General features: G+C 60.9%; 59 protein-coding genes and 5 pseudogenes (1 of these 64 only partly in view). 26 read left to right on the top strand and 38 right to left on the bottom strand.

Annotated features, from left to right (window positions below; all coding sequences use genetic code 11):
* The 3 genes in view from CIT31_RS21170 to CIT31_RS21160 are tightly spaced (at most 15 nt apart) and all read left to right on the top strand, a layout consistent with a single transcriptional unit that may run on beyond the window.
* Window positions 1-1,051 carry the 3' portion of a tripartite tricarboxylate transporter permease gene (locus tag CIT31_RS21170; protein WP_095520237.1) on the top strand. It extends 473 nt beyond the left edge of the window, so only the last 1,051 of its 1,524 coding nucleotides appear in the window; its start codon lies off the left edge, out of view; its stop codon occupies window positions 1,049-1,051.
* 15 nt (window positions 1,052-1,066) lie between these two features.
* Window positions 1,067-2,251 carry a CaiB/BaiF CoA transferase family protein gene (locus tag CIT31_RS21165; protein WP_095520236.1) on the top strand — a complete coding sequence of 395 codons (1,185 nt, stop codon included), beginning with the start codon at window positions 1,067-1,069 and terminating at the stop codon, window positions 2,249-2,251.
* Window positions 2,252-2,264: 13 nt separating this feature from the next.
* Window positions 2,265-3,116, top strand: coding sequence for a citryl-CoA lyase (locus CIT31_RS21160; RefSeq protein ID WP_095520235.1), 852 nt, complete (start codon window positions 2,265-2,267; stop codon window positions 3,114-3,116).
* On the opposite strand, the gene CIT31_RS21155 is transcribed toward CIT31_RS21160, so the two are convergent.
* Complete coding sequence (locus tag CIT31_RS21155) at window positions 3,092-3,601, bottom strand: NUDIX hydrolase (RefSeq protein ID WP_095520234.1); 510 nt, start codon at window positions 3,599-3,601, stop codon at window positions 3,092-3,094. The genes CIT31_RS21160 and CIT31_RS21155 overlap by 25 nt on opposite strands.
* Before the next feature lie 132 nt (window positions 3,602-3,733).
* Window positions 3,734-3,976 carry a hypothetical protein gene (locus CIT31_RS21150; protein WP_245316422.1) on the bottom strand — a complete coding sequence of 81 codons (243 nt, stop codon included), beginning with the start codon at window positions 3,974-3,976 and terminating at the stop codon, window positions 3,734-3,736.
* Here CIT31_RS21150 and CIT31_RS35295 point away from each other — a divergent pair.
* Window positions 3,963-4,316, top strand: a complete 354-nt coding sequence (locus CIT31_RS35295) for a hypothetical protein (protein WP_245316421.1) — start codon at window positions 3,963-3,965, stop codon at window positions 4,314-4,316. The genes CIT31_RS21150 and CIT31_RS35295 overlap by 14 nt on opposite strands.
* Window positions 4,317-4,438: 122 nt before the next feature.
* Here CIT31_RS35295 and CIT31_RS21140 read toward each other — a convergent pair whose 3' ends face one another.
* The 16 genes from CIT31_RS21140 to CIT31_RS21065 all read right to left on the bottom strand — a co-directional run bounded on the left by CIT31_RS21140 (window position 4,439) and on the right by CIT31_RS21065 (window position 19,161).
* On the bottom strand, window positions 4,439-5,131 hold the full coding sequence (locus CIT31_RS21140; RefSeq protein WP_095520232.1) for a response regulator transcription factor: 693 nt from the start codon (window positions 5,129-5,131) through the stop codon (window positions 4,439-4,441).
* The gene (locus CIT31_RS21135) at window positions 5,128-7,845 is read right to left on the bottom strand and encodes a sensor histidine kinase (RefSeq protein ID WP_095520332.1); all 2,718 of its coding nucleotides are present in this window, start codon (window positions 7,843-7,845) and stop codon (window positions 5,128-5,130) included. Before CIT31_RS21135 ends, CIT31_RS21140 begins: the two co-directional genes overlap by 4 nt.
* A 52-nt stretch (window positions 7,846-7,897) precedes the next feature.
* Entirely contained in the window at window positions 7,898-8,467 is a 570-nt protein-coding gene (gene kdpC / locus CIT31_RS21130; protein WP_095520231.1) for a potassium-transporting ATPase subunit KdpC, read from the bottom strand.
* Between the two features lie 12 nt (window positions 8,468-8,479).
* On the bottom strand, window positions 8,480-10,573 hold the full coding sequence (gene kdpB, locus CIT31_RS21125; protein WP_095520230.1) for a potassium-transporting ATPase subunit KdpB: 2,094 nt from the start codon (window positions 10,571-10,573) through the stop codon (window positions 8,480-8,482).
* Complete coding sequence (locus tag CIT31_RS21120; RefSeq protein WP_095520331.1) at window positions 10,570-10,776, bottom strand: hypothetical protein; 207 nt, start codon at window positions 10,774-10,776, stop codon at window positions 10,570-10,572. The genes kdpB and CIT31_RS21120 overlap by 4 nt, the downstream gene beginning before the upstream one ends.
* A 25-nt stretch (window positions 10,777-10,801) precedes the next feature.
* Entirely contained in the window at window positions 10,802-12,505 is a 1,704-nt protein-coding gene (gene kdpA / locus CIT31_RS21115; protein ID WP_095520229.1) for a potassium-transporting ATPase subunit KdpA, read from the bottom strand.
* Window positions 12,506-12,547: 42 nt separating this feature from the next.
* Window positions 12,548-12,628 carry a potassium-transporting ATPase subunit F gene (locus CIT31_RS21110; protein ID WP_095520228.1) on the bottom strand — a complete coding sequence of 27 codons (81 nt, stop codon included), beginning with the start codon at window positions 12,626-12,628 and terminating at the stop codon, window positions 12,548-12,550.
* Between the two features lie 350 nt (window positions 12,629-12,978).
* Complete coding sequence (locus CIT31_RS21105) at window positions 12,979-14,163, bottom strand: hypothetical protein (RefSeq protein ID WP_245316420.1); 1,185 nt, start codon at window positions 14,161-14,163, stop codon at window positions 12,979-12,981.
* 392 nt (window positions 14,164-14,555) lie between these two features.
* On the bottom strand, window positions 14,556-15,281 hold the full coding sequence (locus CIT31_RS21100) for a class I SAM-dependent methyltransferase (RefSeq protein WP_245316419.1): 726 nt from the start codon (window positions 15,279-15,281) through the stop codon (window positions 14,556-14,558).
* Window positions 15,238-16,287 carry a glycosyltransferase family 2 protein gene (locus CIT31_RS21095; RefSeq protein WP_165778520.1) on the bottom strand — a complete coding sequence of 350 codons (1,050 nt, stop codon included), beginning with the start codon at window positions 16,285-16,287 and terminating at the stop codon, window positions 15,238-15,240. Before CIT31_RS21095 ends, CIT31_RS21100 begins: the two co-directional genes overlap by 44 nt.
* A 164-nt stretch (window positions 16,288-16,451) precedes the next feature.
* The gene (locus CIT31_RS21090; RefSeq protein WP_029348124.1) at window positions 16,452-16,634 is read right to left on the bottom strand and encodes a hypothetical protein; all 183 of its coding nucleotides are present in this window, start codon (window positions 16,632-16,634) and stop codon (window positions 16,452-16,454) included.
* Window positions 16,634-16,822 carry a DUF3606 domain-containing protein gene (locus tag CIT31_RS21085; RefSeq protein WP_095520225.1) on the bottom strand — a complete coding sequence of 63 codons (189 nt, stop codon included), beginning with the start codon at window positions 16,820-16,822 and terminating at the stop codon, window positions 16,634-16,636. Before CIT31_RS21085 ends, CIT31_RS21090 begins: the two co-directional genes overlap by 1 nt.
* Before the next feature lie 273 nt (window positions 16,823-17,095).
* Window positions 17,096-17,356, bottom strand: coding sequence for a DUF982 domain-containing protein (locus CIT31_RS21080; RefSeq protein ID WP_095520224.1), 261 nt, complete (start codon window positions 17,354-17,356; stop codon window positions 17,096-17,098).
* 166 nt (window positions 17,357-17,522) lie between these two features.
* Entirely contained in the window at window positions 17,523-17,753 is a 231-nt protein-coding gene (locus CIT31_RS21075; RefSeq protein ID WP_095520223.1) for a hypothetical protein, read from the bottom strand.
* A 207-nt stretch (window positions 17,754-17,960) separates the two neighbouring features.
* Window positions 17,961-18,233 carry an Atu4866 domain-containing protein gene (locus CIT31_RS21070; protein WP_156768347.1) on the bottom strand — a complete coding sequence of 91 codons (273 nt, stop codon included), beginning with the start codon at window positions 18,231-18,233 and terminating at the stop codon, window positions 17,961-17,963.
* Window positions 18,234-18,435: 202 nt separating this feature from the next.
* Window positions 18,436-19,161, bottom strand: coding sequence for an SDR family oxidoreductase (locus tag CIT31_RS21065; RefSeq protein WP_095520328.1), 726 nt, complete (start codon window positions 19,159-19,161; stop codon window positions 18,436-18,438).
* Window positions 19,162-19,282: 121 nt separating this feature from the next.
* On the opposite strand from CIT31_RS21065, the gene CIT31_RS21060 reads away from it, so the two are divergent.
* On the top strand, window positions 19,283-20,173 hold the full coding sequence (locus tag CIT31_RS21060; RefSeq protein WP_095520221.1) for a LysR family transcriptional regulator: 891 nt from the start codon (window positions 19,283-19,285) through the stop codon (window positions 20,171-20,173).
* Window positions 20,174-20,498: 325 nt separating this feature from the next.
* Here CIT31_RS21060 and CIT31_RS21055 read toward each other — a convergent pair whose 3' ends face one another.
* Window positions 20,499-21,203 (bottom strand): outer membrane protein, encoded by a 705-nt coding sequence (locus tag CIT31_RS21055; protein WP_095520220.1) that lies wholly within the window; start codon window positions 21,201-21,203, stop codon window positions 20,499-20,501.
* Window positions 21,204-21,945: 742 nt separating this feature from the next.
* Between CIT31_RS21055 and CIT31_RS21050 the strand changes: the two are divergent.
* Window positions 21,946-22,323: pseudogene (locus CIT31_RS21050) on the top strand (hypothetical protein).
* A gap of 55 nt (window positions 22,324-22,378) precedes the next feature.
* Here the strand turns inward: CIT31_RS21050 and CIT31_RS21045 are convergent.
* On the bottom strand, window positions 22,379-22,567 hold the full coding sequence (locus tag CIT31_RS21045; RefSeq protein ID WP_095520219.1) for a DUF3606 domain-containing protein: 189 nt from the start codon (window positions 22,565-22,567) through the stop codon (window positions 22,379-22,381).
* 71 nt (window positions 22,568-22,638) lie between these two features.
* Here CIT31_RS21045 and CIT31_RS21040 point away from each other — a divergent pair, with 71 nt between their 5' ends.
* The 4 genes and pseudogenes from CIT31_RS21040 to CIT31_RS35285 all read left to right on the top strand — a co-directional run bounded on the left by CIT31_RS21040 (window position 22,639) and on the right by CIT31_RS35285 (window position 25,784).
* Window positions 22,639-23,535: an ATP-dependent DNA ligase gene (locus CIT31_RS21040; RefSeq protein WP_095520218.1), complete on the top strand. Its 897-nt coding sequence runs from the start codon at window positions 22,639-22,641 to the stop codon at window positions 23,533-23,535.
* A gap of 1,016 nt (window positions 23,536-24,551) precedes the next feature.
* The gene (locus CIT31_RS21035) at window positions 24,552-24,926 is read left to right on the top strand and encodes a VanZ family protein (RefSeq protein WP_095520217.1); all 375 of its coding nucleotides are present in this window, start codon (window positions 24,552-24,554) and stop codon (window positions 24,924-24,926) included.
* 184 nt (window positions 24,927-25,110) lie between these two features.
* A pseudogene (locus CIT31_RS35290) lies at window positions 25,111-25,275 on the top strand (Arm DNA-binding domain-containing protein); the annotation flags it as partial.
* 53 nt (window positions 25,276-25,328) lie between these two features.
* Window positions 25,329-25,784, top strand: a complete 456-nt coding sequence (locus CIT31_RS35285) for a tyrosine-type recombinase/integrase (RefSeq protein ID WP_095520216.1) — start codon at window positions 25,329-25,331, stop codon at window positions 25,782-25,784.
* Window positions 25,785-26,231: 447 nt separating this feature from the next.
* Here CIT31_RS35285 and CIT31_RS21020 read toward each other — a convergent pair whose 3' ends face one another.
* Both CIT31_RS21020 and CIT31_RS34335 read right to left on the bottom strand, forming a co-directional pair.
* Window positions 26,232-27,224 carry a glycosyltransferase family 2 protein gene (locus CIT31_RS21020; RefSeq protein ID WP_095520215.1) on the bottom strand — a complete coding sequence of 331 codons (993 nt, stop codon included), beginning with the start codon at window positions 27,222-27,224 and terminating at the stop codon, window positions 26,232-26,234.
* Between the two features lie 724 nt (window positions 27,225-27,948).
* Complete coding sequence (locus CIT31_RS34335; RefSeq protein WP_165778519.1) at window positions 27,949-28,107, bottom strand: hypothetical protein; 159 nt, start codon at window positions 28,105-28,107, stop codon at window positions 27,949-27,951.
* A gap of 247 nt (window positions 28,108-28,354) precedes the next feature.
* On the opposite strand from CIT31_RS34335, the gene CIT31_RS21010 reads away from it, so the two are divergent.
* From CIT31_RS21010 to CIT31_RS35280, 4 genes and pseudogenes are all read left to right on the top strand, one after another.
* A complete protein-coding gene (locus CIT31_RS21010; protein ID WP_095520214.1) occupies window positions 28,355-29,788 on the top strand; it encodes a polysaccharide pyruvyl transferase family protein in 1,434 nt (477 codons plus the stop codon).
* A 13-nt stretch (window positions 29,789-29,801) separates the two neighbouring features.
* Window positions 29,802-30,410, top strand: coding sequence for a class I SAM-dependent methyltransferase (locus CIT31_RS21005; RefSeq protein WP_095520213.1), 609 nt, complete (start codon window positions 29,802-29,804; stop codon window positions 30,408-30,410).
* A 361-nt stretch (window positions 30,411-30,771) separates the two neighbouring features.
* On the top strand, window positions 30,772-31,560 hold the full coding sequence (locus CIT31_RS21000) for a TylF/MycF/NovP-related O-methyltransferase (protein ID WP_095520212.1): 789 nt from the start codon (window positions 30,772-30,774) through the stop codon (window positions 31,558-31,560).
* Window positions 31,561-31,735: 175 nt separating this feature from the next.
* Window positions 31,736-31,951, top strand: a pseudogene (locus tag CIT31_RS35280) (glycosyltransferase family 2 protein); the annotation flags it as partial.
* Between the two features lie 31 nt (window positions 31,952-31,982).
* Here CIT31_RS35280 and ftsH read toward each other — a convergent pair.
* From ftsH to CIT31_RS36110, 6 genes and pseudogenes are all read right to left on the bottom strand, one after another.
* Window positions 31,983-33,896, bottom strand: a complete 1,914-nt coding sequence (gene ftsH, locus CIT31_RS20990) for an ATP-dependent zinc metalloprotease FtsH (RefSeq protein WP_095520211.1) — start codon at window positions 33,894-33,896, stop codon at window positions 31,983-31,985.
* Between the two features lie 193 nt (window positions 33,897-34,089).
* Window positions 34,090-34,839: an NADH dehydrogenase ubiquinone Fe-S protein 4 gene (locus tag CIT31_RS20985; RefSeq protein WP_095520327.1), complete on the bottom strand. Its 750-nt coding sequence runs from the start codon at window positions 34,837-34,839 to the stop codon at window positions 34,090-34,092.
* Window positions 34,840-34,910: 71 nt separating this feature from the next.
* Window positions 34,911-35,410, bottom strand: a pseudogene (locus CIT31_RS20980) (Hsp20/alpha crystallin family protein).
* An 85-nt stretch (window positions 35,411-35,495) separates the two neighbouring features.
* Window positions 35,496-35,966, bottom strand: coding sequence for an Hsp20 family protein (locus CIT31_RS20975; protein WP_095520210.1), 471 nt, complete (start codon window positions 35,964-35,966; stop codon window positions 35,496-35,498).
* A 159-nt stretch (window positions 35,967-36,125) separates the two neighbouring features.
* Window positions 36,126-36,290 (bottom strand): hypothetical protein, encoded by a 165-nt coding sequence (locus CIT31_RS36115; RefSeq protein ID WP_425350630.1) that lies wholly within the window; start codon window positions 36,288-36,290, stop codon window positions 36,126-36,128.
* 27 nt (window positions 36,291-36,317) lie between these two features.
* On the bottom strand, window positions 36,318-36,473 hold the full coding sequence (locus tag CIT31_RS36110) for a hypothetical protein (RefSeq protein ID WP_425350629.1): 156 nt from the start codon (window positions 36,471-36,473) through the stop codon (window positions 36,318-36,320).
* A 144-nt stretch (window positions 36,474-36,617) separates the two neighbouring features.
* On the opposite strand from CIT31_RS36110, the gene CIT31_RS34330 reads away from it, so the two are divergent.
* Window positions 36,618-36,764, top strand: a complete 147-nt coding sequence (locus CIT31_RS34330; RefSeq protein WP_245316418.1) for a hypothetical protein — start codon at window positions 36,618-36,620, stop codon at window positions 36,762-36,764.
* A 59-nt stretch (window positions 36,765-36,823) separates the two neighbouring features.
* On the opposite strand, the gene CIT31_RS20965 is transcribed toward CIT31_RS34330, so the two are convergent.
* Complete coding sequence (locus tag CIT31_RS20965; RefSeq protein WP_280950350.1) at window positions 36,824-37,222, bottom strand: GFA family protein; 399 nt, start codon at window positions 37,220-37,222, stop codon at window positions 36,824-36,826.
* Window positions 37,223-37,229: 7 nt separating this feature from the next.
* The gene (locus CIT31_RS20960; protein WP_245316417.1) at window positions 37,230-38,273 is read right to left on the bottom strand and encodes an NAD(P)-dependent oxidoreductase; all 1,044 of its coding nucleotides are present in this window, start codon (window positions 38,271-38,273) and stop codon (window positions 37,230-37,232) included.
* 77 nt (window positions 38,274-38,350) lie between these two features.
* Here CIT31_RS20960 and CIT31_RS20955 point away from each other — a divergent pair, with 77 nt between their 5' ends.
* On the top strand, window positions 38,351-38,626 hold the full coding sequence (locus tag CIT31_RS20955; protein WP_342586943.1) for a winged helix-turn-helix transcriptional regulator: 276 nt from the start codon (window positions 38,351-38,353) through the stop codon (window positions 38,624-38,626).
* A 44-nt stretch (window positions 38,627-38,670) separates the two neighbouring features.
* Here CIT31_RS20955 and CIT31_RS20950 read toward each other — a convergent pair whose 3' ends face one another.
* From CIT31_RS20950 to CIT31_RS20935, 4 genes are read right to left on the bottom strand one after another with little or no spacing between them, the layout of a single operon-like run.
* On the bottom strand, window positions 38,671-39,495 hold the full coding sequence (locus CIT31_RS20950; RefSeq protein WP_095520209.1) for an ABC transporter permease: 825 nt from the start codon (window positions 39,493-39,495) through the stop codon (window positions 38,671-38,673).
* A gap of 2 nt (window positions 39,496-39,497) precedes the next feature.
* A complete protein-coding gene (locus tag CIT31_RS20945) occupies window positions 39,498-40,778 on the bottom strand; it encodes an ABC transporter permease (protein ID WP_095520208.1) in 1,281 nt (426 codons plus the stop codon).
* A 5-nt stretch (window positions 40,779-40,783) separates the two neighbouring features.
* Window positions 40,784-41,833 (bottom strand): ABC transporter substrate-binding protein, encoded by a 1,050-nt coding sequence (locus CIT31_RS20940; protein ID WP_095520207.1) that lies wholly within the window; start codon window positions 41,831-41,833, stop codon window positions 40,784-40,786.
* A 5-nt stretch (window positions 41,834-41,838) separates the two neighbouring features.
* On the bottom strand, window positions 41,839-43,002 hold the full coding sequence (locus CIT31_RS20935) for an ABC transporter ATP-binding protein (protein ID WP_095520324.1): 1,164 nt from the start codon (window positions 43,000-43,002) through the stop codon (window positions 41,839-41,841).
* 311 nt (window positions 43,003-43,313) lie between these two features.
* Here CIT31_RS20935 and CIT31_RS20930 point away from each other — a divergent pair, with 311 nt between their 5' ends.
* From CIT31_RS20930 to CIT31_RS20910, 5 genes are all read left to right on the top strand, one after another.
* A complete protein-coding gene (locus tag CIT31_RS20930; RefSeq protein WP_095520206.1) occupies window positions 43,314-44,702 on the top strand; it encodes an aminotransferase-like domain-containing protein in 1,389 nt (462 codons plus the stop codon).
* A gap of 10 nt (window positions 44,703-44,712) precedes the next feature.
* Window positions 44,713-45,963, top strand: coding sequence for an NAD(P)/FAD-dependent oxidoreductase (locus CIT31_RS20925; protein WP_095520205.1), 1,251 nt, complete (start codon window positions 44,713-44,715; stop codon window positions 45,961-45,963).
* 330 nt (window positions 45,964-46,293) lie between these two features.
* Window positions 46,294-46,482, top strand: a complete 189-nt coding sequence (locus CIT31_RS20920; RefSeq protein ID WP_029351073.1) for a hypothetical protein — start codon at window positions 46,294-46,296, stop codon at window positions 46,480-46,482.
* Window positions 46,483-46,694: 212 nt separating this feature from the next.
* Window positions 46,695-47,498 carry a class I SAM-dependent methyltransferase gene (locus CIT31_RS20915; protein ID WP_095520204.1) on the top strand — a complete coding sequence of 268 codons (804 nt, stop codon included), beginning with the start codon at window positions 46,695-46,697 and terminating at the stop codon, window positions 47,496-47,498.
* A gap of 132 nt (window positions 47,499-47,630) precedes the next feature.
* A complete protein-coding gene (locus tag CIT31_RS20910) occupies window positions 47,631-47,936 on the top strand; it encodes a hypothetical protein (RefSeq protein WP_095520203.1) in 306 nt (101 codons plus the stop codon).
* A 149-nt stretch (window positions 47,937-48,085) separates the two neighbouring features.
* Here the strand turns inward: CIT31_RS20910 and CIT31_RS20905 are convergent, their stop codons facing one another.
* The 3 genes from CIT31_RS20905 to CIT31_RS20895 all read right to left on the bottom strand — a co-directional run bounded on the left by CIT31_RS20905 (window position 48,086) and on the right by CIT31_RS20895 (window position 50,019).
* Window positions 48,086-48,916, bottom strand: a complete 831-nt coding sequence (locus tag CIT31_RS20905; protein ID WP_165778518.1) for an aldo/keto reductase — start codon at window positions 48,914-48,916, stop codon at window positions 48,086-48,088.
* A gap of 167 nt (window positions 48,917-49,083) precedes the next feature.
* On the bottom strand, window positions 49,084-49,476 hold the full coding sequence (locus tag CIT31_RS20900; protein ID WP_029351082.1) for a VOC family protein: 393 nt from the start codon (window positions 49,474-49,476) through the stop codon (window positions 49,084-49,086).
* Window positions 49,477-49,563: 87 nt separating this feature from the next.
* A complete protein-coding gene (locus tag CIT31_RS20895; protein WP_245316416.1) occupies window positions 49,564-50,019 on the bottom strand; it encodes a histidine phosphatase family protein in 456 nt (151 codons plus the stop codon).
* Between the two features lie 335 nt (window positions 50,020-50,354).
* On the opposite strand from CIT31_RS20895, the gene CIT31_RS20890 reads away from it, so the two are divergent.
* The 4 genes from CIT31_RS20890 (at window position 50,355) to CIT31_RS20875 (ending at window position 52,759) form a co-directional block, all read left to right on the top strand.
* Window positions 50,355-50,990, top strand: a complete 636-nt coding sequence (locus CIT31_RS20890) for an ankyrin repeat domain-containing protein (RefSeq protein ID WP_095520200.1) — start codon at window positions 50,355-50,357, stop codon at window positions 50,988-50,990.
* 145 nt (window positions 50,991-51,135) lie between these two features.
* On the top strand, window positions 51,136-51,525 hold the full coding sequence (locus tag CIT31_RS20885; RefSeq protein WP_095520199.1) for an ArsR/SmtB family transcription factor: 390 nt from the start codon (window positions 51,136-51,138) through the stop codon (window positions 51,523-51,525).
* Window positions 51,522-52,055, top strand: coding sequence for an SRPBCC family protein (locus CIT31_RS20880; RefSeq protein WP_095520198.1), 534 nt, complete (start codon window positions 51,522-51,524; stop codon window positions 52,053-52,055). Before CIT31_RS20885 ends, CIT31_RS20880 begins: the two co-directional genes overlap by 4 nt.
* A 128-nt stretch (window positions 52,056-52,183) precedes the next feature.
* On the top strand, window positions 52,184-52,759 hold the full coding sequence (locus tag CIT31_RS20875) for a dihydrofolate reductase family protein (RefSeq protein ID WP_095520323.1): 576 nt from the start codon (window positions 52,184-52,186) through the stop codon (window positions 52,757-52,759).
* A 1-nt stretch (window position 52,760) separates the two neighbouring features.
* Here the strand turns inward: CIT31_RS20875 and CIT31_RS20870 are convergent, their stop codons facing one another.
* Window positions 52,761-53,150 (bottom strand): SDR family oxidoreductase, encoded by a 390-nt coding sequence (locus tag CIT31_RS20870; RefSeq protein ID WP_245316415.1) that lies wholly within the window; start codon window positions 53,148-53,150, stop codon window positions 52,761-52,763.
* Window positions 53,151-53,970: 820 nt separating this feature from the next.
* Between CIT31_RS20870 and CIT31_RS35760 the strand changes: the two are divergent.
* Window positions 53,971-54,948: pseudogene (locus tag CIT31_RS35760) on the top strand (hypothetical protein); the annotation flags it as partial.

Below are 54,948 nucleotides of genomic sequence, written 5' to 3'. Positions count from 1 at the left end.
TTCGGCGGTGCTCGGCTCGTCGTCGGTGCGCGGCCTGACCAGCCTGTTCATCGGCTTCGTCATCGGCATGATCGGCGTCGACCTGCAGACCGGGCAGCCGCGTTTCACCTTCGGCATGAGCCAACTGCTCGACGGCGTCGACGTGATCGTCGTCGCCGTCGGCCTCTTTGCGGTCGGCGAGACGTTCTACATGGCCTCGCGCCGCTATGCCGGCAAGGACGAGATCGTGCCGCTGAAGGGCTCGCTCTACATGACGGCGGTCGAATGGGCACGCTCGTGGAAGGCTTGGCTGCGCGGCGCCTTGCTCGGCTTCCCGATCGGCGCCCTGCCGGCCGGCGGCGCCGAGATCCCGACCTTCCTGTCCTATGCTATCGAGAAGAAGCTCTCCAAACACAAGGAGGAGTTCGGCACGGTGGGCGCCATCGAAGGCGTTGCCGGGCCGGAAGCCGCCAACAATGCATCGGCCGCCGGCGTGCTGGTGCCGATGCTGACGCTCGGCCTGCCGACTTCGGCGACGGCCGCGATCATGCTGTCGGCCTTCCAGAGCTATGGCATCAACCCCGGGCCGATGCTGTTCATGACGCAGGCCAATCTGGTCTGGGGGCTGATCGCCAGCCTGTTCATCGCCAACATCATTCTCGTCATCCTCAACCTGCCGCTGATCGGGTTGTGGGTGCGGCTGCTGAAAATCCCGGCGCCGCAGCTCTATGCCGGCATCCTGGTGTTCGCCACGGTCGGCACCTACGGTATTTCGCAGTCGCCGACCGACCTCGTCATCCTCTATCTGCTCGGCGGGGCCGGATTCCTGATGCGGCGCTTCGATTTCCCGACGGCGCCGGTCATCATCGGCATGATCCTGTGGCCACTCGCCGAGACCCAGTTCCGCCGGGCAATGACCATCTCGAACGGCGACTGGTCGGTGTTCTATACGCATCCGCTGTCGCTGACGCTGCTGACGCTTGCGTTCATCGGGCTGATCGGGCCGCATATCTGGGCCTACATCGAGCACAGGCGCAGGCGTGGACCCGAGCATGTGCCGGGCGATGCCTGATCTGTTTGTGAGATCATGACCGATCTGCTGTCCGGTATCCGCGTCCTCGACCTGACCAATGTTCTGGCTGGCCCTTACTGCGCCTATCAGCTGGCGCTGCTCGGGGGTGACGTGATCAAGGTCGAGGCGCCGCAAGGCGGCGACCTGGCGCGCCAGCTCGGCGGCTCGCCGGAACTCAACAGTGCCGGAATGGGCGCTTCGTTCCTGGCGCAGAACGCCGGCAAACGATCGGTGGTGCTCGATCTCAAGCAAGAGGCCGGTCGCGAACGCTTTCTCGATCTGGTCGCCTCCGCCGACGCGCTGGTCGAGAATTTCCGCCCCGGCGTGATGGACCGGCTGGGGCTTGGCTTTGCGAGGCTGAAGGAGGTCCGCCCCAGCCTTGTCTATTGCGCGATTTCGGGCTTCGGCCAGACCGGGCCGATGCGCGACAATCCTGCCTACGACCAGATCATCCAGGGCCTTTCAGGTATCATGAGCATCACCGGCACACCGGAGACCGCGCCGCTGCGTGTCGGTTATCCGGTCGCCGACACGCTGGGCGGGCTGGTCGGGGCGTTCGCCATCGCCGCGGCACTCGTGAAGCAGAAGACGACAGGCGAGGGCGCCTTCCTCGACGTGTCGATGCTCGAATGCACGCTCTCTGCGCTGGGCTGGCCGGTCTCCAACTACCTGACGGCTGACGTCGAGCCGCAGCCGATGGGCAATGAGAACATGACGGCTGCACCTTCCGGGACATTTCGCACCGGCGACGGTCTGCTCAACATCGCCGCCAACAAACAGGAGCAGTTCGTGGCGCTCTGCCGGCTGGTCGGGCTGCCGGAGCTGGCGTCAGACCCGCGCTTTGCCGAGCGCGAGACGCGCAAGCGCAACCGCATCGCCCTGAAGGCACTGATCGAGGATGCCCTGGCGAACAGCTCGGCCGCAGCCTGGGAGGAGACGCTCAATCGCGCAGGCGTGCCGGCGGGCAGGGTGCTGACGATCCCGCAAGTGCTGGCCGAGCAGCAAGTGATCGAGCGCGAGATGACCACCCGTTTCGATGGCATGCCGAGTATCGACCGGCCGCTGACCGTCGTGCGCGGCGGGTTCATGGTCGATGGTGCGGCACCCTTGCCGACCAAGCCGCCGCCGGCGCTGGGCGAGCATATGGACGAGGTGTTTGCCGGTCTGCCGCCGCGCGTCAAGAAAAGGGCGCAGGGATGAGCGACGCGAGGACATGAGCAACGTTGGGAAAAAAACCGGCCGCGAGCGCGGCGAGGAATGGTGGCAGACCGATATCATCGAAATGCGCCCTGGCGTGATCCGGCTGCGCGGCTATGAGATCCAGGACCTGATCGGCCGCGTCAGCTTTCCGGCGATGATCTGGCTGATGCTGCGCGGCGAACTGCCTGGTAAGGAGCAGGCGGCGCTGCTCGGCATCGCGCTCGGTGCCGCCGTCGACCACGGGCCGCAGGCGCCGTCAATCGCCATCGCACGCATGGCGGCTACCTGCGGCGTCGGCATCAACAGCGCCATGGCCTCAGCCATAAATGTGCTTGGCGACGTGCATGGCGGCGCTGGCGAGCAGGCGCTTGCCTTCTACGGCGACATCGCCGCGGCACTGGACGCAGGAGTGACGCTTGCCGATGCCGTCGCGTCGCGGCTCGATCGTATCTTCGCCGAGGAAAAATCCTATGTGCCGGGGCTCGGGCACCGCTTCCACCCGGTCGATCCGCGGGCGCCGCGCCTCATTGAGCTGACCCGCGATTTTGCCGCGCGCGGCATCATCAGTGGACGTTTCGCCGACATCGCCGAGGCTGTTGAGGCCGATGTCACGCGGCGCAAGGGCAAGAAGATCCCGCTCAACATCGACGGCGCCACCGCCGTCCTCTATGGCGAGCTCGGCTTTCCGCCGCCGCTGACACGCGGCCTTTTCGTGCTCTCGCGCTCGGTCGGCATATTGGCGCATGCGTGGGAACAGTCGCAACAGAGCGGCCGCAACAAGGGACCACTGCCGCGCGAATGGTTGTGGGCCTATACCGGCACGCCGGTGCGGCCTTTTCCTCAGGGAGATGACGACTCCAAATGAGGCCTTGGTTCAGGTTCGCCAGCGGGCGCTGGATGGGGAACTTTCAAGTTCTTCAGCAGCGTTGAAAGATCGGGCTCGTCGATAAGCGCTGCTGCGTCTGCCAGCGTCAGCCATGCTCGATGCCGCCTTTTGGCTTCCTGCCAATTGGCCAGCTCCTCCGTCACCGCCAGCAGGTAGACGATGACGTCGACGCGGACGAAGCGGTTTGTCAGCCGCTTCCAGTAGGAATAGGTGCCGGCCGGCTGCTTCAGCGTCTTGCCGAGGACGCCGGCTTCCTCCTGCGCTTCGATGGTGGCTGCCTTGCGCCCACTCTTGCCCTTCATCGGCCAGCCCTTGGGCACGATAAAGCGCATTGTCGATATCGAGGTGACCAGCATCACCTCGACGTTGCCATGCTCGCTCAGCCGAAAAGGAATCGCCGCGACCTGCCGGATATGCTCGCCCTTCCTCGCCTTGCGTACAACCTTCTTCTTGGTGGCTGCCATTCCCGAGATCCAATCAGGGCAGTGCCCAAGCACAAAGGCACGTTGCGAAAATCAAACCGCCTTTGATGCTACTTCAAGTGGAGCGGTATTCAAGGCTATAAGCCGGCTAAATAAATGAAAAGCGTCGGCTCATCAGCGGCAGGTGCTGATAAAGCGGCTGCCCGACCGCCGCAACTGGCACGTAGGCCTCATCTGCTGAATATCAGGCCGTTGCGGCGCCACCTCGCGATCCTGGGCACGGAACTGCTGTTGCTGCTGCTGGTATCGCTGCCGCCGCAGCCTGTTCTCCAGCATCTGCAATTCGTTTTGCAGGACCAGCGCGTTGCGGTTGGCGGGAGTGACGATCTGCGCGGAGACAGCCGTGTCCGACAGCATCGCTGTTGCCAGCATTGCCGACATGAAGATCGTCGATGGGCGAAGCGGCGACATCCATTCATTCCCGCACCAAACTGGAGCCTCCAATCATATAGGGCATTTGCCCGGTGATGCCATGGCTAAAGCCTCGCGGGGCGGAATTGGCGGGTTGAGTTACCGGAAATCAAAAGCCGGCCGACCCATGCGTGCCGGGCAAGGGGATAAATCTCGAGATCGGCGACAAGAATTTGAGGGCATCCTGCAGCTCAGCACTTGTCCGGCCGCCGGTTGCCTGGTGCCCGTGGCATTCAACGCGAAAATCACGCCGCTGCTCAAGGCCGCCACCATTTTTGAGAATTAATGCGGTCGCGCTCGATACAGGCTAGCCGATCAGCTTTCCCATCTCATTGGCCGGCTCCAGCGGCGCGCTTTCTCGAACCGCGGAACTCTCGGCCGATTGAGCGTTGTCCACCAGGATTATATTCAATCCACTTCGCGCAGACGATATCCGACGCCGGTTTCGGTGGTGATGTAACGCGGCTGGTCGGGCGTTTTCTCGATCTTTTGCCTGAGCTGCCGCACATAGACCCTGAGATACTGCACGTCGGTCGAATCGCCCCAGACCTGCCTCAAAAGAAACTGGTGGGTGAGAACCTTGCCGGCGTGCTGCACGAGGATGCGCAGGATGTCGTACTCCTTCGGCGAGAGCTTTATCTCCCTGCCCTCGATCGTGACGATGCGCTTCACCAGATCGACCGTGAGATCGCCGGTGTGGAAGACCGGCTTCTCACCCTGCTGCTGGAACTTGTGGCGGAGCGCCACGCGGATGCGCGCGACAAGCTCGTTCATGCCGAACGGCTTGATGACATAGTCGTCGGCGCCGAGCTCAAGTGCCGAGACGATGCCGGTCTCGTCGGTGCGGCTGGACAGGATGACCACGGGAACATCCAGGCCGTCATCCCGCCATTTGCGCAGCAATTCGTGGCCGCCCATGCCGGGCAGGCCGAGATCGAGCAGGATCAGGTCCGGCCTTTCCGTCTCCATGAGTTCGATCGCCGCCTTGGCGTTCGGCGCCTCGCTGATTGCATAGCCCTGGCTGCCAAGGCCGACGCGGAGCAGCTTGCGGATCGGCGGTTCGTCATCGACGACCAATATCCTGACGTCCAGGTTCGTCATGGCAGGTCATCCATGTCGGGTTCGTTCACATGTTGGTCTGCCGGTACCGGCATCCTGATGGTGAAAACCGCACCCGAGCGGTCGGTCCTGTTGGCCGCCGAAATCGTGCCGCCCATCGCCTCGATGAAGCCGCGGCAGATCGAGAGTCCGAGCCCGGTGCCGGCACGGACCTGATCGCCCTTTCGCACCCGGTGGAACGTGTCGAAAATGCGCTCCAGGTCCGCTGGCGGAATGCCTGGCCCCTCGTCCATGATCTGCACGATGACGAAACCATTGTCGGCCCAGCCCTGCAGGCGGATCGTCGAAGCTGGCGGCGCGTATTTAGCGGCATTGTCGAGGAGGTTGAACAGCGCCTGCTCGAACAAGACGGGATCGACCCTCAACATCGGCAAATCCGTGGGAATGTCCATTTCGGTCTTGTGTTCGCCGATGATTTTTCTGGCTCGATGCAAGGCGGTGCCGACAATATCGCCGACATAGTGGAATGCGTAGTTCGGCTCCATCGCACCGGATTCGATCTTGGTCATGTCGAGCAAATTGGCGATGAAGCGGTTCAGCCGTTCCGATTCGTCGAGCACGGTCGACAGCAGGTCCGCCCGGTCCGCTTCGGGAAGCGCCGGCGCAAATTCCCGCAAGGTACCGGCGGCGCCCATGATGGCGGCCAGCGGCGTTTTCAGATCATGGGAAATCGAGGTCAGCAGCGCCGAGCGCAGGCGGTCCGCCTCGGCCTCGAGCTTGGCCCGGTCGACGTCGGCAACAAGCTGGATGCGTTCGATGGCGACTGCCGCCTGATCGGCGAGGGCGTCGAGGAGGCGCTTCTGTTCGGGAGTCAGCAGCGGGCCTTGCTTGTCGTTGTCGAGGCCGACGACGCCGACAGCGGTGCGCCCGGTCCGCAGCGGAAGATATAGGCGTTTTGCCCCGGGAAGCGTATCGGCGCCACGGCCCGCAGCGCGATCGTGCTCCCAGGCCCAACGGGCGGCTGCGATGTCTGCCTCGGCCAGCGTGTCGTCAGGCGGATAGCCGGCCTTGACGGTGATCGAACCATTCTCCGGCAAAAGCAGCACCACGCGCAGCTTCAGCATCGAGGCAATCTGGAAGGCTGTGGCCCACAGTACGTCGTCCAGCGTGCCGGCGCCGGCGAGCTTCTTTGAGAAGAGATAGATATCTTCCGTGGCGCGTGCCCGTGATCGGGCGGCGACCGCCTGCCGCTGCACACGCGCCGTCAGATTGCTGGCAATGACCGCAACAACCAGGAAGACAGCCAGCGCAACGATGCTCTCCGGATCGTGGATCGTGAGCGTGTAGCGTGGTTCCAGGAAGAAATAGTTGAAGGCAATGGCGCTGATGAGGCAGGCATACAAGGCCGGCCAGAGACCGCCGGTCACCGCCGACGTCAGGACCCCGATGAGAAAGATGATCGCCAGATTGCGGACGTCGAGAAACTGGTGGAGAAGGAGGGCGCAGGCGAGCGAGCCAACAACATAGGCCGTGGCCTTGAGATAGGGCCAGATCTCGAATTGCCACTGTTCGTCCGCCGCCTTGACGGTCCTCGACGTCGCCTCGGCGTTGCGTTCGTTTCCCGAAATGACATGGACGCTGATGTCGCCGGCATTTCGGATGAGATCATAAGTGAGCGAGCCTTCGATCAATTCCCGCCAGCGCGATCGGGTCGGCCTGCCGATCACGATATGGGTGAAGTTGTTCGCGGTCGCATGGCGAACGATGTCCTGCGCGACGTTCTGACCTGGAATGGTCGTTACCTCGGCGCCGAGCTGCTCGGCAAGGCGCAGCAGCGTCGCCAGCCGATCCTTGTCCTCCTCCGACATCGCGGCTGAACGAGGGGTATCGACATGAAGCGCCGTCCAGGGGGCGCGGAGCCGGTCGGCCAACCTCCGCGCATAGCGGACACGGGCCGCCCCGCCCGGACGAGCATCGACGCAGACGAGAACCCTTTCCCCCGCCGCCCAGGGTCCGGGTATGGCGTGGGCCTGCATGTGGGTCAGCAACTGCTCGTCGACGCGCTGGGCGGTGCGGCGGAGCGCCAGTTCCCTGAGCGCCGTCAAATTGCCCGGCGAGAAATAGTTCTCGATGGCGCGCTGGGCGGTGCTGGGGATATAAACCTTGCCCTCCTCGAGCCGCTTGATCAGGTCGTCGGGAGTGAGATCGATGATCTCGATGTCGTCGGCTTGGTCGATGACGGAGTCTGGAACCGTCTCGCGCACTCTGACGCGCGTGATCTGCGCCACGACATCGTTCAGGCTTTCGACATGCTGGATGTTGAGCGTCGTGTAGACGTCGATACCGTGCGTCAGGATTTCCTGAACGTCGAGATAGCGCTTGGGATGGCGGCTGCCCGGCGCGTTGGTATGGGCGAGCTCGTCGACGAGGACCAGCGCTGGAAGCCGGGCAAGGATGGCGTCGAGATCCATTTCCTCCAGGATGCGCCCCTTGTAGTCGACCTGGCGACGGGGAAGCACCTCATAGCCGTCGACCAGCACCTGGGTTTCTTTCCGCCCGTGCGTCTCGACGACGCCGATCACCACGTCCACCCCGTCGGCCAATCTTGCACGGCCCGACATCAGCATTTCATAAGTCTTGCCGACACCGGGTGCTGCGCCCAGGAATATCCGCAGACGACCGCGCGCCTCCCGCTCCGCATGGTCAAGCAGCGCGTCAGGTGAGGGTCTGGTTTCGTTGCGGCTGTCGTCCTGCATCATAATCGATCATGAATGGCGCCGGGGATGGTGTCGATCCCCGGCCCACCATTCATTGCTTTGTGGCCTCGTCCAGCGCCAGATTGAGCGCCAGCACATTGACCACCGGCTCTCCCATGAAGCCGAGCTCGCGGTCCTCAATATGGCTGTCGACAAGGGACTTGACCCTGGCTTCATCGACGTCCCTGGCCCTGGCCACCCTGGCGACCTGGAAATAGGCGGCTTCGGGGCTGATATGCGGATCGAGGCCGCTGCCTGAAGTCGTGACCAGATCCACCGGCACCGGCTGGTCCGGATTTTCCACGTTCAGCCTGTCGGCATCGCTCTTGATGCGGTCGATCAGCTTGGGGTTGGTCGGCCCGAGATTCGAACCGCTCGAAGCGGCGGCGTTGTAGCCGTCGCCGGCTGCCGACGGGCGGCCACGGAAATAGCGCTCGCTGGCAAAGGCCTGGCCGATCAGTTCGGAGCCGACGATCTTGCCGTCCTTCTCAATCAGGCTGCCGTTGGCCTGGCGCGGGAACAGGGCTTGGGCGATGCCGGTCATGCCGATCGGATAGATCAGGCCGGTAAGGATGGTGAAGAAAACGATCATGGTGATCGCGGGTCTGATTTGCTTGAGCATGGACTTAATTCCTTATGCGAGGCCAAGCGCGGTGATGGCCATATCGATCGCCTTGATGCCGACGAAGGGGACAATGATGCCGCCGAGGCCGTAGACAAGAAGGTTGCGGCTGAGCAGCGCGCCCGCGCCAATCGCGCGATATTTGACGCCTCTCAGCGACAGCGGGATCAGCGCGATGATGATCAGTGCGTTGAAGATGATGGCCGAGAGAATGGCGCTCTGCGGCGTTGCGAGATGCATGATGTTAAGCGCCTGCAACGGACCGGCGGTTTGCCCCGGCGCGATGTAGAAGACGGCGAATATGGCCGGGATGATGGCAAAATACTTGGCGACGTCGTTGGCGATGGAAAAGGTCGTCAGCGATCCGCGCGTCATCAGCAGCGCCTTGCCGATTTCTACGATCTCGATCAGCTTGGTCGGATCGCTGTCGAGGTCGACCATATTGCCGGCTTCGCGTGCGGCGACCGTGCCGGTGTTCATGGCAACGCCGACATCGGCCTGCGCAAGGGCGGGCGCATCATTGGTGCCGTCGCCGCACATGGCGACGAGCTTGCCTTTGGCCTGTTCGTCGCGGATGAGCTTCAGCTTGTCCTCGGGGGTCGCCTGGGCAAGGAAATCGTCGACGCCGGCCTCCGCCGCGATCGCCGCCGCCGTCATCGGATTGTCGCCGGTGATCATCACCGTGCGGATCCCCATCTTGCGCAGTTCGGCGAAGCGTTCCCTGATGCCGCCTTTGACGATGTCCTTGAGATGGACGACGCCGAGAAGGCGTCCGTCGCGCTCGACCGCCAGCGGCGTGCCGCCGGATTTGGCGACGTCGTCGGCGATCGCCTGAAGGTCGCGGACGGTGTCGCTGCTGGGGCGCCTACCATGCGTGGCGACGGTCGACTGATTGACGTGGGCGAGCACCGAATCGACCGCGCCCTTGCGAACCGACGAGCCATCGATGTCGACGCCGCTCATGCGGGTTTGCGCGGCGAAGGGCACGAAAGCGGCATGCAGTGTTGCCATGTCGCGGGCACGGATGGCGTATTTCTCCTTCGCCAGCACGACGATCGAGCGGCCTTCCGGCGTTTCATCGGCAAGCGAGGCCAACTGTGCAGCGTCGGCCAGCTCCTGCTCGGTGACGCCCTTGACCGGGCGGAATGCCGTCGCCTGGCGGTTGCCGAGCGTGATCGTGCCGGTCTTGTCGAGCAGCAGCGTGTCGACGTCGCCAGCCGCCTCGACGGCGCGGCCCGACATCGCCAGCACGTTGAATCGCACCAGGCGATCCATGCCGGCGATGCCGATGGCCGAAAGCAGCGCCCCGATCGTCGTCGGGATCAACGTGACGAACAGGGCGACCAGGACGGTGACCGAAATGTAGCCGCCCGAATAGGAGGCGAAACTCGGGATCGTCGCCGTCGCCAGCACGAAGATCAGCGTCATGCCGACGAGCAGGATGTTGAGCGCGATCTCGTTGGGCGTCTTCTGGCGCTCGGCGCCTTCGACCAGCGAGATCATGCGGTCGAGGAACGTATGGCCGGAGGCCGCGGTGATGCGCACGCGGATCCAGTCGGACAGAACCTGCGTGCCGCCGGTGACCGCCGAACGGTCGCCGCCGGATTCACGGATCACCGGAGCGGATTCGCCGGTGATTGCCGCCTCGTTGACCGAAGCGACGCCTTCGATCACCTCGCCGTCCGACGGAATGATGTCGCCAGCCTCGACGAGCACCACATCGCCGACCTTCAAGCTGGTGCCGGGCACCAGCTTGAACTTGGTGCGGTCGTCGCCGCTCAACAGCTTGGCCTGGGTCTCGGTGCGCGCCTTGCGCAGCGAATCGGCCTGCGCCTTGCCTCGGCCTTCGGCGACCGCTTCGGCGAAGTTGGCGAAAAGCACGGTGAACCACAGCCAGATGATGATCTGCAGCGAGAAGCCGAGATTGCCGCCACCAGTGACAAGATCCTTGACGAACAGGACTGACGTGAGCGCCGAGACTACAGCGACGACGAACATCACCGGATTGCGCATCAAGGTGCGCGGGTTCAGTTTCCTGAAAGCCCCGTCGATGGCAGGCAGCAGGACGCGGGCATCCATGATAACAGCGGATTTGGACTGGCTCATTTAGTGGCTCCAGCATCGATGTTGTTGAATGGCGCCGATCGATCGTATGCCGAACGAAGATGCCCGGAGGCCAGCAGCCAGATCACGATCATGACGGCCGCAATGCCGAAGAACGTAGACATGGTCGGGAAAGGAGGCGGGGTTGCCCCCTTCTGATCGGCTCGATGTCGAATCTTGCGGCGTATGGTTTCGAACCAGGCCATGACATTGATCCAAAGTGGGGCCATTTCAGAATGTCTGCCCGTGGATGCCAGCCAGGTGCTCGACGATCGGTCCGACTGCCAGCGCCGGGAAGAAGGTGAGGCCGCCGACGATCAGAATGACGCCGACCAGCAGCCCGACGAACAGCGGCCCGTCGGTCGGGAAGGTGCCGGCGGAGGCGGGCACTGTCTTCTTGGCGACCAGCGAACCGGCGATCGCCAGAGCCGGGATGATGACCAGGAAGCGGCCCATCAGCATGCCGATTCCGAGCGTGACATTGTACCAGGTCGTGTTGCCGGTCAGGCCGCCAAAGGCCGAGCCGTTGTTGGCGGCAGCCGAGGTGTAGGCATAGAGAACCTCGGAGAAGCCGTGCGGGCCGGCATTGGCCATCGAAGCGACGCCTGTCGGCAGCACCACCGCGATGGCGGTGAAGATCAGCATCGCCAGCGGCAGGCAGAGAATGGGCAGCATTGCCATCTTGATCTCCTTGGCCTCGATCTTCTTGCCGAGATATTCGGGCGTGCGTCCGACCATCAGTCCGGCGACGAACACGGCGATCACGATGTACATCAGGATGCCGTAGAGGCCGGCGCCGACACCGCCGACAATGACCTCGCCGAGCTGCATGTTGATGATCGGGATCATGCCGCCAAGCGCGGTGAAGCTGTCATGCATCGCGTTGACGGCGCCGCAGGACGCGGCCGTGGTGATGACCGCAAACAGGGCAGACAAAGCGATGCCGAAGCGCGTTTCCTTGCCTTCCATGTTGCCGCCGTCGATGCCCAGCGCATGAACCAGCGGATTGCCTGACGCCTCAGCCCAGTAGCAGACGGCGACGCCAGCGATGAACAGGAGGCCCATCGCGGTCAAGATCGTCCAACCCTGGCGCTGGTTGCCGTTCATGCGGCCGAAGACGTTGGTCAGCGCCGCACCGATCGCGAAGATCGAAACCATCTGGATCAGGTTCGAGATCGCGTCGGGATTTTCGAAAGGATGCGCGGCATTGGCGTTGAAGAAGCCGCCGCCATTGGTGCCGAGCATCTTGATGGCGATCTGCGAGGCGGCTGGCCCGACCGCGATCGTCTGCCGCGCGCCCTCCAATGTTGTGGCGTCGAGATAGGCGCTGAGCGTCTGCGGTATGCCGAGATAAACATAGACCAGCGTCAGCACGATGCAGAGCGGCAACAGCAGGTAAAGGGTGCACCGGGTCATATCGACCCAGAAATTGCCGATCGATTTGCCGGAGGCCTTGGTGAACCCGCGGATCAGCGCGATTGCGATGGCGATGCCGGTCGCCGCGGACAGGAAGTTCTGCACGGTGAGGCCGGCCATCTGCACCAGATAGGACATCGTGCTTTCGCCGCCGTAGTTCTGCCAGTTGGTGTTGGTCATGAAACTGGCGGCGGTGTTGAAGGCGAGCCCGGGTTCGACGGCGGTCATACCGGCCGGATTGTAAGGCAGGCTGCCTTGCAGCCGCTGCAGGCCGTAGAGCACCAGGAAACCGGCCAGGTTGAAGAACAGCAGGGCCGCCGCATAGGTGGTCCAGTGCTGCTCCTCACGCTCGCTGGTTCCCGAGATGCGATAAAGGCGTCGCTCGACAGGACCCAAAATCGGCGAGAGGAATGTGCGGTCGCCGCTGAAAACGCGATACATGTAGCCGCCGAGCGGCTTCACGAGCAAAAAAACGATCCCGCAATAGACGAGGATCTGTATCCATCCGTTGAAAGTCATAGGTGTAGCTTTCCGTGCCTTCGCCAGTTGCCGTTAGAAACGTTATGGGCGAACGAGGGCGTATGTCAGGTAGGCGAGAAGGAACAAGGTCACAGCGCCACCGAGGATATAGTCGACAAGCATGTTGCGATCCTTCAGCCTAAAGACTGTCGCAGGCTTTGATGAAGGCGAAGAACAGGGTAAAAAACAAAAACCCTGTTCCGAGAACGATGATGTCCATCGCGCGTGTTCCTAATTCTTCGCTTTATTCTCGCTTCACCTGCAGACGGCAGGTCCGAAATCATACGGAAGCACCCCGCCACAACGGCAGAGTGACCGAGATGTGTTTCAGGTAGAATATGGCTCGAAACACCATAAAGGTTCGAGACGTGGCGAAGAGGAAAGAAATGAAAATTCTATAGGGATTTCGCTGTCGTGATCTCAGCGCACGGCGTTTAAAGACAAGTCGTGCGCCGGCGCGAAGCTGCCGAAAATCAGCGATCGCGCGTATAGATCACGGCATAGTCGTCGGCATACGCGCGCTTCCAGCCCAGTTCATCGAAGAAAGGAATGCGGCTGTCGTCCGGCGTCAGCAAGGCCCAGTCTATCGCATGCTTCTTTAGCTGGGCTTCGAGGACAGGCTTTCCACCGCTGCGTCCTGTCTCGGCATCTGTCTTCATAAAGCCGTTGAGAAAGAGCTGATCTGTCCGGCCGTCGATGAATGTTTTGATCCCATGGAAGATCAAGCTGCCGCCGAAGTTGTAGGAATTCAGGACATTGCCTGACAAATGATTATTTTCGACGAATGCGAGCGCTTCCTTGGCCGAAGTCTTCTGGCTCGGCTCGACCTGATAGGCGCTCGTGAGCATTGCGGTTGCCCCCACCAGCAAAACGCCTGCCACGCCGCAGATCCGGTAAAATCGCTCGGCGAAAAACCGTTCCAGCCCGTCGCGTCTGTCGGACACCCATTTCGCCAGGGAAAGCGCGGGATATTGCTCGGCAATCTCGGCCGCAAGCACGATCGGGACCAGCAAAAAGAACAGGTACATGAAGCGCAGATGGGTGAGATAGATATGCAAGGCAAAGACGATGAACAGCGCTTTCGCCCAGTTAACGCGAAGTCTCGACACAAGCAGCGCGAAAACGAACAGTAGGATACCCACTTCCTGGAACGGTTGATCCGAGGCGTCGAACGGTTTCCACTCGATAATCAAGGGAACCGCTTCGTTGCCATAGGCTACCGTGAAAGTGGCAAGGATGGCCTTGATGCCGTAGGGATTGATCAAGCTGACCACCGGGCAAAGCAGTCCGAAGGCAACCCATTTGCCAAGGAGTACGGGGTTGGACAGGCGGGTTCGCACAAGAACATCGAGGCCGGCGAAAGCCGCAATGACAAAGCCGATGGTAAAGGTCGCGTGGAGATTGGCCCACAGGACAAGCAGGGCAAGTAGCCACAGAGGCGGTCTCTGCTCATAGCGCGCTGCGCGGAAAAGCATTGCGGTCCAGATCACGATGATGGGCAAGGTGAAGATGTGTGGACGCGCGGTGAAGATCGGGGAGATCAAGGCCGCCGCAAACAAGGCCAGTCCCACTGCCGCCGTCGGTCTCAACCAGGTGCTGAGACACCATGACAGCAGCGCCGCTGTCAGGGCGATGGTTGAGATGATCAGCAGCGCCACGCCATTCCAGCCGCCTGTCGTGTAGGCGAGTGCGAGGAGAACCTGTCCAAGCCATTCCTTGGCGATCCACGGCTGGCCGGCGAAAGTATGAGAATAGCTGTCGACAAGCGGGAACGTACGATTTGCCAGCAGATCGAGCCCCACCTTGACCTGCCACCAACAGTCGGGGTCCTGCAGGATGGCTTGGGCGTGGGCGGAAAGCGCGAATGCCACGACAGGTGTGACGAGCAGGCAGAACATCGCCCTGGCCCGCTGCGCGCCGTTGACCGACGACGCGGTCGCAACGGTCGCTACGGTCGCCTGAATCCCGTTCATATCATAACTCCAAGCCGCCCTGTGGCAGATCGATTGGGGGTTTCAGCTTGTCGCTCATCCGAGGGCAGGGCGTCCGCTCAAACGGCAGGCTTGACCACATGCACGAAATATTGGGCTCCCACAGGCATCCTGGTCAGGAAGCGCTCCAAGGGTCGCAATTTTGCGAGCACGCGTGGGAAAAAGATCCGGTAGACGACATCGGATTTGGAGAAGCCGGCCGCAGCCATTCGCTTGCGCAAATCGCGGCTGTTGATCAGAATTGCGTTCTCGTCGAAAGCACAGTTTCGCACCGCGAGCGTCGTCAGCGGATTCCAGGGATTGTGCTCGAACAAAAAGAAGCTGCCACCACCGGTCAGCACTCTCTCGATCTCCTTGATCAGGCCGACATGGAGGTCTTCAGGGATGTGATGGAACACGCATGCGGCGAAGGCAAGATCGAAACTTGCGTCGTCATAAGGGATCGTTTCGCCGTCGAAGTGCCTGAAATCGGCTTGGCCGGGAAAGCGCTTGCGGGCGATGTCGAGCGACTGCGAGGAGGGATCGAGCAAGGTGATTTCGCTGTCGGGAAATGCGGCGCGCATGGGCCCCAGCGAATTGCCGACACCCGCGCCGAAGTCGAGTATCCGCCGCGGCTTCACGTTGGAGTGAGCCAGCCTTGCGGCGACGTCGTCGATCTTGTACTGCGCGAAGAAATCCGGGGTTTCGCCGCTCAGCCGGATACTTGCGGCATGCTGCTGCTGATATTCCAGCGCGAACTGATCAAACTCGGCCTGAAGCACGCGCGGCTCCCTTCGCCAGTTCATGGGCCATTTCCTGAAGACGATGTACGGGCAGTTTCCCGGCGGCAGGATCATGGGCAGCAATCTCGTTTATGAGGTAAAGCGGCCGCCGCTTGGACTCCATATACATGCGCCCGAGATATTCCCCGAAAATCCCAAGGACCAGAAGCTGAACGCTGCCGAGGATCAGGACGATTGCCGCCAGGCTGGTCCAGCCGGGCAACACGCTGCCGGCAAACCATGAGAAGAGCGTGTAGCCGAGCGCAGCAAGCCCGAGAAAACCGAAGATCAAGCCGAGATGCGAGGCGAACCGCAAGGGCACGATGGAGAAGCTCGTCATCGCATCCATTGCCAGAAGCACCATCTTCTTCAATGGGTAATGCGTGGTGCCTGCGAAGCGCTGGTGCCGCTCATAGGCAAAAGCCACCTGCTTCAGGCCGATCCAGCTCACCATGCCGCGAATGAAGCGGTAACGCTCGGGCATCGCATTGAGATGATCAAGCGCGCGGCGGCTCATAAGTCGAAAATCCCCGGAATCGAGCGCCATCTCGACGTCCACCATCTTGCGCAGCAGACGGTAGAACAATGCGGCGGTTGCGCGCTTGAACCAGCCTTCGCCCTGGCGCTTCACCCGCTGGCCATAGACGACGTCGAACCCCTCATCCATCTTTGCCATCATGGCTTTGAGCAATTCCGGCGGGTCCTGGAGGTCGGCATCGAGAATGAGAATGCGCTGGCCGCGGCAAAATTCCAGGCCGGCGCTGAGCGCAATCTGGTGGCCGTAATTTCGGGCGAGGTCTATGCCGACGACGTGGCTGTCCTGTTTGGCGAGTTCGAATATGGCCTCGCGGGTGCCGTCGGTGGCTCCGTCGATGACCAGCACGATCTCGTAGGAATGCCCCGCGTGTTCACGGCAAACGGCTGTGACGCGCCGGTAAAGTTCGGCGACCCCACCGATTTCATTATAGCACGGCACGACAACCGACAGCGCGACAGCGCGTCGCGCCGCGATTTTCTCTGTTTGCGCCAAAAGCCCAGCTCCCATGGTTAGAACGGGAATAGGCCGAATTTGTTAGAAAATTGATAAGCCGCTCATGATTGCCCGCCCGCGACGCCAGATAAGCGAAGCGTACGGATGGCCGGGCGCGTGCGACGGTGATACGGCGAGGGCAGACGCTCCACCAAATCGGCGGCTCAGCCTTCGGCCTTGAAGTTCTTCGCTTCCTTCTCGACCTTGGGGCTGTTCTTGCCGTGCTTGCGCATCAGATCCTTCGCTTGGTTGGGCGAAACGTCGGTGGTCTCGGCCAGGCGCAGGGCTTCCTCGTCGTCCGGTTGGCGTTTCTTCCGATCGGCCATAGCGGTCCGTTTTTCAGCCATCACAACGCCTTTATGCTCTTGGCGATTTCGTTCAGCACCTTGCGATCGGTGCCGTGGCGCTTGATCAAGGTGCGTGCCTGCTCGGGAGTGATGCCGGTTTCCTCGGCGAGATGCCTCACCTCATAGTCTTCGTCGCCGGCTACTTGCGAGCGATCACGGTTGTCGGTCTTGGTTATGTCATCGGGCATGACAGTTCTCCTCGCTTAGACCTAGAGCATAACGACGGAGATTTCGTGAGGTTCCTTAATTGCATGTGGCCCAAAAGTGCGCAGCGGTTTTGGGATAACGACATGCATAAACAACAGCACTGCATGTCGCCCAAAGTGCGCAGCGGTTTTGGGATAACGACATGCATGAACAGCACTGCATGTCGCCCAAACTGCGCAGCGGTTTTGAGACGGCGACATGCATAAAACAAAACTGAAAGCGCGTCGCATCGATCTCTTCAGACGTGACGCGCTTTAATGCCGGCCTTCGCGCACAAACAGATGGGCTTCCTTAGCGGCGGCCGTGAATGCCCGCCGCGCACTGCCAACCGCCCGCCGCTGCTCCATCGCATCCATCATGGCTTTCAAGGCCGCGCGATATTTCGGCCCGCGTTTTTCGTCTGGCCATTTGTCGACCAGAAGCGAGGCCGCCTGGACCGTCCTCGTCACAGAGAGGGGGCGGCCGATCCGTTCGCTCTCGATCGTCACCGGAACATCGAACTGTTCGTCACGCATTACTGCCACTCCTGACTCCAAGGACAGCAACGGCGCAGCGGGACTATTCGTTCCGATGACGAATGGCGTGATCCATCCCGATCACAATTCATGGTTACTGAGTGGCTTACGTCGCCGCTCTAGTTCGGACAGTGCGCAAGCTAATTGGGCGCAGAGCGACATGCAATTAGCGGGACCGATGGTCGAACACGACCCCCATGGTCCTACCAATTGCGGTCATCACGACAAGCTCGACCAGATGGTCGTCGCTGTCCTCAAAAGCCGGGGCTGCCCGGCGGATGGCGTCTATTACGGCTCTGGTCGATATGGTGTCGCCGGCGCGAAATTTTGAAAGCGCAGATGAAACAAGTTCTTGGGCCGTCAAGTCAACGACAGGCACTCTCGAAACGATGTTCATTGACCTCCTCCGCCATGAACCCTCCCCCAAAAGAATGATACGCCGAATGGCGGTTTCCGCTAGCGAAATAGTGGTCCGACCAGAGGCCAATCGGACCGCCGACAGTTGCCTTTTGCAGGGCTCAGCGCGACCCTGCCGACTTCGATTTCGCTCGGCTCCTCGCGACTGGCTTGACGCTTGCCTCGCCGATCCTTGCGACGAACGTCACTACTTCTCCCGATACAAGATCATACCCGCGTGATGCAGCACGCCGTCAATGAACGTTCCGTCAGCGGTAAAGCCGGTGTCGTCCCAATAGTCGATGTGATTTCCTCGGATCTCATAGCGCCCCTGGTACGCGCTCTCACGGTTTCCGCGCGCTTCGTCATAGCGACAGTGTGGAAGCAAGTTGTGGCGGATATAGCCATCGGCCGTGACCCACATCCCGACATAGGGATGGCTTCCCGAAGGTTGGGTAACCGTATTTTGCTCGACATTCATCTGGGCGAGACCTTTCTGTACTGGTAAAACGGCGGCGCCGGCAAGAAACACGGCAGCGGCAAGCGTCGAAATCTGCTTCATGCGACAGCTCCTCAGGGTTGTTTTCCGGGAGCGGCGCGACGCTCCGTGAACAGCTCGGAGAGCGTTTGCGATGCTGCGATCGCGCGACGAGGTGTGAAAACGAAAATCCATTCTTGCCTCCCTACTTGCTGGCTGTCGGCCGGATGACGATCTCGTTCACGTCGACATCGTCCGGCTGTTCGATGGCGAAGCGCACGGCACGGCCGATGGCGTCGGGCTGCAGCGCGATGGCGCGATAGGTCTTCATCGCTTCCACCGCGACCGGATCGGTGATCGTGTCGGCGAGCTCGCTATCGACCACGCCGGGATGGATGCAAGTGATGCGGAGGTTGTCGTGCTCCTGCCGCAAGCCATCGGAGATGGCGCGCACAGCGAATTTGGTCGCGCAATAGACCGCGGCTGTCGGCGACACCGAAAGCGCGCCGATGGAGGCGATGTTGACGACATGGCCGGAACCTCGGGCCGTCATCTCCGGCAGCACCGCGGCGATGCCGTAGAGCACGCCCTTGATGTTGACGTCGACCATCCGATCCCATTCATCGACCTTAATCGAGGCCATCAGCGACAACGGCATAACGCCGGCATTATTGACGATCACGTCGACGCGTCCCCAGGCCTGGCGCGCCGCCTCGGCAAAGGCGGCGACTTCTGCGCGATCGGTTACGTCCAGGCGGCGTGTCATTGCCTCCCCACCCTTTGCCCTGATTTCTCCTGCGAGTGTGTCCAGCCGATCGGTGCGGCGCGCACCGAGCATGACCTTTGCTCCGGCAGCACCGAGCGACCGGCCGATGGCGGCTCCAATGCCGCTCGAAGCCCCGGTAATGAGCACGACTTTGTTGAGGGACATGTTCGTCTCCGTCTTGTTGATCCTGCGAACCACCATTCAGGCGGTTGCCACGAAGATGGATCTGTTTCACTGTTGCGATAAGACGACCATTTGTTCACAGCGTGGAAAGCATATCTAACCAATGCAGCCGGATCTCAATGCGCTTGCGGTGTTCGCCCTCGTGGCCGAGGAGCGGAGCTTTCGCGCGGCTGCGGACCGGACGGGCGTCACCCGCTCGGCGGTGAGCCAAACGATGAAGCGGCTGGAAGAGACGCTCGGTATCGCGCTTGTCCAGCGCACGACGCGAAGCGTCAGCCTTACCGAGGCTGGCGAACGCCTCTACGCCGGGATAGCGCCGGCCATTGCCGACATGCGCGCGGTAATGGAGACCACCGGGGATATGCGCGGGCGTCCGCGCGGGCAGTTGCGGCTCGCCGTCTCGTCGATCGCCGAGCGCTTTCTTTCAGGGCCGTTCCTGGCGACCTTTGCCGAAGCGAATCCCGAGGTTCAGATCGACATCACGGTGACGGACGAGGAGTTCGACATCGTCGCCGAGGGATACGATGCCGGCGTCAGGCTCGGCGAGGTGATCGAGCAGGACATGATTGCGGTGTCTGTCGCCGGTGATGAGCGGCAGCTGGCCGTCTGCGCGCCGGCCTATCGCGATCGGTTCGGGGCGCCTGCGCATCCGAGCGAGCTTGCCGGCCATCGCTGCATTGGCTGGCGCCGCGCACCCAAGGTTGCGCCCTATCGCTGGGAATTCGCCGAGAATGGCAAGGAGTTCAGCGTCGCCGTTGCGCCGGAGATCACGACCAACGACATGGCGTTGATGACAAAGCTCGCCCTAGCCGGCGCCGGCATCACCTTCGGCATGGAGGAGAGCTTTCGCCCGTCGATCGATCGAGGCGAGCTGGTGGCAGTTCTCGAAGGCTATTGCCCGCGCTTTGCCGGCTTCTACCTCTACTATCCGAGCCGTCGTAACGTCGCGCCGAAGCTGCGTGCCCTTGTCGATCACCTGCGGCGTCTTGGCTAGCGTTTTCCGCGCGGGCGATCGCGCCATTGCAGTCCTTTTCGAATAGCGGGAGCGAACCGAATTTGCTTTCCGCTCCCGGCGATTCTGTCTCGCGTTGGACGCGACATGCTGCACATCGCAAGCGACTTCCTTTCACCGTCCGCCAACCAGCCCACCACCTTTTTTGGGATGAGAGTCCAGATCGTCAACCTCGCTGCGCACCGGCATCTCGATGTTGCAGTTACATTGGTCTGGGGCGGTTCGGATGTTGAGGCGGTGATGGCCAATCGAGCCCAAACGAAAACCCCGGCCGCTGGGCCGGGGTTTTCCTTGCGTCCCCAAAGGATCAGAACTTGTAGCTGACGCCGACCCTCACCGCGTGCGTGGTTAGGTCAACCGGCATATCGACATCCGGGAATCCCGGAGCCAAGTTGCCTGAGGCTTCTCCGAAGTCTGTATACCGATACGCCAGTCGCGCGGTCCAATGTTCGTTGAAGGCCCACTCGCCGCCGGCACCGATTGTCCAGCCGTTGAGCGTATCCGAATAGCCCCCGCTGACAGGAAGCGGGAAGGGGCCGCCACCGAAGTCGAAATCGCCGATCGCCCAGCCGCCGGTAACGTAGAGAAGTGCGTTGTCGTATGCGTAGCCGAGCCTTGCGCGGATCGAGCCCTGCCAGTTCAATTCGCTGGTTCCAACAGAAGTGGCTCCGGTAGCATTTTCGAAGCTGCCCTCCACGTCACCGCCTTCGAAATCGCCCTCGACACCGTAAACAAAAGAGCCGGACTGCCAGTTATACCCGACATGGACGCCACCAATGAAGCCATCGGGATCGGAATCGTCACTTGGCGCACCGTTGGAGTAGCTGTGTTCTGCTTGCCCCCAGAGATAGCCGCCCTGAAGACCGACATAAAAGCCGCTCCAGTCGTAGGCAACTGCGACGGGTGCCGTGGGCTCGTAAACAACTGCATCGGCCGCGAAGGCCGGAGCCGCAAACAAGGCCGCACCGCTGAAACCGAGCAGGAACGTAGTGGCAAACGCGATTTTCTTCATGGAATGATGCCTGTGTTGAAAGGAAGTCACCAAAAATTGAATAACACACAGGTTGTGGCTGAACTGTAACTGCGGCGCAACACACGGAAGCAAATGCACGGTTCAGTTGTGGCGGTGATCCTGGTTCCTGTTTTGCTCGCATGACTCTTGCCGGCGTCCTGGCCGCCGAGGAGTCGCTGGCAATCCGTACCTGAAAGCGAAAGGCGGTTAGTCCGAGTTTAGAGAAACGCGATCGCTGGGTTGCTGGCGTTGACGATCTAAATTGATATTGGCCTACCGAGTCGGCGGGAATTACGGGAATACGGTGACAGTGCACCATTTCTATCCCCGCCTGCCGGGTCTTTCCGATTTCACGGCTGTCCGGTTTGCCGGGCCCAGAAGTGCTTCGCTGCCCGTCGGCTGCGCAGATGCCGAAATCGGCGGCGCGGCGATGCAAGTCGAGCCATACGGTCAATCTACAGCGACAGCCGAGCGAACATGCCAAACAGTGCACTGTCACCGTAATTCCACTGGCTGGAGTCGGCGGTGCGAAGGAGATCATCTTCTTCACGGGATGACCCGCCAACCAGTCTTTGGGACAGGAGTCGAGATCGCGAACCTCGCTGTGCGCACCGGCATCTCGATGTTGCAATTACATTAGCGTGAGCGCATGTTTTCGTCAGCCGGCGCAAGCCGGTTAGGCCCGGTGGCTGGCCGGTCACCCCATAGGCTGCCGGGCCGCCAGCAACGGCTTCGGGAGGACATGACATGCCGAAAATCTTGGATCTTTTTCAAGACAGCGATCGTCTTCCTTAGCCGGCCTGCAGATGGCAATTTCAGGCAATCACGGTGCCACGCGCACATCAACCTTCTTGGGATGGGTGACGAGTGCAATATTCGGTGGGTGATACGCTCTGAACCCGACAAAAGCCGCCCGCGGGATCGCGATGGTCCCGGCGTCTACAATCTTGGCCTGATCGTGATGGCTCTTTACGTGATGCTGCATAGAAATCCAGCCCTTGAGCCGATCGTCGCCACCGGCACCATGATCGTCGCTGTCAGCGTGCTCATCTTTGCCTTCGTGGTTTTCTCCGCCGAAACGGCGCGCTCAGTCTCGGGAATACCTGCGGTTCCACGCTAGACGGCGTCGAGATGTGCTGAGCCAAAAAAGGCTCGCGCGTCCGAGAGTTTGGTCATCATTGTGCCGGCAATGCTTTCGCGGCGGCGGTCAGGGTCGCCCGATCGTTGCCGTGCTTGCGGATCAGCTCGCGCACCTGCGCCGGCGTGATGTTGTTCTGCAGAGCGAAAAAGTTCACCTCATAATCGTCGTACGCCGATATCTTGTTGCGGTCGCGAAAGTCGCGTTTGCTTTTGTCGTCTGTCATATCGCACGTCCTTTTGGAATTTCGTCATATTCACTATGGCTAATATACGCCAGTGACCTAGACTAGGTTCCATGCGTAGGCGGGCAGTGGCCGGCACCGGCCGGCTAGAGTTCATCCTCCCGATGGAGCCCAAGCTGGTGGCCAAGCCGCCCGAGGGTGACAACTGGATTCACGAGATCAAGCTCGACGGCTATCGTGCCCAGATCATCATCAACGGCCCCGAGGATATCCGCGTCTATGCCGAAACCGGTAAGGACTGGACGCGTAAATATCTGGGCATCGTGGAAGCGGCGACGGAGCTTGAGGTCAAGAACGCCATCATCGACGGCGAGGCGGTCGTTACCAACAAGGCCGGTATGCCCGACTTCAACGCGCTCCAGAACGCGGTCCACAACAATCCCTATGGCATGTACCTCTGCGCATTCGACATTCTGCACCTGAATGGCCATGATTTGCGCGACATCGGCTGCAAGGCGCGCCGCGAAATTCTCGGCGGCATCATCAAGCCGAACAGCCGGATCCAGTTCAGCGAGGCCATGCCTGGTGACGCCAAGTCAATCTTCTATCTCGTCGAGCAGATCGAGCTTGAGGGAATTGTCTCGAAGCGGGCCGACAGCAAATACCGCAGCGGCCCGACCTCGAACTGGCTGAAGATCAAGAGCTTCACGGTCGACGAATTCGAACTGCTGGGCATCGAGCGCGAGCCTGGCAACGCAGCCTTCGCACTTTTGGCACAGCCAGGAACTGGGAAATATTTCGGTACCGCCTTCATCACCTTGGGCCGCGACATGAAGGAGCGGCTGTTGAAGCGGGTTCGAGAGCATGCCGGGCCGCCGCCAGAGGCCATGAAGAGACGGCCGGCGACCCAATGGGTCAGGCCTGGTGTAAAGCTGCGCGTCAAGCATCTCCGTGGCGACCACACCCACATACGCCAGGGGTCGCTGCTGGGTTTCAGTGACGAGAGCTAGTGCGCCTGTCTGCGCTCTTTGAGCGTTGACGAGATCTGACTTCCCCGAGCAGCTCGCGCTCGTTGGTAGTTACGTTTCGAAAGATTGCGACAATCGTCACCGCTAAGGCTTCGGCATCCCGGCCAAACGGGTCGATGACTCCATCTGCGCAAACCTGATCAAACACGCGTTCACATATAGCCAAATCGTGAGGGCTGAGGCAGGTGCGAGTGAAACGCCGGCGCGGCATTTGCGAACCTTCGAAGCCCGCTGTCCGTGCAAAAGATAGTGGGCCTTCACAGCCAGACCAGGGGACGAGAGTCCGGCCTCGTGCAAGAAACGCGAGTCGCTGACTGTTTGTTCCCGGCTACAAAAATTGGTTAATTCCGTACAAGTGAGCGGGCGGTGTAGATAGATGCTCAACCGGTGTCAAAGCCACTCCGGCCATAGGGATGATTTATCAGACCTTCAGCTTCCCGATGACGCTCGTGGACAAGTTGAACCGGACGTATTCGCCGTTAGGCTTGCTTGATCATCAGCGCCTCACCGATGGGCGGTCCAGTATGCGGCGGCATGTTTCCCGATTTCGCGGCTTGCCGGTGCTCGGCAATCCGGTCCAGAAGTGCTTCGCTGCCCACCGGCCGCCCAGATGCCGACATCGGCAGCGCGGCAATGCAAGTCGAGCCATGCTTTCAATCTACACACAGCCGAGCAAACATGGCAAAAAGTGCACTGTCACCGTGATTTATGTCACCGTAATTTTATTCCAGCTTCGGCCGGCTGATTTTTTTGCGTACTGGATCTTCCGATTGACTCGGATGATCCCACAGTCCTTCTCCCCTCGCGGGCATAGGCGTCATCCCATTGGCCCGATGCGTTGGTCGTGCAATGCCCGCGCGCTCCGCCAGAGGCGCGCGTCATCTGTTCGGCCGATGCGCCGGTCCGTTGGAGGGTAGAGATTGAGAATCTGCCTTAGCACTAGACCGCTTCGTGCTGGCGGTCGCCTCTGCAGACTTCGGATGAAGGGCTGACCTATATTGTTGCGCGCAGGTTCATATCCGATCGCGGCAAGGGTTGCTTTCCTTGTCGCGTTAGCCGGCGTTCTCCTGCTCGCCCTTTTTCCGGAGTGGCTCCTGCAGAATTTGGGAGTGACCTTCACGCATCATGGCAAGCTCATCCACGCCGCCGCATTCGCTGTTTTGGCGGCCTTGGGAAGTGTCGGCTGGACGAAACACAAGGCAAAGCTGATTGTTCTCCTCGCATTTTCGGGCCTGGCGATTGAAGTTGTTCAGGGCGCGCAACTGATAGGGCGCGGTCCGGATGTATTCGACTGGATTGCCGACTGTGCTGGCATGGCCTGCGGGATCACAATCGCAAGCTGGACAAAGTGGCTCGCTGGAGGGCTGCCATAGGTCGCCCGTTGGCCCAGATCAGTGGTGGTGTATGGTTGGCGGAGAGAGCGGCCGCCGATGCAATGTTCAGTGGCGTCCAATGCCGTCCAAAAATAAGGTAAAAACAATTGGTTGGTGAAAGAGTGGCTTGCTTCATTGTCCACAGATGTGGGCCGAAATGTGGGGTTAGAAGTTTGGCGGAGCCGTGAAAAATTCGGGGAAGCATCCGGAGAAGGCGCTCGATGCATTGCAGGTTAAGCAGCTAAAGGGCCCTGGCCGCTATGCCGACGGTAACGGCCTCTATCTGATAGTTGACCCATCGGGAGCCAAACGCTGGCTGCTCCAAACAGTGGTGCAGGGACGGCGACGCGACATTGGCCTCGCAGGACTTTCGGTCACTTCGCTCGCCGAGGCGCGGGAAGCGTGCAGGCTTATCGTAAAGTCGCGCGGGAAGGTGGCGACCCGCTGGCTACGCCGCGCGAAGCTCGAAGGATCGTGCCGACCTTCAGGGTTGCCGCTGAAATTGTGCATGCCGAACACGAGATCAGCTGGAAAAATCCCAAGCATGCAAAACAGTGGATCACCACGCTGACGCAGTATGCGTACCCTGTTATTGGCGACCATCGCGTCAATGCGATTGCGACATCAGACGTGCTCAGGGTGCTTTCGCCGATCTGGCTGACCAAACCTGAGACCGCGATACGAGTTCGTCAGCGGATCAGTACTGTCATGGATTGGGCGAAGGCGGCAGGTTATCGCTCAGGACACAATCCGGTGGAAGGGGTCACCCGCGGATTGCCAAAGCAAACGGACACTGATCAGCACCACGCTGCGGTGCCCCTTCATAAGGTCGCTGGCTTTGTCCAGGCACTCCGATAATCCAACTCTGGGCCGATTGCGAAGTTGGCCTTCGAATTCCTAATTCTCACGGCTTCCCGAACGAGTGAGGCTCTTCGTGCCCCTGTCAGGCAGGTGTCTTGCAATTTTGACCGCTGCACAGGCTGTGTCGTCAGAGGCAGAGTTCGTTTCCGAATGCATCGGGTGATGGCCCACTGTCTAACATGGTTTTCTTAGCTGTGCCGGGACGGGCGCCAGGAGCCGGTCAAATATCGGCTGCCGTTTGCCGGCCCTGCTGCAGTCTCGGGGCGTCGTCATTGAGATGACGATGCTCCGAGACTCTGGAGCAGGGGAATGAACAGGAAGAGGCCGGCACCTTCGAGAACCGCCGCAGCCAAACCAAGTCCGACGATGTCGGCCCGGCCCATGCAGGCGCTGCCGCCAAACGGATGAGCCGCCGCAACCGCTCGAACAGTGACGCGCTCACATTCACCAGCTGGTCTCTTGATAAAGCGGACGGAACTCGGCGTTCTTGTTGCGCATCCGTTTCACTCCAACCTTGATCCAGCGAGGAACCAACCTAGCCCTGCAGTAAATGTCTATCATATTGGGCAGGCGAGAAATCGCCGTGCGCGGATCCAGGACGAAGAGTTTTTTCGATAGGTCGCAGGCCGCGTAAAGCTGCCCGCCGATCAAAGCTCTCACCGCAAGCCAATGGATCATATCGACCAGATGCGCATCGAGATCGCTGCCGAACTGCGGATACTTTTCGCGAAACTCGGCAAGAACAATCTCACAAGAACGAAGCATCTGCATGACATCGCTCGACATGTTGACGTTCGTCATCCGATAGCCCACCAGGTGCTGAGGCACGACACGGAATTCGTAACTTTCCGCTATCCTGAGGCACATCAGAAGGTCCTCGCAGCCTTGTGCATTCCTGGCCCTCAGGGAAGGATCGAATTGTCCCGCCCGCTCGAATGCGGAGCGACGCAGCAGCATCGAACTTCCGTTGCCGACAAAATTCATTCTGCACATCCGTTGCAGAACGCGGCCATCGGCATCGGGTCGGTATAGTGAGAATACCCGGCCGTCCTCGTCGATTTGGGCAAACCAGCAATATGCCAGGCCCGCAGAAGAGCCGCCTTCCTGCAGGGCGCGCAGTTGCAGTGCGATCTTGGAAGGGGCCCAGAGATCATCCGCGTCGACAAACGCCAGAAACTCCGCATCGGTAGAAGCGGCGCCACTGTTCCGAGCCTGCGCAACACCGGCGTTCGGCTGCTTTATCAGGCGTATGCGCCGATCTTTCGCGGCATGGGAGGTCACGATTGATTCGGACAGGTCCGTAGATCCGTCGTCGACCACGATGATGTCCAGTGCCTGGTGGCTCTGCCTGCAGATGCTGGCCAAGGTAGCACCGATGGTTCTCTCAGCATTGAACATCGGCACCACGACGCCTACCGTAGCATTGTCATCAATCATCAGGCCTTCGTTTCCGCAGTTGGGGGATGGTTTATTTGAGTATTCTATCGGATATGCATTGCTGGCCAACACCCGGGGCGAATTCCGGGCAAGTCAGACCGATTGTTCTCCTGCCAGCCTGGCCCTAACGGGCTTCGATCGTGGGCAAATCAAATCTCGAATCCGGGAAATCGAACTTGGATCCATCCGGGAACGGGCCGCGGATCCGCCGCGCCCCGATGCAATATTAGTTCCCTCTGAACAGGCGCGTCAACCAACGCTGTCTTGATCGCTTCGCTCCCGATACGGGCGGTTTTCCGGGGCCCGGTGTCGATGGAATGCAAAATGTGATGAGTTGGCGGAGGGAGAGGACCTGAAATCCAACCTTCTCCACGGATCCGCGATCACCTTGGTAGTCGGGGTGTTCGGCTGATGCTGTTCAGTCGACGTGTTCAATCTGCGGACCTGGTCAACCGGCAGAGCCGGCGTGCAACCTTGCCCCTAGCCTGCCAGCGCCTCTACCTGACGGCGATGAAAAGCATCGGGCTGATGGCCTGGGGCGGGCCATCAGCCTGCCTCACGAGATGCCACACTCGCCGCCTGGCCTGCCTTGGCCTCGCCTTCCCGACAATCATGCTGCTGGAGGCCAATTCCCGACGAAGAGCGATTTTGGGCCACCGGAGTGCCGGTGAAGGGCCGTTGCTCAGAATTGACCTCCAGGAGGCACTTGCTGGTGTAGGGATGGTCATGCCACTCCTCCAGCTCTTGCCGCAGCGATCTCGGCGAAGGTCCGTTCGTCGCCCTCCAGCACTGCTGCCTGGCCGGTGAAGTCCTGCCAACGCAGCACCGCGACATCGACATAGGCTGCGTTCAGTTCGATCGCGTGACAGCAGCGGCCGGTCACGAAGGCGCCCTTCTCGATCGAGGCAGAAGCGGATCGCCTAGATTTGCGTTTGTGTAAAAGGCCGCTTCGTGCCTACTGACTTTCCGGCATTCCAAGCAACGCGTCCTTGAATTGCAGGATCGTATTGAGAGTAACCCATTTCCGTTCTCCTTGGCCTTGATTGGCCGATGGAGAAACGAACAACGCCCGAGCTACAGCTCTGGGGTAGATTTGGGGCCGGTAGCAGACCCGCCGCTTCTGGCCTCGAATGTTCAAGAGCGGACCTTCAGGTCGGCGCAAGCATCATCGTGATCTGATCCAAGCAGACGTGGTCAGTAAAATCCGGCGTCGCGCAAATGGGCTCGATTGCCTCAGACGTTGTGCTAACCTTCGGTCCTCCAGTCGGATCCAGGGGAAAAGGATGCGCTTTAATCACCGCCCAATCCAGATACTCGTAGAGCCGAGCGACTATGTGCTGCGTAATATCGGTGACATGGCAATGCTCTATGCTGCCACGGAGCGGCTTGCGCGGCTGTGCGACAATTCGACGATCAACGTTCTGACTGACGATCCGGACGCGCTTCGCCGCTTCTGTCCCTTTGCCATCCCCCTGTCGGCCGAAGGGCGCGCCCTATGGCTCAAGCCTGATTTCAGGCCGGCCAAGTTGAAGCGGTTCGTGCCCGAGCACTGGCCCGATCGCATTCGCCGACACGCGCCGAGGCTCGTTTCTCTGTTCTGGCGCCTTAAGTTTAGGCACATGCCGAATGCGCGCGCGGCACTTCTTCGCTTCACCGATGCTGTGGACAGGGCAGACCTTGTGCTTGTAAGTGGAATGGGCGGAATCACAGACGCTTTCCCAGAATATGCCCTGTCGGTACTCGAAACTCTGAATCTCGCGCTTGCAAGGAAAGGACGGCCGGTGGTCATGGTCGGCCAGGGGATGGGCCCGCTTGCCAACGCCGAGCTGAGAGCTCGTGCATCGGCCATATTGCCAAGGCTCCACTTGATCGCGCTTCGCGAAACGCGAGCCGGGCTTCCTCTGCTCGCGGAGTTGGGTGTTTCCAAGGACAGGATCTGCGCAACCGGCGATGACGCCATCGAAATGGCGCACGAGATGCGAGTGGATGAGCTTGGCACCGGCATTGGCATCAATCTACGTCTTTCCTCCTATTCAGGAGTATCAGCGGATATTCTCGAAGGGTTGCGACATGTCTTAGGCGCCACATCGGTTTCGCTCGAGGCACCCTTGATCGGCGTTCCAGTCTCATTGGAGCCTTGCGAAGCGGACATCGACTCAATTCGTGGACTGATGCCCACCGATGAGACCGAGCTGAACCGGGCACTCGCGATCCGCACACCGAACGACCTCATTCGGCAAATCCAGCGCTGTCGGGTCGTAGTCACTGGCAGCTACCACGCCGGCGTTTTCGCGTTGGCCAACGGTATCCCGACGATCGGGCTAGCCAGATCCGACTACTATGTCGACAAGTTCCTTGGCCTCGCCGATATGTTCGGCACGGGCTGCGAGATGGTGGCACTCGATCATCCGAACTCTGCCGAGAAGCTTCGGTCGGCGCTCCGGCGCCTGTGGGAAGAGGCGCCCGCTATTCGCCCGGCGATATTGGCCAGGGCCGAAGCTCAAATCGCTGCCGGCCATACCGCATACCGTCGCATTCGCGACGCGATCTGGGACCAAGGCTGAATCAGGGGCCGCCATGCTGGAATACAACAGTTGGTCGACAAGACTTAAAGCGCTCAGATGCAAGCTGTTCGGAAAGACCGACTTTGAGCGGTGGACCGATGCATCGGAATTCGAGGACTGGGAGGAAAGAACGAAAATCATTGCCCGGTTAGTGCCACCTGGGGCGAGGGTGATCGAGTTCGGCGCGGGAATGGGCAAGCTTCAACGTCATCTCGACCCAAGCTGCCAATACACCCCGTCCGACCTCGTGAGCCGCGGACCTGGCACGATCGTGCTGGACCTAAATCAAAGACCCTTGCCTGATCTGACCGCCCATGCATTCGATCTCGCAATTTTTGCTGGGGTTCTCGAATACGTTCACGATTTACATTCCTTTATAGAATGGCTGAGGCAGCAATCGCCGGCTTGTATCGCGTCATATGGTTGCGCGGCTCACCCCCGACATAGCCTGGCCAGGCTGCCGGAAACGTTGCGCCGCGCTGGCGCAGGCTGGACCAACACATTTACGGAAACGGAGCTGATCTGCCTCTTTGCCGATGCCGGATACGGGCTAGCGCACGCTGTCGACTGGCACACCGCGGAAGGCGACGAGCGGATCTTTCACTTTCGAGACAATGACTGAACCCAGGCCGTTCGATGTTTCGAGCTCCTCCGATCCTTTCATAAGACGTTCCAGTTCATGCGCTACGGACCGGCGGCATGACCTCAGCCTCATTGCAGCTAGCCGTCCGGCTACTATCCCGGATCGGCGTCAATCCCAGCCTGCTCTGCGGCCGTCTGGAGAGATGGAAGTCAGGTGTCTGCTGATTGCGGTATTCCAACGTCCCTTGTGTGCGACCGTAACGGCACAAGCTCGATCAGGTGATCGAACTTGATGGTGTCTTTGCGGTTTGATCTAAACTCTGTAAGCTTGACAGGGCGTTTGATTGCCATGCGGTGGTGGCAGTGAACACGATTTCCGCTTCAACCATCTTGCGAGTAGCATGATGACTCTCAGCTCGGTGAAACGCCTCGTGCGGGCTTCGTTCAATGCGATCGGCCTCGAAGTAAGTCGCGTCTCCCGGTCACGGGCTCCGCACACTCGGTTTGAGATGATCTACGAGAAGTACAAGGACAGCACCATGCTTGGTCGCGAGCAGTATATCGCGAACCTCGCTCTTACTGCTACGGCGCCAGCGCATGGCTGCGTCATCGAGTGTGGCGTCTGGAAAGGCGGCACTTGTGCCGGCATGGCTGAGATCCTAGGACCGCAGCGAGAATATTTCTTATTCGACAGCTTCCAAGGCCATGTTGATCCACAGCCTATCGACGGCCCCGCTGCCCTTGCCTGGAAGGCTGGTACGAACGGCCCGTGGTACTTCAACAATGCGATCGTCGGAACCGAGCATGCCGATGCGGCCATGAGGAAGTCCGGCGCAACGCGTTATCAGCTTGTCAAAGGCTACTTCGAGGAGACATTGGCCAAATTCGAGCCGCCATCACCCATCGCGGTGCTACGAATCGATTGCGACTGGCATGCCTCCGCAATGACTTGTCTTCGGGCCCTTTTTCCTTACCTGGCCGACGATGGGATCATGATCGCAGACGGGTACCCCGACTGGGATGGTTATGCACGGGCAATCCACGAGTATCTTGCCAGCTACGAAGGTATGGCTCGCATCAAGCAATTCGAAGGCGGCTTATACTACGTCGTCAAGGGTGAGCGAGATTGGTCGACGGCTGGAAACGGTGTTTTTGCAGCGCGCCAAAACGGCAACGCCGCAGAGGGCTGATGACAACGCATTCCACTTTGATCACTTCCCTCCAAGCCGAAGAGCGTTGACCACGGTTGAATTTCTGCACGCCGCTCTGTTCACGCGTTGTCTATCGGGGATCGCGGGCGGTCGCCAATCCGCGTCGCGCGGCGCCCGTTGACCGGCTTATTCAGTAAAGGCTGATAATCTCAGTGACTGGCAGCGACACTATGCCACTGAGAACGGGTCACCTGGGGAGGCCGCGTCGAGATTGGCGAAGCCAGGGATCTGCCGTTCACGATCAAACGGTCGCCGGTCCGCGAGCGACTGACCCCTGATGTCCATCCCGGCGGCTTTGTCCCTGGGCTGCAACATGACGATGTACGGCGATCTTGCAGCCCGTATCGGGCTTTTGGACGAGCGGTTCGGACCCTGGGGCCACGTTGGGACGAGGAAGGTCATCACTCGGCCGGGCGCGACAAGTTTGTAGCCGCAGCCTTGCCTCGTCGTACCGGTCGCCTGCCCAATTCCGGTTCGGATGGCTCCGTGCGATCCGGTGCCGAGACGTTTCCGACGAGCGATGCGAGTTCAGCCTCGCTGAGCGTCTCGATTTCGAGCAGTTTGCGCGCCGTCTTTTCCAGCAGATCCCGTCGCTCCGTGAGGAGCCCGACGGTTCGCGCGAAAGCTGTATCGACGATGCTGCGAACTTCCTCGTCGATAGCTTCGGCGGTGGCCTCGCCGTAATCGTGCTCGCGCGAACCGCCGGCGAGTGGGTTGGGGCTCAGGAAGGAGCGCTGGTCCTTTTCCAGCGCCACGTGGCCGAGTTTTTCCGACATGCCGTAACGCGTGACCATGGCGCGGGCGATGTCGGTCACTTTGGCTAGGTCATCGGCGGCCCCCGTGGACAGATGCCCGAACACGATCCACTCTGCCGCCCTGCCGCCGAGCAGCACCGCCATCTTGTTCTCCAGTTCCTGGCGCGTCATGAGGAATCGGTCCTCAGTCGGCCGCTGGATCGTGTAGCCCAACGCGCCGACGCCGCGCGGGATGATCGATACCTTGTGTACGGGATCCACTCCGGGCAGCGCCATGGCTACCAGCGCATGGCCCATTTCGTGATAGGCGACGACCTCGCGTTCCCTAGGGTTCAACAACCGGTTGCGCTTCTCGAGCCCCGCCACAATGCGCTCGACCGCATTGTTGAAATCTTCCATCGTGACGACGTCCGCCCTCCGGCGCGTGGCAAGCAGGGTGGCCTCGTTGACGAGATTGGCGAGGTCGGCGCCGGTAAAACCCGGCGTCAGCGCGGCAACTTTCTCCGCGTCGACATCCGCCGCCAGCTTGGCCTTTTTCATGTGGACTTGAAGTATCTGGACGCGACCTTGCTTGTCCGGCCGATCGACCAGCACCTGCCGATCGAAACGGCCGGCGCGAAGAAGTGCCGGGTCAAGGATTTCCGGGCGGTTCGTCGCAGCGAGCAGCACGACGCCGATTTTCGGATCGAAACCGTCGAGCTCGACCAGGAGTTGGTTGAGTGTCTGCTCCTTCTCGTCGTGGCCGCCCATCATCGGGCCCGCACCGCGGGCGCGGCCCAGCGCATCGAGTTCGTCGATGAAGATGATCGCCGGGGCTTTGGCGCGTGCCTGCTCGAACAGGTCGCGCACACGAGCGGCGCCGACGCCCACGAACATCTCGACGAATTCAGAGCCAGAGATCGAGAAGAATGGAACATTTGCCTCGCCTGCAACGGCCCTGGCGAGCAGCGTCTTTCCGGTGCCGGGTGGCCCGACCAGCAGCACGCCCTTGGGCATGCGCCCTCCAAGCCGGCCGTATTCCTGCGGGTTTTTCAAAAAATCCACGATCTCCTGCAGCTCGGCCTTGGCCTCATCGACACCTGCCACGTCGTCGAACCTCACGCCGGTATTGGCCTCGACATAGACCCTGGCCTTGCTCCTGCCGATTTGCATCAAACCGCCCATGCCACCGCCCATGCGTCTCATCAGCAACATCCACAAGCCAAAGAAGACGAGGATCGGGACGACCCAGGAGAGCAGGTCGCTCAGGAAAGTGCTTTCGATCTGGCCAGTGACGGTGACGCCGTGTTCCTGCAGCTGCCGTGCCAGATTCGGCTCGACGCGCGTGGTAATGAATAGCGGTTTCCCGTCCTGCGGCTCCTTGAAGCGGCCTTGGATGAAGCGATCGGAAACCTGCACGTCGGCGATTTTGCCGTCGCGTAGCAGGGTCTCAAACTGGCTATAGGGAATCTGCGCGACGTGCTGCGTGGCGGTGTAGACATATTGGAAGATCATCAGCACCGCGAAGGCGGCGATCCAGTACCAGATATTGAACTGCGTCTTCCTGCCGCTCATGTCCATGGTGTGTCCTCCAGCATCATATCGATGTAGGTCGCCGAACCGTCACGGCATCCGGGTCAATGTGGCCGAAGCACAAAAAAGCCGGTCCGGGAACATCCGACAGGCCGCTTGAAAGCGTCAGGCTGCGGAGCGGACGGTGACCCGCAAACCAAAGGCTGCAGGCGGCGAGGGCGGCAACAATGGCATCGGCACCTCAAGCTGCACCATAGCTGGGTGCAGGAACTGGAAGGGAATCTTTCGCTGCCGCAATCCGGCGCTCCAGTGCGAGCAGTGCCGGCCCTACTTCGTCGAGCCGCGCCGGCTGCTCGTTCTCCGGCATGCCCTCACCGGTTGCGAGATCGACCAGATATTCGGTCCATGCCCAGTTGCGCAGGATGGAGCGTTTCTCTTCGACGGTCAGAAGAGGGTCGGCGACCACGTCCATCGGCGACGCATAGAGCGCCTCCGGGTCTGTCAGCGCCGATCCGCAATGCGGGGCCTGGGACACAGCACCGTAGCTGCTTTGCAGCCAAGCCAGCTTAAGGCGATTCCAGACCACATCTGCACCGGCCTGCAGCCGTTTCTCAGCATCCGACAATGCGCAGCCGGGTGTCGCGGCCGCCGAATTACCCTGGACGATATAGGCAAGGCCCTGGCGTTCGGCATAGTCGATGGCCGCCTGAAGCGTCGGAAAATCAAGCTCCACCTGGGTCAGTGTGTCTCCGCCTCCTGTGTAGCCCATCAGCGGTTCGATGACCGGCGCAGTACGGCGCTCGAACACCAGCCGCCAGCCTTTCGGCCGGGCGCGGCCCGAGGTCATGGCTGAGCGGCAAGGCTTGTAGATCCGCGCGACCGCGTGGCGCGGGAACTCGGATCTGCCGACCCACAGCGCTCTCCTGCCGTTGTCGTTTGCCGGTTCGAGATTTTCTACAACTCGTGTGACTTCACTTTCTTGCTTCTGCATCATCCATCCCCTCCCATTTGGCGAAGGATGCGCCGGAGGCAGCGGCCAGCCGCCTCCGACTGCTCCATGCATCAGTGGTTGATCGGAATGCGCTTCACCTTTGACTGCGCGTTCGGGTTCTTCGGCAGCGCCAGAGTCAACGCGCCATTGGTAAACGACGCTTTGACCTTGTCGTCCTCGACCTCGTAGCCGAGGCGTATGCGCCGCTCGAAGCGACCGTAGAAGCCCTCGGAGTAATCCTTCTCATCGGTTTCCGACCGTTTTTCGCCACGCAGGGTCAGTACGTCGTCGTCGAGCAGGACTTCGATGTCCTTCTCTTCCATGCCAGGGACCTCGGCGGTGACGCGAAGCTCGGTATCCGATTCCGAAATCTCCACCTTGGGCCAGCCGCCGTTGAACGGCGAGAGCTGTCCGAGGGAAGGAAAGCGCGTGCCAAACGTCCGCGAAACATCGTCGAACAACCTGTTCACCTCGCGATGGAGCGAAAGGAACGGGTTCTGGTCGCCGCCGCTATGGCGCTCGGGGTCTGACTGCCGTTGCGGCCCCAGGGAATGAGATCACGCATATTAATGGTCATTTACCTCCATGTTCAGCAGACATGCCTCTGGAAGGCACCGACGAGCGCCGGTGCCTTGCCTTTTCAGATATGCGATGCATCAAGCCGCGTTTTTCTCGCCTTCGATCTGCTGCGGCTTCGCCTTTGCCGCGCTGCCGCCGATAGCGATCCGGCGCGGTTTCATCTCTTCGGGAATCTCGCGCTTGAGATCGACGGTGAGCAGCCCGTTTTCGAGGCTGGCGCCGGCTACCTTGACATGGTCGGCCAGTTCGAACCGACGCTCGAAGGCTCGATCGGCAATGCCGCGGTAGAGATACTCGCCATTGTCTTCACCGGTCTGCGATCCGCTCACAACCAGCATATTGGGCTGGTGAGTGATCGTCAGCTCATCCCGCGAGAACCCAGCCACTGCCATCGTGATGCGGTAGTCGTCCTCACCAACTTTGGCGATGTCGTAAGGCGGCCAGTTGTCGATGGTGCTGACGCGGCTCGCATCCTCGAGCATGTTGAAAATGCGGTCGAAGCCGACGCTTGACCGGAACAGGGGTGTAAAATCGAGGTTCGTCCTCATAGCCACATCCTCCTTTGAGCAACATGGATACAGGATGGCGCCAAGAGCCTTGACGCCTCCTGGACTGCGCCGGCCCCATTCGGCGACCGGCGATTGTTGATTTAGAACAGTGCGTTGCGCCTTCAAGAGGCACTAGGAAAATTTTCAGTGAGACGCGGGTTAGAGCTGGTTGACCGTGGCTGCGAAGCCGGTCACGGTTGAGCCGTCAGCCTCGCGGCCACTGCCGATTTGTCGGAATAACTCGTCCAAGTGGCGCAACGCCTCCATGATCGCGTCGAAGGTGACCGGTGCGGTCGCGCCCGGCGGCATACGCAGCGCCGGCACGGATTCTACCGCACAGGCATCTGATGCCTAGGATGAAAGGATGGCACGCTTTTCCCGGACGTCCAACGTCATGTCGGTGAGCACGTCCTGCGGACGCTCGAAGTGCCGCGCCGGGTGGAGCAGCCGGTCGAGAAAAAGATCAGGGGTTTCAGCCGCAATCGGGGGAATAGTAGCTCCTTCCATCGATGGTCCTCCGCTTCAACATTCTCCTTTGTGGACGTTCTTCGGTGGCTCGCGAGAGTTTCACCCGACTGAAATTTTGGCGCCTTCCCCGAAATTTCAAGAGACTCCAAGGCCCCGATAACTGCGTGCGCGGGCGCGATCGGGGTGCGTCCTGGCGACATGATCCTTGCCGTCAATCGGCAGCCGCTTTCGACGGTGGCCGAGTTGACCGCGGCTTTGCGCCAAACTGCCGGAACGATCGCGCTCGACCTGTTTCGCGGCGGAGAACGGCGTTTCCTCGTGGTCCGCTAAAGGGTTGATCTGGTTGGGTGGCCGGCTCGCCCGATGATCGAGCGGGGAGGACACGCTGCTCAAGAGGCGGCTGCTTCGGGCACGCCTTCCAAGCAAAGCCATCTATGCTTTCTGTGAGGCCAATGGAGCATTGTCGGGGGCGGGAATTCCGGGTCCTCCAGACAGCCGACCGATACCGACAGCGCATTCTTCAGCCCTTCTGCCCGCATGAAGACGACCGAGCCGCACGTCGTGCAGAATGTCTGCTCCAGCCATTGTCCCGACGAGCCGGTTCTGCGCCAGGATCTGGTCTCGCCTTTGTGGCCGATGAGGGCAGAGTCGGCGTAGATGGCCCGGTATGACAACGCCGTTCCGGTGCAGCGCTGGCACTCCATGCAACTGCACGCATAGACGCGTCGCGGCTCTCCGGCGAGGACAAGTTCCACAGCCTGGCATGAGCAGGTCGCGGTTCGTTTCATCTTGCCGCTATGCATTCGCGGGCGCCCCGCTCTGGCGCGGCGAGCCATTTCGAAACAGGGGTGCGAGGGATGCAAAATCATCTTCCATGCTCCCGAGCGAGAGCGCCTGCCGAAAGATCATATCCATGGCGCGCGGCATAGCCGCGTCGAGGCCTCGCTCCTCGCATGCCTCAAGCAGGTGCTGGAAGGCGCTGTAGTGGGCACCCAATGACGCCAGGGTCGCGTCGTCGCCGGCAAAACGGCGTGCATTCGTTCTATCCACCAGGTCGAACAGAGCGGCATCGACAACCGGCTTGAATCCGGAAAGATGGCTCCTGAACGTCGCCAGGTCGAGACCTTCAGCCTCGGCGACGGCCATGCCTTGGAGCGCTCCGAAGAGCCCGCCCCACATCTGAGTGAGCAGAGCGGTATCAAGCGCCGAGGCTTGACCCGGCAGCTCCCCGACATAGCTCGTGCCGCCGCCGAGTGCGAAAAGCAGGGGCTTGTGCTTCTCGTAAACGTCGCGAGAACCCGAATAAAGCACTGCGGTCTCTGGCTTGCCGATAAAGTCCGGAGTTGCCATGATTGCCCCGTCCAGATAGCCGGCACCATGCGCTTCCACCCAGCGCGCTTCTTCCCGCGCCAGACGCGGTGAGCCGGAGGTGAGTTGTACGACGGCCTTCCCGGCCAATGCCGAAGCGACGTCACCTCGCTTCAGCAAAGCCTCGCTGGCGGCATAGTCGAGAACATTGATGATCACGAGTTCGGCCGCCTCAATTCCAGCCTCCACCGAGGGGGGGACCTTCGCGCCAAGAGCCGCTAATGGCTCGCACTTTGCCGCGGTCCGATTCCAGACCCATGTTGGACAGCCGCGGTCGAGCAGCGTTCGAGCAATGGACGAGCCCATTCGGCCCGCGCCGAGGACGCAGACATTTGATATCATAATAACTTCTCCGACAGACTGATGGCCCTCTCGACAAGGGTCCGTTTTATGTTTGGCGCGCTCGATCCGAAGATATAAATTCTTGCTGCGTTGAGAAGTACGCACCTTGAGGTAAGCTATCGCCATCATGACAGGAGCTGCCAAATGAGGCGCAAGGAACCAGACAGCTGCGGTTTTGCTGCTGCGCTGCAGGCCATCGGCGGAAAGTGGAAAACCTCGCTGCTGTGGGATTGCACCTGCGGCCGTACCGCTTCGCCGAACTGCGACGGTTGCTGCCTGGCGTCAGCGAGAAGGTGCTCACGCAACAATTGCGGCAGATGGAAGCCGACGGGCTGATCAGCCGGCGCGTCTATGAGGAGGTGCCGCCTCGCGTGGAATACTCGATCACACCGCTCGGCTTTAGCCTAAACGATGCGGTGACAGTCATGTCGGCGTGGGGCAAGCACCACGAGACATGGAAATCGCAGCGCAAAGCGGCCTGACCCGGGCAGACCTATAGAGGTTCTGGCCGACCGCCGCACGATTCCTAGTCGATGCGCGGTCGCTGCTTGCCACGACGGGCCAGAAGATTGGCGACGACGAGCAGCACAATCGACAACACCATCATCAGCGTCGCGGCGGCGGTGATTGCCGGGCTCAGCTTCTCGCGCAGCCCGATGAACATTTCGAGCGGCATAGTGCGCTGATTGGCGCTGGCCAGGAACTGCACCACGACGACCTCGTCGAACGAGGTGACGAAGGCGAAAGCGGCCCCTGACAGCACGCCGGGCAGGATCAGCGGCAGCATGACCCTGAAAATCGATGTGATGGGCCTTGCTCCGGAGATGGCGGCGGCGCGCATCAGATTGCGGTCGAAGCCGGTGAGGCTCGCTCCCACCGTGACGACGACGAACGGACTGGCGAGCGCGGTATGCGCCAGGATGATGCCGGCATAGGTGCTGGCAAGTCCGACACGTGCGTAGAACAGATACGAGCCGACGGCGGTGATCACCACCGGCACGATCAGCGGCGACAACAAAAGCGGCATGACAATGCGGCGACCGGGGAACTTTTCGTCGGAAAGCGCGATTGCCGTCAACGTGCCCAGCGTCGTTGCGATCAGCGTGGTGCCGAAGGCAACGATCAGGCTGTTGCCGATCGCAGATTGCCAGCGCTGGGTTCCAAGCACGACCTCGTACCAGCGTGTCGAAATTCCCTCCAGCGGGAAGATGAAGAAGGCGCCGCTGTTGAACGACAGGGGAACGGGAACGAGGATAGGCACGAGGAGGAACAGGATCACCATGCCGCACCACAGCCAGAGCAGGGTGATGCGGATTCTTTCGCCTGTCGTCGGGTAGGAAGACAGCAACATGGCTACACCAGCTTGAGGCGGTCGAGGCCGAGGATGCGGGCGAAGATGCCGAACAGCGCCAGGGTGAAGACGAGCAGGATGAAGCTGAGCGCCGCCGCCATCTCCCAGTTCAGTTCGACATTAACGTAGCTGGCGATGAAATTGCTGATCAGCTGGTCGCTAGCGCCGCCAATCAGCGCCGGCGTGATGTAATAGCCGAGGCAGAGGATGAAGGTGAGCAGGCAGCCGGCCATCACGCCCGGAAAGACCTGTGGAAGATAGACGCGGCGAAACGCAGTATAAGGTTTTGCGCCGAGGGAATAGGCAGCCTTCATCTGCGAAGGCTGGATGGTGCGCATGACGCTGTAGATCGGCAGCAGCGTGAACGGCAGCTGGATGTGGGTCATGGCGATGATCAGTCCGATGCGGCTGTACATCAGGTCGAGCCGGTCGTCGGCGACGCCGAGCCACAGCAGCAGGTCGTTGACCAAGCCGAATTTCTGCAGGAGCACCGTCCAGGCCGCGGTTCGCACCAGGATCGACGTCCAGAACGGCAACAGCACCGCGACGATGAGGATGGCGGCGAGGCCCTTGGGCACGGAGGCGATGAGGTAGGCGAGGGGGAAGCCCAGTATCAGCGTGGCCAGCGTCACCGCTGCGGCGACGAAAAATGTGCGCATGAACACCTGCACGAAGATCGCCTGTTCGGGTGACACCCTTTCGATGCCGCCATCGCCGTTCCAGCGCAGATCAAGCGCGCTCAGAAGGTAGAACGACGTCACGCTATGGGTGCCGCTCTCGATGACCGGCCATGTGCCCGGCGCCGACCAGAACGGCACGGCTTTCATCACCTCCAGCGGCGGCCTGTCGGCGGCTTCCAGTTGGCGCACCGTCTTGAGCACCTGGCTGCGTGCACCCGGCAGGCGGGCGTTGAGGCTCTTGGCGAGTTCATAGGCGGTGCCCTTGGCCTGATTGCTCCGGAGGTCGGCGGCAAGAGCCAGGAAGGCAGCGTCGTCGGGCAGTCCGGTGCCGTTCCAGCCGCGCAATGCCTGGCTGGTCTGCGGCAAGGCGTCGGCAATCGTCGGATCATAGACGGCGCGCGACAGAAGCAGGACAATCGGGATGCCGAAGCTCAACGCCAGCAGCACGAGCAAAGGCGCCGCCAGCGCCAGCGATCGCAGCCGGTCGCCGAGATCGGCGCGCCGAAGCGCCGCCGCGACCGACTTTGCTGTGCCGGAATCGGCAGCCGACCAGTCGCGGCTTGCCCGCGGCCGGTCCAGTTTCGTGGGCTCAAGCGCCGACATTTTCCCTACTGCGCGAGCCAGGCGTTGAAGCGCTTGACCAGATCCTCGCCATAGTCACCCCAGAATTCGGTGTCGGCGACCAGATAAGCGGTCATGTGGTCAGGTGCGTTCGGCAATTTCGGCAGGGCGTCCGGCGCGACAAAGGAGGCCGCATCGATGCGCACCGGCCCGTAGGTGATGTAGCTGGCGAGCTTGGCGTTGATTTCCGGCTGGCTGATATAGGCAAGATATTTGTAGGCCAACTCCGGGTTCTTGGCGCCCTTCGGAATGGCGATCATGTCGTATTCGAGGATTTGGTTGTTCCAGACGATCTTGAACGGCGCCCCGTCCTTGTCGATGGCGTTCTGGATACGGCCGTTCCAGGCGGTTGTCATCACCACTTCCTTGGATGCGAGGAGCTGTGGCGGCTGCGCGCCGGCATCCCACCAGACGATGTCCTGCTTGATGGTGTCGAGCTTCTTGAACGCACGGTCGACGCCTTCGGGGGTTGCCAGCACCTCGTAAACTTCGGCCGGCGCGACACCGTCGGCCATCAGCGCCCATTCGAGGTTCTGTGCCGGAAACTTGCGCATCGCGCGCTTGCCCGGAAACTTTGTCGTGTCGAAGATGTCGAGGACCGAGGTTGGCGCCTCCTTCAGCACGTTGGGGTCATAGGCAAGCACATCGCCATAGGCGTCGAGACCGACGCCGCAGTCGAGTGCGGAACCTTCGATGAACTTTTCACGGGGGGCGATCTTGGAATAGTCGAGCCGCTCGAGAATGCCGGCGTCGCAACCCTGCAGCACGGTCGCGGTCTCGACCGTCACCAGATCGATCGGCACGTTGCCGGTGTCGACCATCGCTTTGACCTTGCCGAGATCGCCAAGATATTCCTGCTCGACGATCTTGATCCCAGTCTCCTTGCTGAACGGCTCGAACCATGCCTTGCGCTGGGCATCCTGCCACGCGCCGCCGCTGGCCATGATCGAAAGTTCGTCGGCGAAGGCGGCATGTCCCATGGTGATGAATGCTGTGGCTGCCGCGAAGGCGAACAGCCGGGCCTTTGTGATTCTCATTGTTCTTATTCCCCTGTTTTCGAGATGGAACCGCCCGTCCCGGCATCGGCCGGAAAGGCACGGCAGTCGTTGGGCGCGCAGGAAACCGTGACCGGTTCCCCGTTGCCCATGGTCGCTTCGGGGCCAACCTTGACGGTCAGCACCTGTCCGTTTTCCAGCCTGGCCAGAAGACGCTGGTGGTCGCCGAGATAGATGCGGCCATCGACGGTGGCGGCTAGCGCATTTGCTCCGTTCGAAGCGGGCGCAAGCTTCAGCCGCTCCGGGCGGATGGCGACATGGCAGGGCGCACCCTCCGTGACTCCGATGGCCAGCGCGGCGACCGAACCGCCGCCGTCCAGCGCGACGCGGCACTCCTTGCCGGAGGTGCGCTCGACCTTGCCTTCCAGCGTGTTGTTCTCGCCGATGAAGCTCGCGACAAAGGAGCTCTGCGGCGTGTTGTAGAGATCATCCGGCGAGCCGAGCTGGGCAATTCCGCCATTGTTGAACACGGCAACGCGGTCCGACATGGTCAGCGCCTCGCTTTGGTCGTGCGTCACATAGACGATGGTGACGCCGAGCATCGTGTGCAGCTGCTTGATCTCGAGCTGCATATGCTCGCGCAGCTTCTTGTCGAGCGCGCCGAGTGGCTCGTCCATCAACACCAGGCTTGGCTCGAACACCAGCGCGCGGGCAAGCGCGACACGCTGCTGCTGGCCGCCGGAAAGCTGTGCCGGCCGCCGGTCGCCGAACTGCCGCAGCCGCACCATGTCGAGCGCGCGGCCGACGCGGGATGCAACGTCGGCCTTGGTGATCTTGCGGACCGAGAGCGGGAAGGCGACGTTCTCCTCGACGCTCATGTGCGGAAACAGCGCGTAGTTCTGGAACACCATGCCGATGTTGCGTTCGTAGGGCGGCAGCCTGTCGACCGACCGGCCTTCAAGCGTAATGACGCCGCCGGTCGGCCGTTCGAAGCCGGCGAGCATGTTGAGCGTCGTCGTCTTGCCCGAACCAGAGGGGCCGAGAAGGGTAAGGAACTCGCCGCGCGCCACGCTGAGGTTCAGCAGTGTCACCGCGAAAGTCCGGCCGTCATAGGATTTCTCGACATCGACGAATTCGACAAATCCCTGCCGGCCGGCATCCGGTGCCGCAGCGGCGCTGTCGGCTGGCAAGACTGTTGCTTCGGCGATCACGGACGGAAATCCGATGAGCGGCGGCAATGGCCGCTTGTCGAAACGAGGTGGTGCTTGCCGTCCATGGGTCGGTCTCGCATGACGCTGGCCGCGCAAGGGCGGCAAACAAACTTGTATGCTCACACAATCAATCGCTAAAGCAACCATAGATGCAGACAAGTTCGCCCGTCAAGCGGCTTTCTTCGGGATTGTGTGAGATTGTTTCAGGCGAATTTTGAAAAGGTGTACCGGACAAGTGCTATTGTCCGGAGCATTGTCTTATGCTAGATGCGCCAGTAGCCAGAGCAACACACCGAAACCAGCCAATCCGCATGCTTCAGGACCTGCAACTCGCCTCGGATAAAGGTCCGGTCTACCGGCGCCTTGCGGACGCTATTGCCGAACGGATTACAGCCGGCACGCTTGCCGTTGGAGACCGGCTGCCGCCGCAGCGCGAGATTGCCCGCGCACTGGGCATCAACGTCACCACGGTGACGCGCGCGCTGTCGACGCTGCAGCAGCGGGGGCTGCTCGAAGCGCGGCCCGGGCGCGGCACCACGGTCGCCGCCCGCAACGGCGGCGAAGGACCAGGTTTCGTGTCGGCGCCGAGCGAAGACACCGGTGTCATCGATCTATCCGTCAACAGACCAGCGACCTCGGCCTATCTCGACGCGCTGGTGCTGCTGTTGCCGCGCCTGTCCAAGGACCGGCACTACGTCACGCTTCAGGACTATCACCCGCCTGAGGGGCCGCTGTGGGCGAGAGAGGCAATCGCCGAGTGGATGCGGCCGGCGGCAGGCGACGGCGATCCCGGCCGGGTGGTGCTGGCGGCGGGCGCGCAGCATGGGCTGGACTGTGTGCTTGGCGCGGTGACCAGGCAGGGCGACGTCGTGCTCGCCGACGAAGTGACCTATCAGGGCATCAATGCATTGTGCCGGGTGCATGGGTTAGAGCTCAGAGGCGTCGCCATGGATCGTGGCGGCATGCGGGCCGACGCGTTCGAGGCGGCCTGCGCGCAGCTCCGCCCGCGCGCGGTCTTCCTGGTGCCGACCCTGCACAACCCGACCACCATCACGCTACCCGAGGAACGCCGGCACGAGTTGGTGGCTGTGGCCCGTCGCCATAACGTCCTCATCATCGAGGACGACGTCTACCGCCCGCTGGCGGACAATCCGCCGCCGTCGCTTGCCAGCCTCGAGCCCGAATTGACGGTTCACATCGGTGCCTTGTCGAAGTGCGTTGCCCCAGGACTGCGCCTCGGTTTTGTGATCGCGCCACGCGCCATAGCCGGCCAGGTCGCCGCGGCTTTGCGCATCAACTGCTGGAGCATCAGCCCTCTGACCGCGCTGATCGGCGCGCGACTGATAGAAGAGGGCGCGGCGGCGCGTATCATCGAAGCCCAGAAGCAGGAGCTTCGCCAACGCCAGGCCATCGTTACCGAAATCCTCGGCCGGTACGATGTTCAGAGCCACGCCACCTCGACCCATGCCTGGCTGCGCCTCCCGGAGCCGTGGCGGGGCGCGGGTTTCGCTCGCACCTGCCTGGAACGTGGCGTTGCCGTTCTTCCCGGCGATGCCTTCGCGGTTGGGCGCGAGCCGGTGCAGCACGGGGTACGCATCAATGTCGGCGCCGCGCGCTCGCTCGACGATTTGCGCACGGCCCTGAACACCATGGCCGAACTGCTCGCGGCCGGGCATCTGCAACTGCCTGGCTTTGTCTAGGGGCTCCCTCGTGGCAGCACCGGAAACCGTGGAAGTCGCCATAGTCGGCGCCGGCATTGTCGGTTTGGCAACGGCACTCCGGCTTGCGGCCGAGGGGCGCGAGGTGCTGCTCATCGACCCCAACGAGCCTGGCTCCGGCGCCTCATTCGGCAACGCCGGAACGCTCGCTGAATATGCCTGCATGCCGGTCGGCAACCCGGCCCTGCTACGCGCGCTGCCAAAACTGCTCCTCGATCCGGACAGCCCTTTCGCCTTGCGCTGGCCGGCGCTGTTGCAGCTTGCGCCCTGGCTGGTTCAGTTCGTGCGGCAGTCGCTTCCGACGGCCACCCGTGCCAATGCGCTGGCGCTCGCCGGCCTTTTGGCGGAGGCTCTGCCGGCCTGGGAGGAGATGGTGAAGGAGGCCGATGTGGCCGACCTGCTGCGCCGCAACGGCTGTCTCTACTTGTATCGTCGCGAAAGCGATTTCGCCAAGGCCGCTGGGGGCAGGGCGCTGCGCGCGGGGTTTGGCGTCCATCAAGAGGTTCTGACGCCGGGGGAGGTGGCCGCGCTGGAGCCGAGCCTGCCCCCGACCGGGGCCAGCGGCCTGTACTTCCCGGATTCGATGAACGTTACCGATCCAAAGACGCTGATGCGGCGGCTGCTCGATGCCGGGACCGCCCGCGGCGTGTCGGTAGCGCAGGCTGCTGTAGCCAGGCTGCGGGTCGAGGCGGACGGTGTCAGGCTCAACGGTTCCGGCATTCTCATCAAGGCGAACACGGTGGTGGTCGCCGCGGGCGCGCAATCGCGGGCGTTGGCCATGCAGGCCGGCGACAGGATCCCGCTCGAGACCGAACGCGGTTATCATCTCGAATTCCCGACCAAAGCGCCTCTGCTCAATCGTCCAGTCTGTCCTGTCGATCTCGGCTTCTACATGACGCCGATGACTGGCCGGCTGCGTGTCGCCGGAACTGTCGAACTCGGCGGGCTTGCAGCGCCGGCAAATCCGCGCCGGCTGGCGCTGCTCGATCGCGGTGTCAGGCAGTTCTTTAATCAACTCGGCCGGCCTTCATCGGAATGGCTCGGGTTCCGGCCGTCGCTGCCCGATTCCCGGCCGGTCATCGGTCCATCGCGTGGCAGCCCCAAGGTGATCTATGCCTTCGGTCATGGTCATCTCGGCCTCACTTTGGCTCCGATCACGGCCCGCTTGGTCGCCGACCTGATTGCCGGACGCGGCGATCGCGACCGCCTCGTGCCCTTTGTGGCGGACCGCTTCGGTGCATGAAGGTACGTCGGCTCGGCCGCGGTAGCGCAGCGCGTGAGCATTGGATAGGCGTTCGGTATTCTCTTCTGTCCCAAACTGACGCCAGCCTGCGCGCCAATTGCGGATGCCGGTTCCACCCCGAGCACCATTCAAGCAAAAACCCGCCCCGGTCTCCGGAGCGGGTCTGTTGCCTGAGGCGGAACTCAACACATGTCCGCAGCAGCAAGGTCGTCTCGAGATGCTGAAGATCCGGTTAACCGGCCATATTTGATTCAAATCCAGCTGTGGATATTTGCCTTCGGGTAAATCGAGATGGCCATCCTTGTCCAACGGCGGGCAAAAGGAGAATCCATGACTAGCGACTTTGCCGCCGCCCACCTCCATCTTGAACGAGCCTGCCACTATTTGCGCGGCGATGACGAGACGAGCCGCACGGCTCGTGCGGCTCTGGATATCCTGATTGATGCAATTACCGCAGCCCAGTACAAGCGTCCGCCCGCAGACGTGGTGGAATTTCCCAGAGCGGCAACGCAGCGATAGTCGGCGAACCGGCCAGGAGGGCCTACGAAACCAGCCGATCGATCGCCTGCGTCAGCAGGCGATTCCCTCGGGACCGCAGAGGTCAAGCGTCTGATCCCTCCGCTGTGCATTTCGAACCCGAACCGCACTCTTATGCCTCTGTTCCTGGAGTTGAGGCGAACGTATTCTCGTTGCGGCCCAATGGTCTGAAATTTCTCGGGGAGGAGATTGCGATGGCTGAGGCAGCACGTCACGACGCTTGGCAGGCCGGGGATAGCTATGACCTCTATATGGGGCGATGGAGCCGTCAGATCGCCCCGCTGTTTCTGAATTGGCTCGATCCGGCAGAAGGGCTGGATTGGCTGGAGGTGGGTAGCGGAACCGGGGCGCTTTCGGCAGCCATCATGGCGTGCTGCAACCCCAGCAGCCTGGTGTCGATAGACCCGTCGGAGGGTTTTCTCGCCAAGGCGCGTGCAAACGTGCCGGACGAACGTGTCGAGTTTCTCGCAGGCGATGCGCAGGCGTTGTCTGTCGAATCGGGCAGCAAGGACATGGTCGTGTCGGCGCTCGTTCTCAACTTCATCCCCGACAAGCAAAAGGCGCTTGCCGAGATGAGGCGGGTGGCCCGCCCCGGAGCGACGATCGGGTTCTATGTGTGGGATTACCCTGGCGGCGGGGTGGAATTCATGCGGGCCTTCTGGACCGCTGCGACCGCGCTTGACCCCGGCGCCATCGACCTTACCGAAGACAGGCGTTTTCCATTTTGCACACAAGATGGATTGACCGATCTCGCTGACAAGGCGGGCCTAGTTTCCATCGACTCCACGCGGATTGAAATGCCGGCCGTATTCAAGGACTTTGAAGACTATTGGCACCCCTTCACCCTGGGTGCAGGGCCGGCGCCCGGCTATTGCATGAGTCTCGCCCCCGCAGCTCGCCAGAAATTGATGGAGAGGCTCCGCGATAGTCTATCGCGCGGCAAGGAGGGGTCCATTCCCCTGAAAACCAGAGCCTGGGCAGTCAAGGCCAAGGTTTGAGCGCGAGCCCGCGCCAGACCGGCAGGCCGCCGACCATAGACTGTCCTGCGCAAAGTTCGGGTTGACCGGCGTTGTACGCGAAGCGACTATTCGTCTGGACAGCCGAGATGCAGACTGCGCGAGGAGATTACGATGGACGAGCCCGATCGGTGGCGTCACATGTCGAGCGCGCCAAGGGATGGCAGCCGAATCCTGGTCACGGTTCGGCCGTCGGAACAGGGGCCGGCGGAAGTCGACCTGGCTTACTGGTCTCGAGCCGACCAGTTCGGCAGTGAGGGCTGGCGCGCTTCCGACTCGTCTCCAGGACGCGTGGTTGAATACGCCGAACCCGAGCTGAAGTGCTGGATGCCGCTGCCGACAGCCAATCTGAGCAAGGGTTCATTGCCCAGCCCCTGGGACGAAGACGATGTCCCGCTGCTGGATGGGTCGGGGATATGAGGTGAGCGGAAAGGGCTAATTTCAATAGGCCGGCGGGACAGCGCCCCCCTCTGTCCTGCCCTCTTTGCCCAAAACTTGGCATCTCCCCCACTAGGGGAAGATTGGCAGCTTCGCCGTCGGCTCCTTCTCTTCAAGCTCACCTCAGTCCCTCAGAACAGGAATGCTGCCGTGACGGGGTTCGGCCCGGTGCGGCCGTCTGATGAATCCATGCCACGAATGAGGCCGAGGTCCTCCGCGTCCAGCTCGAAATCGAAGACATCGAAATTGGCGGCGATCCGGTCCTGGCGGATCGACTTTGGAATGACGATCAGCCCTTCCTGAAGATGCCATCTGATGATCACCTGCGCCACGGACTTGCGATGTTTTAGCGCGATCTTTTCGAGGATCGGGTCGCTCAACAGCCGGCCGCTGCCCAGGGGGCTCCAGCTTTCGATGCGGATATTGTGCGTGCTGTGAAATTCTCTGGTATGGCGCTGTTGAAACCGGGGATGGAGTTCGATCTGATTGACCGAGGGCGTGACTCCGGTCTCGCCGATGATCCGCTCCAGATGGTCCTGGTTGAAATTCGAAACGCCGATCGACTTGATCCGGCCGGATTGCCTGAGTTCGATCAGCGTCTTCCACGCCTCGACATATTTGCCCTGGCTGGGCACTGGCCAGTGGATCAGAAATAGGTCGATCTGTTCGATCGCGAGCTTGTTCATCGTCCCGTCGAAAGCCCGAAGGGCGGCGTCGCGCTGATGTGCGCCGTTGCGCAGCTTCGAGGTGATGAACAACTCGCTTCTCGGCACGCCACCAGTGCGGATCGCTTGCCCGACGCCTTCCTCGTTCCGGTAGCCTTCGGCGGTGTCGATCAATCTGTAGCCGGCCTCGATCCCCCAACTCACAATCTTGGCCGTGACGGCCGGATCGACTTGCCACACGCCAAGGCCGATCTGGGGAATGGCTGAGCCGTCGTTCAATGTGATCTGTTCAGGCATGCTCAGGTCCTTCTGCATCGTTTAGCCCAGCGCAGCGCTTATCTGGGCGCGGCATCCGCCAATGCCCAGTCGACAGGTGGAGGCAAGTCCGGCCCAGGCAGCCAAGATTGCAACCGCCAGCGCGATGCCGTCCTTGCCATCGCAAACCTGGCTACGTCACCGAGAAATCACGGGTTCCATCCGCCGCTGCCGTACTGACGGGTAATGATTTCGAGAAGATGACCGTTCGGGTCCTCGAAATAAACGCCGCGGCCGCCGTCGTGGTGATTGATCTCGCCCAGCTGCGTCCGGGCAGGGTCAGCCCAGTACGGGAGATCCCGTTCACGAATCCTACCGAAGATCTCGTCGAACTCGGTTTCGCTGACCAGGAAGGCGTAATGCTGCGGCCTGATTTCGCCGTCGGTATCCATGTAGTCGAGGTTGGCACCGTTTTCGGTCGTGACCATCTGGAAAGGTCCCCAGCGCCTCGGGGCTGGAAGGCCAAGTATTTCCGCCAGGGACTTTGCCGACGCCTCGCTGTTGCGGGCCGGCAGTATTGTATGGTTGAAATCGATAGCCATGCGATCACTCCCTTTGATCTCTCCTCGCACGTCGTCGTTCCACGACTGAAGCGATGCTGCACGAGATGGGGTCGAAGGCCATGATGCTCAAGCCGGAGTGGCAACATGCCCGATGACCTGCACGGGGTTAGCCTGATGAATACGGGCGATGATCATTTCGCCGCTATCCGGCACCTCGCCGGTCAAGCCGGTGATGTTGACCTGATGCGTGACAAGGACGGCTGGTCCGCCGAAACGCTGCCCGCGAAGCCAGGCCAGAAGAGCGGCGGTGCGCTTCTCGCCGGCCGAACTGTCGCCAAAGAATGAATTGAGCAGCTCGAGAGGCACAACTTCGCCGATCCCGAGCAGGCGAGCGGTGTCAAGGCAACGACACCACTGGCTCGAATAGACGGCTGCCGTCGAGATGCCATTCGCACGGAACAGGTCGCCGATTGCGCGGGACTGCGCACGACCTTCTTGCGACAGATTCCGCTGGGTGCTGCAATCACCGAGTCTGAAGCCGGGCGGATCGCCGGAGCCTGGGGCCGCGGCATGGCGCAGCAAGGCAATGGCTTCTCCGGATCGCAGGGCTGACCAGAGCGGCTCGGTGGCGCGTGCCTTGCCGAAGGCAGCCGCTCCGAGCGACAGGACAAGAAATCGCCGACGTCCAATTCGCATGTTGCTTCTCACCTTTCCGATAGCGGCTTTGGCAAGTGCCGGCAATGTCTCGATAGAGTGCGCGCTTACTGTTCGTTTCTATCGGCCCCGCTGCCGGAGGACATCGGCCAGTTCCGCCTTGAGAGGGCTGGCTTCAAGTTCGAGCGGGTCGGTCATCCGGTGGATGTCGGCCGAACCGGAACAATGGTATCCTGCGGGGAGCATTCGGGGAGGCGACTGCATTGACCGAGAGCTTGGAAGCCGAAGAGGCGAGAGGTTGGTCGAATCTGCTGCTCGCGGCAGAAAGGGGCGATGCGGAGGCCGTTCAAGCGGAATTGGCGGCCGGCGCCAATATCAACGAGGCGGACGGCGGGGGCTGGTCAGCCCTTCATCTCGCAGCCCTCAATGCCCGCACCGCGGCGGTCGAGGCGTTGATCGAACACCCAGCAATCGATGTGAATTCCAGAAACAAATGGAAGAGCACGCCTTTGAGCCTTGCTTCTGCCAAGGGCCACTACGCCTCTATTTTAGCCCTGGTGAAACATCCCGAAATAGAGATCGATGCAAGAGCCGACTACTATGGCAGAACGGCCCTTATTGAAGCAGCAAAGAACGGGCATCTGGATGTCGTTAAGTTGCTTGTCGAGAATGGCGCCGACGTGAATCTTACTGACAAGACCGGAAGAAACAACGCGCTTATCGAGGCTATCAAGGGACGGCACTACGAGGTCGCGGGATACCTGCTTGATTCTCGGAAAATGAACTTTCTCAACAAGGATATGAGACTGAACGCCCTGATCTGGGCTGGAAGCTGCCATAACCCTCAACTCATCGAAAAGCTGGAAGTCTCGATTCATACTTTCTTCGAAGGCAAGTGAAGGTCCCGCTTCCGCCGCAGTGACCATGTCCGTGGTCTTGCACTGGCCGATGTCCTCGATCGCCGCAGGCCGCCTGTGGAGTTCCCTTCCAAGATCATTCAACCAATCGGTTGACAATTAGAAAGCTATCTCTATATTCAACTACATGGTTGAATTAGAGACACCCCAGATCGACGCGGTTTTTCATGCCCTTGGCGACGCCACCCGCCGGCGGATGCTTCGCGACCTCGCCGGCGGCGAGCGAACGGTAAGCCAGCTGGCGGAACCCTTCGCCATGTCGCTGGCGGCGGCCTCCAAGCACATCAAGGCGCTGGAGAATGCCGGGCTTATTCGTCGAGAGGTGAGGGGCCGCACGCATCTTTGTCGCCTCGAACCCGGACCGCTGGCCAGCGCCCACCAATGGCTGGGCTTCTACGAGCGCTTCTGGACCAACCGTCTCGACGTTCTCGAACGTCTCCTTCACGAGGAGGACGCACGAAAAGCCCAGGATGATTCCAGGAAATCGCCCACTTCAAAAGAAAGAGACGACCAATGAACCAGATGAAAAACATCGAAGCCTATGGCGAGCTGACCGAGCCCGCCACGTTCACCATCCAGCGGCTTTTGCCTGGCCCCATCGAGCGGGTCTGGGCCTATCTCACCGAGAGTGACCTGCGTCGGCAGTGGATGGCCGCGGGCCAGATGGAAATGGAGGCCGGCACGTCGTTCGAGTTCGTCTGGCGTAACGACGAGCTGACCGACCCGCCCGGCCAGCGCCCTGCAGGCTTTCCCGAAGAGCATCGGATGGAGGGCCGGATCACAGAGCTCGATCCGCCTTACAATCTCGCCATCACCTGGGGAAACACCGGCGGCGTTTCCTTCTTGCTGGAGCCGAAGGGCAACAATGTGCTGCTCACCGTCGTCCATCGCCGGCTGCCGGAACGCGCAATCCAGCTCAACGTCACCGCCGGCTGGCACATGCACCTCGACATGCTGGCTGCCCGCCTCGCGGGCAAGACGCCGACCTCTTTCTGGGAGGGCTGGAGCCGCCTGCGCGAAGAATACGACCGCCGCCTGCCGGCCTGACACGATCGCGTCGGCCATCCCTGAAGTCACCGCCCAGCCTCCACCGGCATCGGCCTTGGAGGCTCGCACACCAGCAACGAACCGACGATGAGACGTGCTTGCATTTCGCAAGCCCGATGGAGGAAGTCATGCGCAAATTGATCACCGGAATGAAGGTTTCCGTCGACGGCAAGATGGAGGGACCCGAGGGTTACGCCGATTGGGTCGACGCGTGGTCGGAGGAGTATGGGCTGACGCCGCAAATCGATGCCTGCCTGCTCGGGAGCGTAATGTACGCCGGCTACGAGCGCTACTGGAGCGCGATCCAGAATGAGCCGGACAAGCCGCTGCCAATGACCGGCAAATTGCCGACGCCGGCGGAGCTCGAATGGGCTCGCTTTGCCGAACAGACCCCGCATCATGTGCTGTCGAACACAATGACCTCAGCGGCCTGGCCAAAGACGCGCTTCATGCGGAGGCTCGAAGACATCGCTGCCCTCAAGCAGCAGCCGGGCAAGGATATCTATCTCATGGGCGGTGCGCGAATGACCGCGAGCCTTATCGATGCCGGGCTGGTGGATGAACTGCGGCTGATCGTCTATCCGCTGCTCGTCGGCGAAGGGAAGGCGCTGTTTGGAGCAACGCGAAATCGTCGTGGGCTCGAACTGCGGAAGGTTCAGCAGCTCACGGATGGGCGCGTGAGCCTGGTCTATGGAATTGGCTAACTCAGCCGGTCTTCGCAGACGTCGCAGCGCTGCCCGGCGGAAATTTTTCCTGCGAGGCAGTTCGCAGGTCAGAGCGAAACCGATAGCCCGCCGTCAACGGCCAGTACATGTCCGTTGACGTAGGCGGTGCGTCGGAGGCGAGAAACACCACGGCTCCGCCGAGCTCCTCAGGCTGGGCCCAGCGGCCCGCCGGGGTTCGTGTCTCGACCCATCTGGTGAAGGCCTCGTCGCTCATAAGCGCGGTATTGAGCTCGGTAGCGAAATAGCCGGGGACGATCGCGTTGACGGTGATGCCGTGACGGCCCAGCTCAGCGGCCGTGGAGCGTGTCAGCCCGTGCAGCCCCGCCTTTGCCGCCACATAGGCGTGAATGGTGGGACGGCCAGAAGACATCGAAATTGGCGACGATCCGCTCCTGGTGGATCGACTCTGGAATGACGATCAGCCCTTCCTGAAGGTGCCATCTGATGATCACCTGCGCCACGGACTTGCGGTGCTTCCGGCGATGTTTGGCTGAGCCCGCTCTCGGTCAGTGAGGTTCTGCTTTCGCGTTGAACTTCAGTTGCTGGGATGGGTTACATGAATGCAGCATTATACCGCTGCCAGGTGGTGGCACGTTTGCACACACCCCTACAGAGATAGTTCCGATGTGCTCGAGAATCTTGTGCGGCCGAGACTTGTGGGTCGAGAGAAGACTGTTCCGATCGCTGAAGTACGAACCGGCGTATGCTGACTTTCGCATTATTATTTGCCCCGGAACATTCATCATCACAATGAAGGGCGAAAAGAGTCACTGCGGTCGAGTATAAGCAGAACCAGCGGACGCGTCAGAATTTTGCGACATCAATAGATGTGTTGGCTGGGAGAGCAAAAATGGTGAGTCCGCGAAAGTGGTTGCGGAGGCTGAGTGCGCCGAACGCGCCGCCAAGACAGGTTAGGTTGAAATAACTTCGTTTGCCTGCGGGCATCACTGTCAGAAAGATGGTGGCTCATCAGATTGATGGCCGGCGTTTGGGAACTGCAGTACGAGCATTTGTTCCGAGGATCAAATGTAAGTAGCTGTTCCTTAGTGCAACACACACCCTTCCCGGATGCTGTCAAATTAATTCAAATACTCGCGGTCCGCCAACAACGATTCTCATTGACAATTTGATGAAATCATATTCAACATTACTAATAAAAAGTAAATTTTGGGTGTTGGGGAGGAAGTGTTATGGGCGCGAATGGCGACAACAATTATGTTGGCACGGCCACTGACTACAACGACAAATTGATCGGGGGTTCTGGGGCCGACGCGCTTTCAGGGGAGGGAGGGAACGACGTTCTCAATGGTGGTTCCGGTGCAGATATCCTGGATGGCGGCAGCGGTATTGACAGCTTGCTAGGCGGTTCGGGCGATGACACCCTTATTTTCGTATCGTACGAGAATCAGTACAAACTCCAGGGAACCATATATGACGATGGTATCGCGCAAATCGGCGTAACGACGTTCAGCGGGTACGATAGTTACGATGGTGGAAATGGTACTGTAAAAGGTGGTACCACCGAGATTGACACGCTAAAAATTGTAATCAGCGTACAGCAGTCTAACGATGTTGCCTTTATGGCAGCTCTAAATGCCGAGATTAACTATTTTAACAATGTTTGGCTACCGGCCCATGTCAACAAAAGCACAGGGCAGGCAGATCAATCGATTTATGAATTCCAGAGCATAAATCTGAAAATTTCTGCAATCGAAAAACTCTCGCCCGTCGTGATCGATCTCAGCACCAATCGTGCACCGGTGAACACCGTACCGGCCGGGGTACAATTGACCGATGAGGACGTATCAAAGGCAATTCCAGGGGTTTCGGTTTCAGATCCTGATGGTGGTACGTTAACGACTACAGTTTCAGTTCTGCACGGTTCTCTAGACGTCTCGAGCAGCCCGCTCGTGACCGGCAACGGCACCAATTCGGTGACCATTGTTGGCTCCGCAGCGGACATCAATTTAATTCTATCCGGTCTGACTTACACGGGAAATGGAGATTTCAACGGTTCGGATTCGCTAACAATCACAACCGGTGATGGTCTAGCCACTGACACGGACTTGCTGGCAATCACCGTCAATGCGGTCGCCGACATCGCCGACGACACCGCCTCGGGCAACGAGGACACGGCGATCACCACCACGGTGCTGGCCAACGACAGC

The sequence above is a fragment of the Mesorhizobium wenxiniae genome, assembly GCF_002284535.1.
Classification (GTDB): domain Bacteria; phylum Pseudomonadota; class Alphaproteobacteria; order Rhizobiales; family Rhizobiaceae; genus Mesorhizobium; species Mesorhizobium wenxiniae.
The sequence above is the reverse complement of the archived record's forward strand: the minus strand, read 5'-3'. Positions and strand labels throughout refer to the sequence as shown.

Bases quoted from the DNA above. Each gene is read 5' to 3' on its own strand.
- CIT31_RS21165 (WP_095520236.1), top strand. From the start codon at position 1,067: ATGACCGATCTGCTGTCCGGTATCCGCGTCCTCGACCTGACCAATGTT.
- CIT31_RS21160 (WP_095520235.1), top strand. From the start codon at position 2,265: ATGAGCAACGTTGGGAAAAAAACCGGCCGCGAGCGCGGCGAGGAATGG.
- CIT31_RS21155 (WP_095520234.1), bottom strand. From the start codon at position 3,601: ATGGCAGCCACCAAGAAGAAGGTTGTACGCAAGGCGAGGAAGGGCGAG.
- CIT31_RS21150 (WP_245316422.1), bottom strand. From the start codon at position 3,976: ATGCTGTCGGACACGGCTGTCTCCGCGCAGATCGTCACTCCCGCCAAC.
- CIT31_RS21140 (WP_095520232.1), bottom strand. From the start codon at position 5,131: ATGACGAACCTGGACGTCAGGATATTGGTCGTCGATGACGAACCGCCG.
- CIT31_RS21135 (WP_095520332.1), bottom strand. From the start codon at position 7,845: ATGCAGGACGACAGCCGCAACGAAACCAGACCCTCACCTGACGCGCTG.
- kdpC (WP_095520231.1), bottom strand. From the start codon at position 8,467: ATGCTCAAGCAAATCAGACCCGCGATCACCATGATCGTTTTCTTCACC.
- kdpB (WP_095520230.1), bottom strand. From the start codon at position 10,573: ATGAGCCAGTCCAAATCCGCTGTTATCATGGATGCCCGCGTCCTGCTG.
- CIT31_RS21120 (WP_095520331.1), bottom strand. From the start codon at position 10,776: ATGGCCTGGTTCGAAACCATACGCCGCAAGATTCGACATCGAGCCGAT.
- kdpA (WP_095520229.1), bottom strand. From the start codon at position 12,505: ATGACTTTCAACGGATGGATACAGATCCTCGTCTATTGCGGGATCGTT.
- CIT31_RS21110 (WP_095520228.1), bottom strand. From the start codon at position 12,628: ATGCTTGTCGACTATATCCTCGGTGGCGCTGTGACCTTGTTCCTTCTC.
- CIT31_RS21100 (WP_245316419.1), bottom strand. From the start codon at position 15,281: ATGAACTGGCGAAGGGAGCCGCGCGTGCTTCAGGCCGAGTTTGATCAG.
- CIT31_RS21090 (WP_029348124.1), bottom strand. From the start codon at position 16,634: ATGGCTGAAAAACGGACCGCTATGGCCGATCGGAAGAAACGCCAACCG.
- CIT31_RS21085 (WP_095520225.1), bottom strand. From the start codon at position 16,822: ATGCCCGATGACATAACCAAGACCGACAACCGTGATCGCTCGCAAGTA.
- CIT31_RS21080 (WP_095520224.1), bottom strand. From the start codon at position 17,356: ATGCGTGACGAACAGTTCGATGTTCCGGTGACGATCGAGAGCGAACGG.
- CIT31_RS21075 (WP_095520223.1), bottom strand. From the start codon at position 17,753: ATGAACATCGTTTCGAGAGTGCCTGTCGTTGACTTGACGGCCCAAGAA.
- CIT31_RS21070 (WP_156768347.1), bottom strand. From the start codon at position 18,233: ATGAATGTCGAGCAAAATACGGTTACCCAACCTTCGGGAAGCCATCCC.
- CIT31_RS21065 (WP_095520328.1), bottom strand. From the start codon at position 19,161: ATGTCCCTCAACAAAGTCGTGCTCATTACCGGGGCTTCGAGCGGCATT.
- CIT31_RS21060 (WP_095520221.1), top strand. From the start codon at position 19,283: ATGCAGCCGGATCTCAATGCGCTTGCGGTGTTCGCCCTCGTGGCCGAG.
- CIT31_RS21055 (WP_095520220.1), bottom strand. From the start codon at position 21,203: ATGAAGAAAATCGCGTTTGCCACTACGTTCCTGCTCGGTTTCAGCGGT.
- CIT31_RS21045 (WP_095520219.1), bottom strand. From the start codon at position 22,567: ATGACAGACGACAAAAGCAAACGCGACTTTCGCGACCGCAACAAGATA.
- CIT31_RS21040 (WP_095520218.1), top strand. From the start codon at position 22,639: ATGCGTAGGCGGGCAGTGGCCGGCACCGGCCGGCTAGAGTTCATCCTC.
- CIT31_RS21020 (WP_095520215.1), bottom strand. From the start codon at position 27,224: ATGATTGATGACAATGCTACGGTAGGCGTCGTGGTGCCGATGTTCAAT.
- CIT31_RS21010 (WP_095520214.1), top strand. From the start codon at position 28,355: ATGTTCAAGAGCGGACCTTCAGGTCGGCGCAAGCATCATCGTGATCTG.
- CIT31_RS21005 (WP_095520213.1), top strand. From the start codon at position 29,802: ATGCTGGAATACAACAGTTGGTCGACAAGACTTAAAGCGCTCAGATGC.
- CIT31_RS21000 (WP_095520212.1), top strand. From the start codon at position 30,772: ATGATGACTCTCAGCTCGGTGAAACGCCTCGTGCGGGCTTCGTTCAAT.
- ftsH (WP_095520211.1), bottom strand. From the start codon at position 33,896: ATGGACATGAGCGGCAGGAAGACGCAGTTCAATATCTGGTACTGGATC.
- CIT31_RS20985 (WP_095520327.1), bottom strand. From the start codon at position 34,839: ATGCAGAAGCAAGAAAGTGAAGTCACACGAGTTGTAGAAAATCTCGAA.
- CIT31_RS20975 (WP_095520210.1), bottom strand. From the start codon at position 35,966: ATGAGGACGAACCTCGATTTTACACCCCTGTTCCGGTCAAGCGTCGGC.
- CIT31_RS36110 (WP_425350629.1), bottom strand. From the start codon at position 36,473: ATGGAAGGAGCTACTATTCCCCCGATTGCGGCTGAAACCCCTGATCTT.
- CIT31_RS20965 (WP_280950350.1), bottom strand. From the start codon at position 37,222: ATGAAACGAACCGCGACCTGCTCATGCCAGGCTGTGGAACTTGTCCTC.
- CIT31_RS20960 (WP_245316417.1), bottom strand. From the start codon at position 38,273: ATGATGGCGATAGCTTACCTCAAGGTGCGTACTTCTCAACGCAGCAAG.
- CIT31_RS20950 (WP_095520209.1), bottom strand. From the start codon at position 39,495: ATGTTGCTGTCTTCCTACCCGACGACAGGCGAAAGAATCCGCATCACC.
- CIT31_RS20945 (WP_095520208.1), bottom strand. From the start codon at position 40,778: ATGTCGGCGCTTGAGCCCACGAAACTGGACCGGCCGCGGGCAAGCCGC.
- CIT31_RS20940 (WP_095520207.1), bottom strand. From the start codon at position 41,833: ATGAGAATCACAAAGGCCCGGCTGTTCGCCTTCGCGGCAGCCACAGCA.
- CIT31_RS20930 (WP_095520206.1), top strand. From the start codon at position 43,314: ATGCTTCAGGACCTGCAACTCGCCTCGGATAAAGGTCCGGTCTACCGG.
- CIT31_RS20920 (WP_029351073.1), top strand. From the start codon at position 46,294: ATGACTAGCGACTTTGCCGCCGCCCACCTCCATCTTGAACGAGCCTGC.
- CIT31_RS20915 (WP_095520204.1), top strand. From the start codon at position 46,695: ATGGCTGAGGCAGCACGTCACGACGCTTGGCAGGCCGGGGATAGCTAT.
- CIT31_RS20910 (WP_095520203.1), top strand. From the start codon at position 47,631: ATGGACGAGCCCGATCGGTGGCGTCACATGTCGAGCGCGCCAAGGGAT.
- CIT31_RS20905 (WP_165778518.1), bottom strand. From the start codon at position 48,916: ATGCCTGAACAGATCACATTGAACGACGGCTCAGCCATTCCCCAGATC.
- CIT31_RS20900 (WP_029351082.1), bottom strand. From the start codon at position 49,476: ATGGCTATCGATTTCAACCATACAATACTGCCGGCCCGCAACAGCGAG.
- CIT31_RS20885 (WP_095520199.1), top strand. From the start codon at position 51,136: ATGGTTGAATTAGAGACACCCCAGATCGACGCGGTTTTTCATGCCCTT.
- CIT31_RS20880 (WP_095520198.1), top strand. From the start codon at position 51,522: ATGAACCAGATGAAAAACATCGAAGCCTATGGCGAGCTGACCGAGCCC.
- CIT31_RS20875 (WP_095520323.1), top strand. From the start codon at position 52,184: ATGCGCAAATTGATCACCGGAATGAAGGTTTCCGTCGACGGCAAGATG.
- CIT31_RS20870 (WP_245316415.1), bottom strand. From the start codon at position 53,150: ATGTCTTCTGGCCGTCCCACCATTCACGCCTATGTGGCGGCAAAGGCG.